This is a genomic window from Planctobacterium sp. AWH2_060 (assembly GCF_056158425.1).
Genome location: NZ_JBSWTG010000001.1, coordinates 3,343,682 through 3,401,352, shown reverse-complemented (window position 1 = coordinate 3,401,352; position 57,671 = coordinate 3,343,682). Strand labels below are relative to the sequence as shown.

Annotated in this window: 48 protein-coding genes (2 of these 48 running past the window's edge); 32 read left to right on the top strand and 16 right to left on the bottom strand. The window is 46.2% G+C overall.

Features of this window, described 5'->3' with window-relative positions:
* The 5 genes in view from ACXAD8_RS14515 to ACXAD8_RS14495 are tightly spaced (at most 34 nt apart) and all read left to right on the top strand, a layout consistent with a single transcriptional unit that may run on beyond the window.
* Nucleotides 1–1,295 carry the 3' portion of a hypothetical protein gene (locus ACXAD8_RS14515; RefSeq protein ID WP_475230017.1) on the top strand. Its footprint begins 355 nt before the window's first position, so the window shows 1,295 of its 1,650 coding nt (coding positions 356–1,650); the start codon falls outside the window, past its left edge; the stop codon is at nucleotides 1,293–1,295.
* A 34-nt stretch (nucleotides 1,296–1,329) separates the two neighbouring features.
* Nucleotides 1,330–3,003, top strand: a complete 1,674-nt coding sequence (locus tag ACXAD8_RS14510) for a hypothetical protein (RefSeq protein WP_475230014.1) — start codon at nucleotides 1,330–1,332, stop codon at nucleotides 3,001–3,003.
* 10 nt (nucleotides 3,004–3,013) lie between these two features.
* Nucleotides 3,014–5,812: a ligand-binding sensor domain-containing protein gene (locus ACXAD8_RS14505; RefSeq protein ID WP_475230011.1), complete on the top strand. Its 2,799-nt coding sequence runs from the start codon at nucleotides 3,014–3,016 to the stop codon at nucleotides 5,810–5,812.
* 16 nt (nucleotides 5,813–5,828) lie between these two features.
* Complete coding sequence (locus ACXAD8_RS14500; RefSeq protein WP_475230008.1) at nucleotides 5,829–6,647, top strand: hypothetical protein; 819 nt, start codon at nucleotides 5,829–5,831, stop codon at nucleotides 6,645–6,647.
* Nucleotides 6,623–7,561 carry a glycosyltransferase family 2 protein gene (locus tag ACXAD8_RS14495; RefSeq protein ID WP_475230006.1) on the top strand — a complete coding sequence of 313 codons (939 nt, stop codon included), beginning with the start codon at nucleotides 6,623–6,625 and terminating at the stop codon, nucleotides 7,559–7,561. The genes ACXAD8_RS14500 and ACXAD8_RS14495 overlap by 25 nt, the downstream gene beginning before the upstream one ends.
* Nucleotides 7,562–7,600: 39 nt before the next feature.
* Here the strand turns inward: ACXAD8_RS14495 and ACXAD8_RS14490 are convergent, their stop codons facing one another.
* Nucleotides 7,601–7,771: a hypothetical protein gene (locus ACXAD8_RS14490; protein ID WP_475230003.1), complete on the bottom strand. Its 171-nt coding sequence runs from the start codon at nucleotides 7,769–7,771 to the stop codon at nucleotides 7,601–7,603.
* A 146-nt stretch (nucleotides 7,772–7,917) separates the two neighbouring features.
* Here ACXAD8_RS14490 and ACXAD8_RS14485 point away from each other — a divergent pair, with 146 nt between their 5' ends.
* A complete protein-coding gene (locus tag ACXAD8_RS14485) occupies nucleotides 7,918–8,106 on the top strand; it encodes an N-acetyltransferase family protein (protein WP_475230000.1) in 189 nt (62 codons plus the stop codon).
* 317 nt (nucleotides 8,107–8,423) lie between these two features.
* Nucleotides 8,424–8,579 (top strand): hypothetical protein, encoded by a 156-nt coding sequence (locus ACXAD8_RS14480; RefSeq protein WP_475229998.1) that lies wholly within the window; start codon nucleotides 8,424–8,426, stop codon nucleotides 8,577–8,579.
* A 72-nt stretch (nucleotides 8,580–8,651) separates the two neighbouring features.
* Here the strand turns inward: ACXAD8_RS14480 and ACXAD8_RS14475 are convergent, their stop codons facing one another.
* The 3 genes from ACXAD8_RS14475 to ACXAD8_RS14465 form a co-directional block, all read right to left on the bottom strand.
* Nucleotides 8,652–10,793 carry a methyl-accepting chemotaxis protein gene (locus tag ACXAD8_RS14475; RefSeq protein ID WP_475229996.1) on the bottom strand — a complete coding sequence of 714 codons (2,142 nt, stop codon included), beginning with the start codon at nucleotides 10,791–10,793 and terminating at the stop codon, nucleotides 8,652–8,654.
* 32 nt (nucleotides 10,794–10,825) lie between these two features.
* Nucleotides 10,826–11,506, bottom strand: a complete 681-nt coding sequence (locus tag ACXAD8_RS14470; protein WP_475229994.1) for a TorF family putative porin — start codon at nucleotides 11,504–11,506, stop codon at nucleotides 10,826–10,828.
* A gap of 122 nt (nucleotides 11,507–11,628) precedes the next feature.
* On the bottom strand, nucleotides 11,629–12,744 hold the full coding sequence (locus ACXAD8_RS14465; RefSeq protein WP_475229991.1) for a response regulator transcription factor: 1,116 nt from the start codon (nucleotides 12,742–12,744) through the stop codon (nucleotides 11,629–11,631).
* 168 nt (nucleotides 12,745–12,912) lie between these two features.
* Between ACXAD8_RS14465 and ubiE the strand changes: the two genes are divergently transcribed.
* Genes ubiE through ubiB form a run of 3 tightly spaced genes read left to right on the top strand, consistent with a single transcriptional unit; the run spans nucleotide 12,913 to nucleotide 15,980 of the window.
* On the top strand, nucleotides 12,913–13,698 hold the full coding sequence (ubiE, locus tag ACXAD8_RS14460) for a bifunctional demethylmenaquinone methyltransferase/2-methoxy-6-polyprenyl-1,4-benzoquinol methylase UbiE (RefSeq protein ID WP_475229987.1): 786 nt from the start codon (nucleotides 12,913–12,915) through the stop codon (nucleotides 13,696–13,698).
* A complete protein-coding gene (locus tag ACXAD8_RS14455; protein ID WP_475229984.1) occupies nucleotides 13,698–14,345 on the top strand; it encodes a ubiquinone biosynthesis accessory factor UbiJ in 648 nt (215 codons plus the stop codon). Before ubiE ends, ACXAD8_RS14455 begins: the two co-directional genes overlap by 1 nt.
* A complete protein-coding gene (ubiB, locus tag ACXAD8_RS14450) occupies nucleotides 14,346–15,980 on the top strand; it encodes a ubiquinone biosynthesis regulatory protein kinase UbiB (protein WP_475229982.1) in 1,635 nt (544 codons plus the stop codon).
* Here the strand turns inward: ubiB and ACXAD8_RS14445 are convergent.
* The gene (locus ACXAD8_RS14445; protein WP_475229979.1) at nucleotides 15,977–17,890 is read right to left on the bottom strand and encodes a helix-turn-helix domain-containing protein; all 1,914 of its coding nucleotides are present in this window, start codon (nucleotides 17,888–17,890) and stop codon (nucleotides 15,977–15,979) included. The two genes, ubiB and ACXAD8_RS14445, sit on opposite strands and share 4 nt — an antisense overlap.
* An 892-nt stretch (nucleotides 17,891–18,782) precedes the next feature.
* Here ACXAD8_RS14445 and ACXAD8_RS14440 point away from each other — a divergent pair.
* On the top strand, nucleotides 18,783–20,426 hold the full coding sequence (locus ACXAD8_RS14440) for a S8 family serine peptidase (RefSeq protein ID WP_475229977.1): 1,644 nt from the start codon (nucleotides 18,783–18,785) through the stop codon (nucleotides 20,424–20,426).
* 82 nt (nucleotides 20,427–20,508) lie between these two features.
* On the opposite strand, the gene ACXAD8_RS14435 is transcribed toward ACXAD8_RS14440, so the two are convergent.
* A complete protein-coding gene (locus ACXAD8_RS14435) occupies nucleotides 20,509–22,056 on the bottom strand; it encodes a response regulator (protein WP_475229974.1) in 1,548 nt (515 codons plus the stop codon).
* A gap of 286 nt (nucleotides 22,057–22,342) precedes the next feature.
* On the opposite strand from ACXAD8_RS14435, the gene ACXAD8_RS14430 reads away from it, so the two are divergent.
* A complete protein-coding gene (locus tag ACXAD8_RS14430; protein ID WP_475232971.1) occupies nucleotides 22,343–27,853 on the top strand; it encodes a two-component regulator propeller domain-containing protein in 5,511 nt (1,836 codons plus the stop codon).
* 23 nt (nucleotides 27,854–27,876) lie between these two features.
* Here the strand turns inward: ACXAD8_RS14430 and ACXAD8_RS14425 are convergent, their stop codons facing one another.
* Nucleotides 27,877–28,797: a hypothetical protein gene (locus ACXAD8_RS14425; protein WP_475229971.1), complete on the bottom strand. Its 921-nt coding sequence runs from the start codon at nucleotides 28,795–28,797 to the stop codon at nucleotides 27,877–27,879.
* A gap of 202 nt (nucleotides 28,798–28,999) precedes the next feature.
* Between ACXAD8_RS14425 and tatA the strand changes: the two genes are divergently transcribed.
* The 6 genes from tatA to hemB are packed head-to-tail and all read left to right on the top strand — an operon-like array spanning nucleotide 29,000 to nucleotide 32,677.
* On the top strand, nucleotides 29,000–29,236 hold the full coding sequence (gene tatA / locus ACXAD8_RS14420) for a twin-arginine translocase TatA/TatE family subunit (protein WP_475229968.1): 237 nt from the start codon (nucleotides 29,000–29,002) through the stop codon (nucleotides 29,234–29,236).
* A gap of 14 nt (nucleotides 29,237–29,250) precedes the next feature.
* A complete protein-coding gene (tatB, locus tag ACXAD8_RS14415; RefSeq protein WP_475229965.1) occupies nucleotides 29,251–29,559 on the top strand; it encodes a Sec-independent protein translocase protein TatB in 309 nt (102 codons plus the stop codon).
* Nucleotides 29,560–30,318: a twin-arginine translocase subunit TatC gene (gene tatC, locus ACXAD8_RS14410; protein WP_475229962.1), complete on the top strand. Its 759-nt coding sequence runs from the start codon at nucleotides 29,560–29,562 to the stop codon at nucleotides 30,316–30,318.
* A 1-nt stretch (nucleotide 30,319) separates the two neighbouring features.
* On the top strand, nucleotides 30,320–30,856 hold the full coding sequence (locus tag ACXAD8_RS14405) for a hypothetical protein (RefSeq protein WP_475229959.1): 537 nt from the start codon (nucleotides 30,320–30,322) through the stop codon (nucleotides 30,854–30,856).
* 11 nt (nucleotides 30,857–30,867) lie between these two features.
* Nucleotides 30,868–31,647, top strand: coding sequence for a TatD family hydrolase (locus ACXAD8_RS14400; RefSeq protein WP_475229955.1), 780 nt, complete (start codon nucleotides 30,868–30,870; stop codon nucleotides 31,645–31,647).
* Between the two features lie 25 nt (nucleotides 31,648–31,672).
* On the top strand, nucleotides 31,673–32,677 hold the full coding sequence (gene hemB, locus ACXAD8_RS14395; RefSeq protein WP_475229953.1) for a porphobilinogen synthase: 1,005 nt from the start codon (nucleotides 31,673–31,675) through the stop codon (nucleotides 32,675–32,677).
* Here the strand turns inward: hemB and ACXAD8_RS14390 are convergent.
* Together ACXAD8_RS14390 and rhlB are read right to left on the bottom strand one after the other, a co-directional pair.
* Nucleotides 32,663–34,120, bottom strand: a complete 1,458-nt coding sequence (locus ACXAD8_RS14390; RefSeq protein WP_475229950.1) for a Ppx/GppA phosphatase family protein — start codon at nucleotides 34,118–34,120, stop codon at nucleotides 32,663–32,665. The two genes, hemB and ACXAD8_RS14390, sit on opposite strands and share 15 nt — an antisense overlap.
* 26 nt (nucleotides 34,121–34,146) lie before the next feature.
* Complete coding sequence (rhlB, locus tag ACXAD8_RS14385; RefSeq protein WP_475229948.1) at nucleotides 34,147–35,394, bottom strand: ATP-dependent RNA helicase RhlB; 1,248 nt, start codon at nucleotides 35,392–35,394, stop codon at nucleotides 34,147–34,149.
* A gap of 107 nt (nucleotides 35,395–35,501) precedes the next feature.
* Here rhlB and trxA point away from each other — a divergent pair, with 107 nt between their 5' ends.
* The gene (gene trxA / locus ACXAD8_RS14380; RefSeq protein ID WP_475229945.1) at nucleotides 35,502–35,837 is read left to right on the top strand and encodes a thioredoxin TrxA; all 336 of its coding nucleotides are present in this window, start codon (nucleotides 35,502–35,504) and stop codon (nucleotides 35,835–35,837) included.
* Between the two features lie 49 nt (nucleotides 35,838–35,886).
* Here trxA and ACXAD8_RS14375 read toward each other — a convergent pair whose 3' ends face one another.
* Nucleotides 35,887–36,921 carry a formimidoylglutamase gene (locus tag ACXAD8_RS14375; RefSeq protein WP_475229943.1) on the bottom strand — a complete coding sequence of 345 codons (1,035 nt, stop codon included), beginning with the start codon at nucleotides 36,919–36,921 and terminating at the stop codon, nucleotides 35,887–35,889.
* A 15-nt stretch (nucleotides 36,922–36,936) separates the two neighbouring features.
* A complete protein-coding gene (rraA, locus tag ACXAD8_RS14370) occupies nucleotides 36,937–37,422 on the bottom strand; it encodes a ribonuclease E activity regulator RraA (RefSeq protein ID WP_475229940.1) in 486 nt (161 codons plus the stop codon).
* 211 nt (nucleotides 37,423–37,633) lie between these two features.
* Here rraA and ACXAD8_RS14365 point away from each other — a divergent pair, with 211 nt between their 5' ends.
* The 8 genes from ACXAD8_RS14365 to ACXAD8_RS14330 all read left to right on the top strand — a co-directional run bounded on the left by ACXAD8_RS14365 (nucleotide 37,634) and on the right by ACXAD8_RS14330 (nucleotide 45,626).
* On the top strand, nucleotides 37,634–38,146 hold the full coding sequence (locus tag ACXAD8_RS14365; protein ID WP_475229938.1) for a phosphatase PAP2 family protein: 513 nt from the start codon (nucleotides 37,634–37,636) through the stop codon (nucleotides 38,144–38,146).
* A gap of 32 nt (nucleotides 38,147–38,178) precedes the next feature.
* On the top strand, nucleotides 38,179–39,252 hold the full coding sequence (locus ACXAD8_RS14360) for an MJ1255/VC2487 family glycosyltransferase (RefSeq protein ID WP_475229935.1): 1,074 nt from the start codon (nucleotides 38,179–38,181) through the stop codon (nucleotides 39,250–39,252).
* 85 nt (nucleotides 39,253–39,337) lie between these two features.
* On the top strand, nucleotides 39,338–39,970 hold the full coding sequence (locus tag ACXAD8_RS14355; RefSeq protein ID WP_475229932.1) for a Crp/Fnr family transcriptional regulator: 633 nt from the start codon (nucleotides 39,338–39,340) through the stop codon (nucleotides 39,968–39,970).
* A 38-nt stretch (nucleotides 39,971–40,008) separates the two neighbouring features.
* Entirely contained in the window at nucleotides 40,009–40,476 is a 468-nt protein-coding gene (locus tag ACXAD8_RS14350) for a GNAT family N-acetyltransferase (protein ID WP_475229929.1), read from the top strand.
* A 5-nt stretch (nucleotides 40,477–40,481) separates the two neighbouring features.
* On the top strand, nucleotides 40,482–41,420 hold the full coding sequence (locus ACXAD8_RS14345) for a DMT family transporter (RefSeq protein WP_475229927.1): 939 nt from the start codon (nucleotides 40,482–40,484) through the stop codon (nucleotides 41,418–41,420).
* Nucleotides 41,421–41,547: 127 nt separating this feature from the next.
* The gene (locus tag ACXAD8_RS14340; RefSeq protein WP_475232969.1) at nucleotides 41,548–42,030 is read left to right on the top strand and encodes a YbhB/YbcL family Raf kinase inhibitor-like protein; all 483 of its coding nucleotides are present in this window, start codon (nucleotides 41,548–41,550) and stop codon (nucleotides 42,028–42,030) included.
* A 129-nt stretch (nucleotides 42,031–42,159) separates the two neighbouring features.
* Nucleotides 42,160–44,328, top strand: coding sequence for a DNA helicase II (uvrD, locus tag ACXAD8_RS14335; protein ID WP_475229924.1), 2,169 nt, complete (start codon nucleotides 42,160–42,162; stop codon nucleotides 44,326–44,328).
* 59 nt (nucleotides 44,329–44,387) lie between these two features.
* Nucleotides 44,388–45,626, top strand: coding sequence for a diguanylate cyclase (locus ACXAD8_RS14330; RefSeq protein ID WP_475229922.1), 1,239 nt, complete (start codon nucleotides 44,388–44,390; stop codon nucleotides 45,624–45,626).
* Here the strand turns inward: ACXAD8_RS14330 and rarD are convergent.
* A complete protein-coding gene (gene rarD, locus ACXAD8_RS14325; RefSeq protein WP_475229919.1) occupies nucleotides 45,612–46,526 on the bottom strand; it encodes an EamA family transporter RarD in 915 nt (304 codons plus the stop codon). The genes ACXAD8_RS14330 and rarD overlap by 15 nt on opposite strands.
* 259 nt (nucleotides 46,527–46,785) lie before the next feature.
* Between rarD and ACXAD8_RS14320 the strand changes: the two genes are divergently transcribed.
* Nucleotides 46,786–47,043 (top strand): hypothetical protein, encoded by a 258-nt coding sequence (locus ACXAD8_RS14320; RefSeq protein WP_475229917.1) that lies wholly within the window; start codon nucleotides 46,786–46,788, stop codon nucleotides 47,041–47,043.
* A 23-nt stretch (nucleotides 47,044–47,066) separates the two neighbouring features.
* Here ACXAD8_RS14320 and ACXAD8_RS14315 read toward each other — a convergent pair whose 3' ends face one another.
* Nucleotides 47,067–47,768 carry a PepSY domain-containing protein gene (locus ACXAD8_RS14315; RefSeq protein ID WP_475229914.1) on the bottom strand — a complete coding sequence of 234 codons (702 nt, stop codon included), beginning with the start codon at nucleotides 47,766–47,768 and terminating at the stop codon, nucleotides 47,067–47,069.
* Nucleotides 47,765–48,448 carry a hypothetical protein gene (locus ACXAD8_RS14310; RefSeq protein WP_475229912.1) on the bottom strand — a complete coding sequence of 228 codons (684 nt, stop codon included), beginning with the start codon at nucleotides 48,446–48,448 and terminating at the stop codon, nucleotides 47,765–47,767. Before ACXAD8_RS14310 ends, ACXAD8_RS14315 begins: the two co-directional genes overlap by 4 nt.
* A 184-nt stretch (nucleotides 48,449–48,632) precedes the next feature.
* Between ACXAD8_RS14310 and ACXAD8_RS14305 the strand changes: the two genes are divergently transcribed.
* From ACXAD8_RS14305 to ACXAD8_RS14290, 4 genes are all read left to right on the top strand, one after another.
* Entirely contained in the window at nucleotides 48,633–50,024 is a 1,392-nt protein-coding gene (locus tag ACXAD8_RS14305) for a DUF4397 domain-containing protein (RefSeq protein WP_475229909.1), read from the top strand.
* A gap of 916 nt (nucleotides 50,025–50,940) precedes the next feature.
* The gene (locus ACXAD8_RS14300) at nucleotides 50,941–51,567 is read left to right on the top strand and encodes an outer membrane protein OmpK (protein ID WP_475229906.1); all 627 of its coding nucleotides are present in this window, start codon (nucleotides 50,941–50,943) and stop codon (nucleotides 51,565–51,567) included.
* A gap of 1 nt (nucleotide 51,568) precedes the next feature.
* A complete protein-coding gene (locus ACXAD8_RS14295) occupies nucleotides 51,569–52,801 on the top strand; it encodes an ABC transporter substrate-binding protein (RefSeq protein ID WP_475229903.1) in 1,233 nt (410 codons plus the stop codon).
* Nucleotides 52,802–52,816: 15 nt separating this feature from the next.
* Entirely contained in the window at nucleotides 52,817–56,107 is a 3,291-nt protein-coding gene (locus ACXAD8_RS14290; protein ID WP_475229901.1) for a response regulator, read from the top strand.
* Between the two features lie 2 nt (nucleotides 56,108–56,109).
* On the opposite strand, the gene ACXAD8_RS14285 is transcribed toward ACXAD8_RS14290, so the two are convergent.
* Nucleotides 56,110–57,393 carry a ribonuclease J gene (locus ACXAD8_RS14285; RefSeq protein ID WP_475232967.1) on the bottom strand — a complete coding sequence of 428 codons (1,284 nt, stop codon included), beginning with the start codon at nucleotides 57,391–57,393 and terminating at the stop codon, nucleotides 56,110–56,112.
* Between the two features lie 196 nt (nucleotides 57,394–57,589).
* A protein-coding gene (locus ACXAD8_RS14280; protein ID WP_475229899.1) for a 5-methyltetrahydrofolate--homocysteine methyltransferase crosses the window boundary here: on the bottom strand, nucleotides 57,590–57,671 show its end. The gene runs 1,319 nt beyond the window's last position; the window shows 82 of its 1,401 coding nt (coding positions 1,320–1,401); the start codon falls outside the window, past its right edge — the gene reads right to left on this strand; its stop codon occupies nucleotides 57,590–57,592.

Sequence of the window (57,671 nt, the reverse complement as noted above, 5' to 3'; positions counted from 1 at the left end):
ACAACAATTACCACGTGTTCAACACGCCACCACAGTTCTTTGATGTTTCGGTAGAAAGTGATAGCAAACGTCAGTTTATCGCATCAAATGGCACGCTGGCGATTGGTATTCGAGATGGCAAAGGCGACGAGTCAATTGAGTTGGGACAGGCGGGAGAGGACGATGTTCTGCTATCTCAAAAAGAGTCGCTGGTTTATTACAGCATCTATACCAACGATGCCTTTGCTATGTATCGCACCGCAATGGAAATCAAAAATGGCGATACCAGTTTGCTTGATGGCTTACCCAAAGCATCACAGGCTGAAATTAAACTGTTGGCAGAAACCATGCCTGACAAATTTCCCTATAAAGGTTTGCAAATGTTGGATTTGGATGTGCTTTCAGCACTATATGGCAGAAAGCTGGTGGATCCTAAAACCATGATTTTAGAGTTAAAAATATCCTGGGTGGACGCGGACACTGTTGCGGATCGTGATGATTACATTATCACTCAGGCCACTGTACCTATCTTTAACAGAACCAAAGATCCAAAAAAATGGGAGTACGCAGGTGAGACAGAGAATAAAACTCTGGCCATGGTAGGGTTCCATATCGCCGGTACGGTTGAAGGCCATCCTGAAATGATTTGGAGTACCTTTGAACACGTCAACAACCTGCCAGATAACAGCTACGATTATTACACCAATGAAAAGAAGAAAAAAACCGGTTCGAGCGACTTCGATGCTAAAGGTGACTGGGTTTTCTTCCCTAATAATGGCACTCGTCCTGCCGAAATTGCCGCTAATGCGACTGCTCAAAATGTGCAGGATAGTACTATTACAACTGCAATTGTTGCCAAAGGCACAGATCCCATTGGTCCGGTAGATGTCTACCGGGTGAATCCCTGGGGTAATGTGCAAAACGTTGCCGATTTGAAGGATGCAACACTGGACAATAACACCGACCTGATATCCATCAACAAATCTGTTTTGTCTAAATTAGCCAAGGGCGATATTCGAGGTAACTACCTACAGGTAGGGGGTATCTGGTCAGCTGAAGGGCAGATTCCAACAGGGTATCCGGACATGTTCCCACCTAGTACTGATAATGATCCGACAGATACTTACTTCCGCGGTTCACTGTTTCTGGCTAACACCACAATGGAGACTTTTTTCCAGTACCAGAAAGAAAATAAAGATTCGATATATCACGCCAATTGCTTCTCTTGCCATAGCTCAGGAAAAGACAAGGTCGCGACGAAAATAAGCCACATATTTGATGCTTTAGAGCCATTACCGTCGCCAAAAGCTAATTAATGAAACTTTTTTAATCCCATTAAAGGTGAATGAAATGAAACAGGTTACAATCAGGATACTCAGCGTATCCGTATTAAGCGCGTTGCTGTCTGCAGGCACTGCATACGCAGGTTACAATGGCAAAGGTGGTGTCGATGATGGCAGTACCATAACTGCCTCAGAACTCACGCAAAAGGGTTACCAATTCCCCAATGAATTGGTGGCTAATGCCAGTCAAACCCAACTGGCTAATCACGCCTGGCGTTTGTTTATTGCTGCAAACCAGCCGACAACTGCTACCCTGCAAAGTGGTACAGGTCGAACTAAACCCGACGCCACCCGAAGTTTTAATGATACTGATGGTTATCAACCACAAGCCAATCCTACGGTCTGGCAGAGTTTCTATCACAGAGCTGAGGCGTTCCCATACTACATGGCCGATGGTACCAAGCCGAAATCTCCGGCAAATCAGCCCCCTACCTATTATTACTATTTAGGTGAAAGCAATAACAATCGAACCGCGAAACAGAAGGTCATCACGGGGGCAAATTACGTCAACCTGGATGAGAACAATCAGGTTAGTCAAAACATGCTGTATTACAGCCATAGTAATGATCCTAATTTCCCGGTGTTATTCATGGCTAAAGTGAACGATGTGGAACTGGATTATGTCTGGGATATCGACAGCCCAAGGTTTGCACCTGATAGCCTGGAATTTCCTCACCCTGAGGTAACAGGTGATCAAGCCAGCACGGTCTCGACGATTGAAGTAAAATCCGCGTGGCGCCGGGTCAGCGACATGAAGAATGTCGACCCCACCAAGTTTCATCAGGTGGAAGCCACTTACTATGTGGGTGATGCGGAAGACTATGAGCCAGTTACCGACAAGTTTGCGCTGATTGCATTACACATCATCCAGAAAACCCATAACTATCAGACCTTCATATTTACCACCTTTGAGCATGTGGATGCGGTAGTGACTTCCGGCGATCAGATCATCGACCCTGAGATTGACTTGTCCTATAAAACTTTGGTGTACGGTGACGACTCGCCAACCCAAACCAATGCTTATGGCGCCTACTCCGTCAATGCGCCCGGGCAATCGGGTGCATCTAACGTGCGAACTGATTATACCTTGCCAGCGGCTGGAGCAGCTGACGACTCTCGGTTTCCGGTTAAGCGTTTAAAAACTATCAGTGCAGAAGTGAACGATGTGAATAATCAGGTCACTGCACTGATGCCCAGCGACTCTGTATGGCGCAATTATCGCCTGAAAGGAGTTCAGGCGAAACCAGTGAGCTATCCTGACAATAATGGACAAGTGTCTCTTGATTATTACCTGGCGAATATCGTCGTTGAAAGTAGTCAGCCCGGATTACAGTTGTTCACGGGCACAGTAGTAAATCCCAATGAAAGTAATGAGCAAACCTTCACTAATAACCGCGCTTTGCCCGGCAATGATAAAGGTGCTGCGGGTCCCAATGTAGCTCCTGCTCCGCAAGACAACAAAATCGGCGCGGCTAAGTGGACTATGGGCGGTTGTATGGGCTGTCATGGCAATGCGCAGGTGGCAGGGCAAGATATGAGCTTTTTAGGTTTTGGTATTGGTGGCAACGGATTCTTCGTAGATCCGGTGGCTTCCTCAGACTTAACTCAGAAAGAGCGTGAAGCCTATTACGATCAACTTATGGATCGCAAAGCCACTTCGTTACAGCAATCAATGAAATAGGCTAATTATCATGAATGCCACGCCCCTTGATATTCAGTTTATTGCTACTGGTATTGCCAACGCGAAAGCGACGGTTGTACTAGAAGATGACAATAACGGGTTTTACATAGCGACTTCTGGTAGTGGCGTCAGCTATTTTCAGCCTGAATTGCATCGCTGGCAAACCTTCACTGAAGTCGATGGGCTGGCAAATCCTGATATTCGTTCCATGTTAAAAACCAAAAGTAACGCCATTTGGTTTGGTACCGCAAGTGGGGCAAGTTGTTATTGCCCAAAGAGCAGGACATGGAACAGTCTGTTTATGGTGGATGGTTTACCTAATAATTCCGTTTGGTCCTTGTTAGAAGACCAACAGCAAAACATCTGGTTTGGCACCAATGGCGGTGGTATCGCTGTGCTGGCTAATAACGCGGAGTTATCGTCTCTGTCGTCGGCGAACTGGACCATTTATAACAGCCAAAATGTGTTAATTGGCGACAACATTAACGCACTGCATCAAGACCGGCTCGGCAATATCTGGGTGGGTACGACTATGGGGGTTTCCTGTTTTGAATCTACAGGCCAAAAATGGCTGCAATATCTCAAAAACACCGCTATCAACAGCATTACCAGCGACAAAGAAAACAACGTCTGGTTTGCCAGCAATCAAGGGCTGGTTTGTTATAACCAGCGTGATGAACACTGGCAGACCTACACCACGCAATCTGGCCTGGGATCAGATACCGTGCAAACGCTTTCCTATTCTGAAAGTGGTGGCCTTTGGGCAGGGACGCGAAATGGTATTAGTCAGTTCGACTACCCAAATAACCAATCCTATACCGCCAGAGTATTCAAAACCCTAACTCAAGCGGATGGTTTGAGTGACAACATGGTATGGGGACTATTTCAGGATTCGAAAAATACCCTGTGGATAGCCACATGGGGCGGCGGTGTGAGTCGCTACAATCCGGTTGAGAACACATGGCAAATCTATACCACTCCTTCTGAATTCGCTGACACCTATACTATGGCTGTGCTTAAAAGTGGCACAAAGCATGTCTGGATAGGTACCTGGGGGGCGATTAGCCGATACAATCTTGAAAACGGCGAATGGTTAACCCTCAGTAGTGCCGATAATCTGCCCAATAACAATGTGCAGTGCCTCGCTCAACTACGGGAAAATGAAGTCTGGGTTGGCGCCTATGGCGGGCTTGTACATTACAGTATCGATACTCAAGCCTGGCGCTATTACACACAAGAAAACGGATTAACGGGCAACAATGTCACGGCTTTATTAGCGAATAATAAAGACCATGAGTTATACATTGGCACTGACAACGGGCTGTGTTGTTGGACAGAAAAAGATAAAGCCATATCACCAGTTTATGAGAAACAGTTTGCTCAAAAATCAATTTCTGCAATTTACTCAGACAGCAAGCAAACACTTTGGGTAGCCACGAATAAGGGCTTGTTTCAGCAAAAATCTGCAGATATCTGGATCCAATACGGGAAAGAACAGGGATTGCCATCAACCAAAATCACCGCAATCCTTGTCGATGAGCAAGACAGGGTATGGGTGGGGACTGACAAAGGATTGTGTCGGCAACTTAAGGGGCGGCAGTTTGAAGCCGTCGATGCAATAACGACGCAGGTTAATTCACTGGCTTTGGCACATAACAGGCTGTGGATTGCGGATAATAACGGCCTCTTGTATCGCCTCGACTGTTTATCATCAGAGCTGCTTTCGATTAATGAGTTTGGCTCGGATCCGTTAACCTCATTGGCCTTTGATGAGCAAGATAATCTGTGGATTGCATCGCAAGGCGGCGGAGTATTCTGGCTTATGCTGCATGGTAAGAGTGCTGGATACCTGCAGAATTTTACAGCAGGCGCACAACAGTTTGCCACAGAGTTTGCAGTGGCTTCCCCCTGGGTTATTACTGGTCGCCCAGAAGCAATTGCAGCCACTCAAATTCACAACTCTGGAAGAACAGTAGCCATTGAGGTGGCACATCGTCCCTATCTCGCCATCGCACAGCAGGAGCAAGAACAGCTTGTATGGGCAGGCTCGGACGAAGCGGGTTTGGTTTTAGCTTCACTGGACAGTCATGTTAAAATTATTAAACCCAATCAAGATAATCGAGTTGGTGATTTGCCATCTCGGCACATTACTGCCTTATCTAACCCGGTAAGTGGCCACATTTGGGTTGGCACTAATTGCGGACTGGCGCGAGTCAATCAGCACAATAGACAGGCAGAGAAAATCTATACCTACCCGGAGCTTCCCACGGGCCCAGTCAGTACGCTGGCTACAAATTGCGCCGGAGTTACGTTGGTGGCATTTAACAAGCTAAACCAAGCCAGATTTCAGGATAGGACTGCGGCTGCCAGGCGAAACAAAACCAGCCTGAGGTTGGTAAACGAGGCTTGTGAGGTTTTGCGGCTCAATGGCGAGGGCGTTTCTGAGTTTGAAAATTCCAGCGTAATGGCGCTTTGTTATATAGGTCAGAAAAACTGTTGGCTGGGCACGGATGAAGGGCTGTTTAATCTGGCGCTGGACAATAATCTGGTAAGCCGAGTTGATGCTGTCCCGGCGAATATCAGCGTCAGCAAGATTAGTGTAAGTCAGGGCGCAAAAATAGCGATTCTGGGGTTTGATAAAGTCTCAAAGCAACCTTCATTTTTCTTTTCCTGCGACATTGAATCGTCCCCCTTAACTGCAAAAACACTACCACCTTCGCTGGCTGATATTAGCAATATTGCTTTCGACAATGAGTCAGACACGCTGTATGCCTGCGTAGGCTGCAATATTTTCAGACTGAATCCCTAATAATAATGAGAATGTTATGCAATTATTTTGTGCGCCAACTTATCCTGACAAAGAGCCTTATGGTCTCGCTGTAATACTCCATCATCTGGATTACTCAATAACCTTATCACCTGAGCGACCTTTCGATGCTGCGGTGTTGTGGGAGGATGAAACCTTTTTGCAGGTTCCTGAAATACTGGAGGAAATTGCGCAAACCAAACCTGTCATCAACATTGATTGCATTGATATCAGTAAACAACATGTGGAAAGCACCATTTCCCGGCTTTTTGGCCATACAACTTTCGTTGATCCGACGAAGTATCAGGGCAAGTGTATCTTTAAACCCGATGGCAACGCCGTCAGGCATGGTTTTGTGGTTGATTGCCCGGTAGATAAAGTGGAGGAAGACTGGGTTTATCAGCGCATTATTGAAACCAGAGAAAAAGGTTTGCAGATTGAATATCGCATTCCCGTCATTTTAGGCGAGATACCTCTGGTTTATGTTTCGCAGCGGGACTACCCCACAAGCGACATCCGGCAATGCAAACGACATAAACTGACACCCATGCTAGCTTCAGATGTGCTTAGCCCAACAGAAATTCAAAACATGTTGTTGTTTAGCAAAGAAATCGGCATGGATCTCGGTGAGTTGGACGTTATGCGCTGTAAGCAGGATGGTGAGTTGTACATTATCGATGCCAATAAAACCGCGGCGGGTTACGGTCTGGAAAACAGGGCTTGTTGGAGCCCAGGGGATCGCAAAAAAGTGATTGCAATTCTTGCACAGGTGTTTGAAAAGAATCTCTTGCAACGGATTAGGGAATACGAGCGATGCATCAGCCAAAAAGCGGGATAAAAGCAAGTTACATCAGGGGTTTGGTGTCAGTCATTATTCCTACCCATAACCGCGCAGAATTGTTAAAGGCAACATTGGATTCGCTAGCGCATCAGACCTACCGCCCCATTGAAGTGCTGGTTATGGACGATGCTTCACAGGATCATACCAAAGAGATGGTTGAGCAATTCAGAGCTGTGACTGAGTCGTCAGAATTCACTATTGATTACCAGTACCATCAACATCGAAATGCCAGCTTATGCCGAAACGAAGGACTGAGGTTGTGTCGTGGGGAGTTCATACAATTTCTGGATTCGGATGATGTGATTCATCCAGAAAAATTAAATAAACAAGTGGCAAAGTTAATTGTTGAGGATCTGGATTTTGTCTGGTCACCCACCATCCAGTTTACTGAGCAGCCTGACTGGGATGCGCCAGTTTATGTCGGGGGCAGGGGGGATTACACCGACCACGTTAACCTGGTTATTGCTTTTATCCTAAAAAGCCAATGGCGCACGGATTCCGGCTTGTTCAGGCGCTCGGCTTGTATTAAAACCGGACTCTGGTCGGCCATCAGTATGTTTCAGGATTGGGATTATCATATCCGGCTACTTGCCTGGCATCCCAAAGTGGCTCAATTGGCTGATAAGCTCTCCGCAGCGAGACAACACAACCAGGGCCGTATTGGCGACAGATGGAGCAATGGCACCGGCCTTGATGGTGCATTAAGCGCGTTAAGGAACATTGCCCAAGCCACAAAGTCTTCATTTAAAAACAATGACGACTGGCAAAATGCCATCCTGACCCGTGCAAAAGAGATCCATCAGCAATCCCAAAAAACCAATAATTGCGCCATTGCCATTGAGGCATCAGAGTTTATCGACGAATTTTCATACTCGCTTGAACTTCAATTCCCAATAGCTATGCAAACATAAGCCTGTAGGTTGAACTTCAGTTCGACAAAGCAAGCTAAATCAACCACTGTTGTCTGACTGGCCGATTTTTGCTCCTGCAAAATCGGCATTCACTACGTCCATGTAGCTCAAGTCAGACTTACAAATACATCCTTGTTGCCAATCTTCAGGTTTTATCTGCACTTTAGCCTTATCTAGCGAATGGGTCTGATTTGACCGAACTTCGAACACAACATCTGTTGGTTGTTTATTAAGTTTAGTGTGGGTGTCCTGGTAATTTTAGGCTTTTTATCAAATTTAGGGTGGGTGTCCTCGTAGTTCTCGTAGTCTCTAGCTTAGTTTCTAATATTTGGAATCTGAAATGAAGCAAAGTTATTATGGCTGTCCGGATAAGATTTGGTGGCACTATGCTCATGGCATGTGCTGAAAAATGGGCAAAAGACCGGGGTTTTAGCGAGCTGGCGAGTGATACTGAGACCAGCAATACCAAGAGCATCGCCATTCATGGCAAACTGGGCTTTGTTGAAACAGAAAGAGTGGTATGTTTTCTGAAACAACTGGATTAACCTTCCTTAATCGCTGATAACTCAGCTATAAATTTAATCATTTCATAGTAATTTCTGTGACATCAGCTTTGAACAGGTGACTTTTGACTTATCTAGTGTACTTATTCGCAATAACACTTTTATTTGTACCGACTCTGGTGTGTGCACTGTATTCCAGGTTTGAATATCACAAATCATTGAGGGACAACTTTGAAAACTGGAAAGCAGGTAAACTGGCAGGGATATCGCTATTTTTATTTCTTTCCTACCATTTGCTAAAGCCTGAGAGCTTAGCAGTCTATCTGGATAGTTTTTTGTTTTACTATTTGGAGCCTGGAATGAGCATCGCTTTAATCGTTTATTCCAAACCTGCCAGTGAACTGCTGCAGGGCATGTCTTCCCTTTTTTCTTTGGGCGAAGATCTGGCATTTATCATTGGTTGGATTGGGCTTTTATTTGTTTCGTTTCTGTTTTTTGCAAGTACCGCAATCTAGTTGCAGAGTCCTGGTGGTTTAAAAATCGCCATAACTCCCTGATTCGAAACTAAAATTCTGTCATGCCCTCAATTAATGCGTCTTAAGTTTACTCAATAACCGATAGAGTTGCTGAATAGCTTCATCTATGGCCTGTGAGCTTTGTTCCGATGCCTGGGATAATGCGGATACTTCTCGGGTGGCGTCGCCAATGATAACCATGTTGCGATTCAGTTCTTCGCTGACCACGCTTTGTTCTTCTGCTGCGGTGGCCATCTGCATCATGCGTTCGCTGATTTCTGAAATCTGTTCGGCCGTGTCTCTCATGCGGGAGAAGGCTTCCTGAGAGCGGCTCGAAGCCTGAACAGCTTGCTCGTTGCCTGTTTCTATAATATTTACGGTGGAGTTGACTTCGCCTTGTAAGGCGTCAATGACTCCCGCTATTTCACTGACAGAGTCGGCGGTTTTGGATGCCAGAGCTCGTACTTCATCAGCTACCACGCTGAAACCTCGACCGTGTTCTCCGGCACGAGCCGCCTCTATAGCGGCGTTAAGTGCCAACAAATTGGTTTGATCAGCTATGGCGCCAATTACGTCTAATATTTTCTTGATATCCAGGCTGCGGGTGGATACTGCTTTTACCGCTTCCGAAGCGCTGGCCATTTCTTTAGAAAGTTTGCTGGCACTTTGCGTGGACAGGGAAACCTGTTCTTCGGTTTGCTTGACATTGTCATTGGCTTTATCTGCGTTAGTAGCTGCATCTGCCGCGGTGCGAGCGACTTCTTTAGCTGCTTCCGACATTTCTGTGATGGCAGTAACGACACTGTCCACTTCGCTTAGCTGTACCTGAATTTGGGTATTGGTTTGCTGGGCCTGTGCACGGGTGGTTTTAATGCCTTCAAGCACTTGCTCACAGACATTTTTGGCCTGGTCCAGTAGTTCTCTAACCTTTTCTCTGAACAGATTAAAAGCCTCCGATAGCTGGGTAAGCTCGGCATGTGACTTAACCGAAATATCCTGAGTCAGGTCACCCCCCTGGCCTGCCAACTCCGTCATTTTGTCGGCAATCAACTTGACCGGGCTGACAATACTGCGGGTGAACAGGTGAACCATGGCCAGGGCGACAATGGTGAGGACTATGGCGACAGTGATCAGTGAAGCCATTAAGGCATTGATATTATTGGCGATAGTGTCGCTAACACGCCGCGCCGGGCTGAGCGCTGTTGCTACATCTACCCCTATAATCATTTTCCAGTTAGTACCAGGTGTGGTGAGTGGAATCTCCCGGACAACATACATCATGTTGTCAATAATGACGGAACCACCCTGGCTACTCAGGGCCAGTATTTTCTGACTGGTGTTTTGGTTTTTGAATAATTCATTGAATTTTCGCGCCAGTTTATCTGGTGCTTCTGTTGCCGCAGCGACTATTTCATGTTGGCTGATAACATAAACCGCGGAATTCCCCTGATAAAGAGACTGTTTAAGGGCTTCAGCTGATTGCTGCAATATGGGCAGATTTAAATCGACCCCCACTACGCCGCGAAAACGGCCATTCGCCACCACAGGGTAGGTCAAACTGGTCATCAGCTCTTCGTAGCCTGGGCGGATTTCATAGTTATAGGGGCTAATTATACAGGGCTTGCGAGTGTCTTTGGCACACAGGAACCACTCTGCGGCCCTGAACCCAAATTCATCCAGGGTGGTGTCGAATTTTTCCTGGGCATCCTCGATAACTTCCTGAGTGATGGAATTATCCCGATTGCGCACAAAGTAAACTTCGAAACTGCCATGTCCGGCAACAGAGTGCTCATACCCCGATAAATATTGTTCACTGTTGCCATCAAACTGATCTTTTTCAAACTGGGCATAAATTGACGAGGTAGGGCTGACTTTTAGTAAGGCAGCGGTCATATTTTGCAATTGCTTTCGGGTAAATTTAAGTTCGTTGTCTTCAGATTCAATACTTTGAGAAATTTGTTCTGCCAGGATGCGTGGAAAGGCATAGGCTTTCTCTATTGCCATGGCGATTTCCGCTGCTTGTTGCGAAGCCTTTGCTGCCACCGTACTTTCTATTTGCTGGGTGAGTTCATCGTTCACCTGTTCCACAATTTTGCTTTCAGTGGCGGTCAGAGAAAAATAGCTGACCACCATTAATATTGCAGACAGGGCGATCAGTAGCGCGCCAACCACGCCAACCAGTTTAACTGCGAGACTTTGACCTTTTGAAATCATAAGAACCTCATCTTTACGGGATGAACTACCCTTTAGAAACTAACGGTTTTACTGATAGTGGCCAGCAGGCGCGTATCGCCATAAGTGTCCAGATCTGTCCCTTCTAAGGTCAGGCTGACGTCAAACGCATCAAAGCTAAACTCAGAGCCAATTCGCCAGTGAATATAGTTGTCATCACCATCTTCCCAGACAAATTCATCACTATCTAAACTTTGCGAGCGATCAACCGCGGCAACGAGCGTGGTTTGCTCTGAGATGGGGTAACTGTATGAGAGAGCGGTTATCATGTGGCCGGCACCTGTACCGGCATAATCCGGGGCATACCAAAACTTCAGCTCCAGGTTGTCCTTACCAATAGCGGCGGCGATTTCTATATAGTTGGCGTCATCGCTATCATCCCCACCGTGGTAGGTGTAATACAATAGTGAAATGTCATACCAGACGCCGTTTTGCAGTTCGTTGTAATAACCGAGGTAGGCATCAACTTCCAGATTAGTATCATCGCCAAAATCGACATTTGACGCCCAGGCACCAATGTACAACCCAGAATCTAAGGCAAAGTCCAGACTGCCTTGTAGCGCTGGCTTTTCGTCTGTTTGGGTAATACCGTTGAACAAGTAGTCCGAAGCCAATGTTATGGTGGCAGAGCGCTCAGCGGCGAAACTCTGAACCGACATGAGCAGTATACAAAGTGTGAGCAAACGGCCTTTCATAGGGCACCTGATTGGTTGTTATTTGCTCTAAGTATAGCAATCTTTAATTTTTTGCCTCTTTTTCGAACAGTTTTTTATGGCTATTTTCGCACTGCTAATTTGCGCTAAAATAAAGGTGATTTTTATTGCATTTTTGTGAGCTCTGCCATGACTTCATTGAAGACCTGGCTGGTTTGTTCGGTTTTTTGCAGGGACAGATCAAATTCGTCAAAAGCGCTATCAATAATGTGATGGATGCGCTCTTCCTGATCCTCTTCTAGTCCCAAACTGGGTAATAGCATATTCAGATCACTCATCATAAGGCGGATAGTGCTGGCACTACCATCGACACTGTGTTGTAAATCGTCAGAGGCCTTATTTAGAAGCCCGGTGATTTTCTTCACGGATTGTTGCCAGTGTTCGGCAATAACCAGAGCCTGGGTTTTATCTAAGGCATCGACTTTGACTTCAAAGGTCTCCATCAAAAAACAGAGGTTATCCCGCAAGCGTCCGGTTTTCTCTTCATCCTCTGGCATATTCAGCACTAATAAAGACGTATTGCCAAAGGTAAATATACAACGAGGTCCACGTGTCCAGATGCGTTCAGATTGGCGCACAACGGCAATAATTTCCTGTTCTATAGAAGTACTGGTTCGCCCGGCAGAGGCAACAAACTCAGCATTTCCCTGCAATTCATAATAAATAGTGGACTTTAACGAAAACTCAGCCAAACAGGAGAACATCGCCTGAAGTAACTCTGTACTGTCTGATGCTTCAATGACTGCCTGAACGCCGCGCATCACCACGCCCATTTCACTTTGGGCAGACATGGCCTGAAAAGCCGTATGACTGGCGTAATCCAGTTGCTTTTGCAGGTCGAGTGCCGAGCTGAGTATATCCATTGCCGAGCGCACTTTTCGCGACACTTCTACAACATCGTAGGGTTTGTTGATGTAATCGTCTGCTCCTGCTTCCATTCCTCTGATGCGCTCTTCCACGGAGGTCTTCGCAGAAAGGAAAATAATGTAAGTGCGACAATGAGCAAAATCCGTTTTAATCGTTTGGCAAATCTGGTACCCAGTGACACCGGTTAAAAGAGTTTCTAAAATGACCAGAGTAGGTTGTTCAGGCTTCAGGGTTTGTAGCATGTCTTCGCCGCTGGTAAAGATCTCCATAGGGTAGTCATCTTCCAGCATGCCTTGCAACAGGTCCCGCTCTATTTCGTCCGGTTCGACAATACAAATTCTGGGCTCAGACATAACTGCTCCTTGTTTGGCTATTTTTAAAACCATTATTGTGGACCAAATCTGGTAATTTGCCATTAGACAATAGTCGGTAACGCGCCTTAAAGGAATAGGTTTATTTTTGCTAATCTCTGGTAAAATGGGCTTAAGCCGATAATGCAGCAAAAAATTTAAGGGAAGCAAGTGACTCAACACTCAGAACGCTCAGACGACAATCATCAAACCACTCAGGAAACCACCCACTTTGGTTATAAACAGGTAGGGAAAAACGAGAAGGTGAACCTGGTGGCTGATGTGTTTCATTCTGTTGCCGCAAAATACGACATGATGAATGATTTCATGTCCATGGGTATTCACCGTTTGTGGAAACGATTCACTATCGATTGCAGCGGTGTGCGCAGTGGGCAAAAAGTCCTGGATCTGGCGGGTGGTACCGGCGATTTAACGGCCAAATTTTCCCGTTTGGTTGGCGAATCCGGTAAGGTGGTATTGGCGGATATCAATGGTTCTATGCTCAAAGTGGGTAGAGACAAATTGCGCGATATGGGCATTGTCGGAAACGTTGAAACAGTACAGGCCAATGCTGAGTGTTTACCATTCCCGGATAATTATTTTGATATTGTGACCATTGCTTTTGGTTTGCGCAACGTCACAGATAAAGACGCCGCCCTGGCCTCCATCTTCAGAGTTCTAAAGCCCGGTGGGCGTTTGTTAGTGTTGGAGTTCTCTAAGCCGGAAAACGAGCAGTTTGGCAAGCTTTATGACTGGTACTCCTTTAATATCCTGCCCAAAATGGGACAGCTGGTGGCGAATGACGCGCAAAGTTATCAGTATCTTGCGGAATCCATCAGAATGCATCCGGATCAGGAAACCTTAAAGGGCATGATGCAAAATGTTGGCTTCGAGCAAGTGACTTATCACAATTTAACGGGGGGCATTGTCGCCTTGCATCGCGGGTTCAAATTCTGATGCCTGCTCCGCAACTTCTGTCAGCATTACTGGAAAAAGGCATTAACAAGTTATTGTCTTTGGATGAAGACAGTGTGCCGCGTATTGCCAGATTAAAAGGTAAGCGATTAACCTTGTCCCTGACCGAACTGCCGGCAGACTTTTTGTTTGTATTCTCAGAGTCGGTGGATGTACTGGTGGCGGAACGGTCGTCTAGCGATAGCTCCACTTCATCTGTTGCCGCGGACTCTGATTGTTTTATGGCCACCAGTTTATTCACACTCCCTGAGCTGCAAAACATCAGCAACATCACCCAGTTTATAAAACAAGACAAACTGGTACTGGAAGGTGATATTCAGGTGGCACAACAATTCAGCAATTTGATCAAAGCCTTGGATATCGACTGGGAAGAACAACTGGCTCGTCATACCGGTGATATTCTGGCCCATGAAGTCTTTCAATTTGCCGGACGTGTCAGCAAAGGTTTGCAGGCTGTTAAGCAACGAATTGATGCCACTATCAAAGACGCGGTGTTAGAAGAGAAGCAACTTGTTGCACCGGCCCCATTGGTGGATGAGTTTAGTAGCCAGGTGAGTGAACTACATCAGCGCGCTCAGCAGTTAGAGCGTCGACTGGAGCGGTTGCAACGAAAGGAACAGGGCAGTTAAGTGCGAATATTTCGAATATACACCATTTTAAGTGTGCTACTAAAACACGGTCTGGATAAACTGATCCCCCAGCAGTTTCGGCCCTGGTACTTTTCTATAGTAAGAATGTCTTTGTTTTGGGTGCAAAACCAATATCCTAACAAAAGCGAAGGGGAAAGAGTTCGTCTGGCCCTTGAGTCCCTGGGTCCGGTGTTTATTAAGTTTGGACAGATGTTGTCCACGCGACGGGATCTGTTAGATCAGGAGCTGGCGGATGAGCTGGCGTTGTTGCAGGATAAGGTGACGCCTTTTGATGGTGCTACGGCCCAACAAATCATCGAAAAGTCCTTAAAACTAGGCTCTATCGACGAACTTTTTGCTGATTTTGATATAACTCCGCTGGCTTCTGCCTCCATCGCTCAGGTGCATGCCGCTCGCTTAAAAACCGATGGTCAGCAGGTCATCATTAAAGTAACCCGACCTGATATTAAAAAGACCATCGAAGCTGACATAGAACTGATGCGGGTATTGGCGAAAGTGGCGCAACGAGCCTTGCCGGATGGCAGGCGTCTGCGCCCGGTTGAAGTGGTTGAAGAATATCGAAAAACCATAATTGATGAGCTGGATCTCTCCCGCGAAGCCGCCAATGGCAATCGCCTGCGCCATAACTTTGAGCAGTCCATCGAGCTTTACGTGCCAAGGATCTATCTGGACTATTGCCGCTCTAATGTATTGGTGATGGAGCGGATATCCGGCATTCCGGTGGCCAATGTACAGCAGCTAAAAGACAACAATACCGATCTCAAGTTATTGGCTGAACGGGGCGTCAATATTTTCTTTACCCAGGTGTTTCGCGATAGCTTTTTCCATGCCGATATGCACCCCGGCAATATTTTTGTTTCCCGTGAAAATCCCACCTCGCCGCAATATATAGCCATTGATTTTGGTATTGTCGGTACGTTGAATCGGGAAGACAAACGTTACCTGGCGGAAAACTTTGTAGCTTTTTTTAATTCTGATTACCGCAAAGTCGCGGAGCTGCACGTCGATTCTGGTTGGGTACCTGCCACCACGAGTATTGATGACTTTGAAATGGCCATTCGTTCTGTTTGTGAGCCTATTTTCCATAAGCCTCTGGCGGAAATTTCTTTTGGACAGGTATTGCTCCAGCTGTTCAGTACCGCCCGTCGCTTTGACATGGTGGTGCAGCCACAGCTGGTGTTATTGCAGAAAACTTTACTTTATGTGGAAGGACTAGGTCGGCAGCTATACCCACAATTAGATCTGTGGCAAACCGCTAAACCCTTTCTGGAAAACTGGATGAAGCAGCAGATGGGGTGGTCGGCCATGTTCGGGAAGGTTAAGACTAACTTGCCTTACTGGAGTGAAAAGCTGCCTGAAATGCCGGAATTAGTGTTTGACACACTGCAACAGGCAAAACGCCTGCCTCAGAAGCAGCAACTCTGGCACGAACAACAAATCTTACAACACAGAGAAAATACCAAGAGTGTGGTCTATGCCATTCTTGGTGGCACTTTTATATTGCTGGCTGCACAACTACCAAGCTACGCGCTACCGTTGTGGAGCAGTGTACTATTCGCTGTATTAGGTCTGAGCTGCTGGCTTAAAACCTTGTTTAAGCTCTATAAACTCTAAACTGGCTCCTCGCCAAAATGGGCATGGTACATTTTCAGTAGTGACTGAGAGTTTTTGAAACCGCAGCGACGTGTCACTTCCTGCAATAAACAGCCTCGTCCTAATAAGTGCCGGGCCAGTTCCAGTCGTTTTTGGATCAGGTACTGCTTCGGAGTGCAGCGCGTCAGGTTATTTACCCGTCGAAAAAACTGGCGTTTAGACAGAGCAAATTGCTCGAAATAGTCTTCAAAGCGAAATTCGGCATTGTTGATTTGGGTTTCTATCAAACGATTCAGTTGGGCCAGGAAAATAGCGTCCCGAGATTGCTGGAATGGCACGTTTTCTTTAATTTCCTGAGTTTGTTGCCGCCTGGCATAATTGCTGTGTAGTTTTCTGGCACTTTCGAATAACAGCTCTTTGTTAAAGGGCTTGCCAAAGAATAAATGGATATCGAGATCCAGCGCTTTTAACCTGTGCGCGGTTGAATCCCGTGAGCTTATGATAATCACCGGCGGTGTGGGATTATTTGGCACGCTGAAAAGTTTCTGCAACAGGTCGAAACCATTGTCCCGCCCCTGAATCGGCTCCATGATAATAATGTCGGGTTGCCACTCAGTTATTTTGCTCAAGCCAGCCTGCAAATTAAACACCCCTTTACAGTTAAAGTGCTGACTTAAAATCTGCGTTAAACACATTTGCATTTCTGGACAGGGATCCAAGACCAGGCATTTGGGGCTGTCGCTATTGGGTCCAGATTTATTCAATACAGGCTCCTGATAAGCCTCGAAAAATATCTGTGGCGGACAGGTATCTTCATGTGCCCAACTCTCACCCGATTGCGCAATAAACGAAGGAAAACAAATTTTCAGCAGTTGGCCCGGGAACCTCTTGTCGAACAGGAAAGTGGCAACATCTAATTGTTTACCCAAACTCTCTATCAAAAAATAGCCCGATTCTTTTTCTGGCTGTGGTGCGGGGCTAATATCGCCCGGCGTAGTATCACTGCAAATAAGCAGTGAAAGTTTGTTTTCCTCGATTTGTAATAACACCTGCAAGCTGAAATTGCACGGAACGTGTTTTACCAGCAGATGCAAATAGAAGGAGATGTATATCAGCAGGGCCTGCTCTTCAATAGGGATAATGTAATCTGTGTCTTCCGGGGCCTTAAAATGAATATTCAGGCCGTGTTCTGCGAGTGGAAAATTTTGCAACAAAATGGCCAGGGTCCGATTGAGGTTGCAGCATTGCTCTTCCGGTAGCTGCCCGGAATTGGCCGTTTTTTTAGCGTACTGTGTGACAACCTGGGCGTGCTGAATCAGCTGTTCTACTTTAGCGATACTGGACTCCGTCGCCAATGCTTTTTCCAGTACGTCCTGATCGAACCTGGCTTGCTGAAACCAATCAAGATAGTTGTTTTTGATTACAGCAATGGGATTGCTCAGGTCATCTGAAAGGGCAAGCAGAAATGCATTGCGGGTTTCCTGCAGCTGTTGATTACTGGCTCTTAACTTCTCCAGCAATACCTCTTGCTCGGCAATATCCTTTTGTTGTCTGTCTTGTTTGGCGTGATAACGCATTAGTCGAAATTTCTCGATACGCAATTTCAGTCTGGCTTTCACCAGAAAAAACACTAACAACAAGCAAGTGAGACTGAGAATCGCCAGCAGCGAAAAAAGCAACATTAGATGTTGTTGGCGGTCCACCTCCGCGCTTATGGGCGCAGCAGCGATTTCGTCTGTAGATTGTGGTAGCTCCGCTAAGGTCAACGTCGCAGGCAATAGCGGGTTGGGAAAGATGTTCTGGTATTCCCTGCTCGTTGCCTTTCCGAAGATGTCATTGCCGTGGTTCAAAAGCGCGTTGAACTTACCATGCTCTGATGAAAACAAGGCCAGATGTAGGTTGAAGTAGATGCTTAAAAACAGGCTAAACATTTATTGTCTGCTGCCTGATTCGAAGAGGTTATTCAATGCGTACGCATTATTTATTACTACCAGGATCATTGTGTCTGCTCTTTTTGTTATTTTTATCTGAGTGTGTCTATACCCAAATCACCTCAAGATACTGTTTCAGAGCTATCACAGCGCTTTCAGTACAAGGCGCATGTGAGAAGGAATGTCGGCTACCTTTCAAACACATGCAACACAGTAATGGAAGTGCTGTGTAGCTCCCGAAGGGCGTGGCTAAAAAACGTTTATACTGCATTAAAATGACTTGACGTGAGAGCAACCATGCCTACGTCATTTTTACTTGTCTAAACGTTTTTTTATCTCACGCTGAAAGCTAGCATCTTGAGGTGATTTGGGTATAAAGGCTCCTTCCAGTTTCTATCGGTGCTAAAACCTGCACCGTTACTAAAAGGTAAAAAATATAACCTCTGGAAGATAAGACAATAATCCGCGGCATATTTCAAGTTACAAATTCTGACGTTTTTGGAATGTTTTCTTTACAATGTTGACTCAATGCTTGCAAAGGCCGGTTTTCTGTATATTTTCTGTTCTGCCCCTTAGTGACATCCCATAAAATGTTAATAATCAAAAGGTTATATTGAGTTGTTGGTGCTATTAAATGTGGTCATACCAGATTCAAGGGGTGTTTATTGTCATTCAAATGCTGGATTTGTGAGGTAAGAAATGTACTCGCTTTTTTGTTTCTTAAAATTTAGCCTCCGGCGAATCGCTGTAAAAGTGCATAGCAATAGAGAGGTGTCCGGGAAACAGAACTGCGACGAGCTAAGTCCTGGTGTCGTTACGCAGTATCAGTAATGTCATTTGGAGTTTGCGGAAAAATAAATCCAATTATTATCAATGACAGGAACAATAAAAGATGTCTCTTAGATTAAATAAAATATTGCTAGGGTTAGGTATCTCCTCGCTCTCGCTTATCGCGAGTGCTACCCTTGCTCAGGATCTGGATTCTGCAGCAAAAGGTCCGATGAAAAGTACCGCAGCAAAAAGTGCCAAGGTGCTTCAGGGCGCACCTGATTTATCTGAAATTCAACAGCGCTACATGGTGGTTTTTAAAGATGATGCCGTCATGGGTGATGCTGAGTCTATCAAAAGCGGCCACGGTGTTTCTCTGTTTGACCGTGAAGGTAACTTAGATTCGCGTCTGGCAACCGACTTCTTACGGGGTCTGGGTGCAACGCCGATTAAAGCCATCAAAGGTCATAAAATGATGGTTGTAAATATGGACAAGGAAACCTTTAATACTGTGGCCAACCATCACAGTGTTGCTACGGCAGAAGTGGATCCTCGTCGTTATCTGATGGCCGAAACTACGCCATACGGTATTCCTATGGTGCAGGCTGATCAGCTGTTCCAGAACAACCTGAGCGCTCGCAAAGTTTGCGTAATCGACACAGGTTACAACCTGGGCCACCCGGATCTGCCAGACCAAAACAGTGGTGCTTCTGGTAATGCCAACAATGGTAGTGTGGGTAACTGGTACAATGATGGCAATGGTCACGGTACTCACGTAGCCGGTACCATCGCAGCACTGTCTAATACTCAGGGTGTGGTTGGTGTATACCCTGGTGTGGATATTCACGCTGTTAAGATCTTTAATGATTCTGGTAACTGGACCTTTGCTTCTGATCTGATCGCCGGTATTCAACAGTGCGCCGACGCTGGTGCCAACGTAGTCAACATGAGCTTGGGTGGCGGTAGCTCCTCTACTTCTGAATCCAATGCGATGCAGGGCTTCAACGATCAGGGCATCATGTTAGTTGCTGCGGCAGGTAACGATGGTAACAGCTCTTTCTCTTATCCAGCGTCTTATGATGCGGTTATTTCTGTTGCTGCTGTAACTTCCAGCGAAAGCCATGCTAGCTACTCTCAGTACAACAGTCAGGTTGAACTGGCGGGCCCAGGCTCTTCAGTATATTCAACTTACCCAACTAATTCCTATGCCACATTAAGCGGTACTTCAATGGCAACACCACATGTAGTGGGTGTCGCTGCTTTGGTATGGAGTTTCTTCCCACAGTGTAGTGACGATCAAATTCGTTCAGCACTGCAGGCCACTTCAAAAGACAAAGGTTCTTCTGGCAGAGATAACTACTACGGTTACGGTATTGTTCAATCAGAGGATGCTTATAACTATCTGAACACTTATGGCTGTGACGGTGACGGCTCTGGTGGTGGCGGTGGTGGCGGCGGTGACGTCGATCCGGTCAATGGCTCATTGTCTAACCTGAGCGGTTCTCGTCGTGCATGGGATCGTTATACCTGGGAAATTCCTGAGGGTGTAACGACTATGACAGTTAGTATCTCTGGTGGTAGCGGTGATGCCGACCTGTACATGCGTTTTGGTGCACAGCCATCGACAGGCACCTTTGATTGCCGTCCTTACACGGCCGGTAACAATGAGACTTGTACTTTCAACAACCCTGCAGCTGGTACCTGGCACATTGGTATCAGAGGTTACTCCGCCTACAGTGGCGTAACGATGAACTACAGCTACGAATAAGGCTGTTTGTGGTCTGAATGACTTCTTTTATGTGTTGGGAAGTCATCAGTTGAAGCACACCGGAGCGATTGCTCCGGTGTTTTTATCTTTGGGATTTGGGATATTCAATGAAAACGGTTGTACCATCTTCAGGCGTACTATTGAAACGAATCGTACCCCCCTGCGCCTCTGTAAGCAATTTCGACACATAAGTTCCAAGGCCAGAACCACCCGGTTTATTCCAAGTGGCATATTTGTCAAAGAAGCGTTGTTGCATTGGGGCGTCAACAACAGAAGGGTTATTAATTAAACAAACTATGCTTTTGTTACCATTTTGAAAACTGATTTTTATGATTGCTCCTTCTTCAGAGGCTTCGATGGCATTTTTCATGATATTCATCAAAGTCATTCGTACCATCGAATCTTCCGCTTGAATGATAAGCAGAGCGTTATCATCCACTTGCCATTTTTGCTTTTTAGACCTCAATAACTCACCCAAGTGGTCTGTGCAGTGTTTTATCAATTCCACTAAATTGATGTTCATGGCTCTTAGTTGATGCTCTTTCTTCTCCAATCTGGTAATGACATTGAGGTTATCCAAATAAGAATTGGCTGTCGCACATATCGCTCTCAACTGGGAAGTTGTTTCTTTAACTTTTTTGGGTTCATCATAATAGACATCTAATTTTCTGAGATTGTCAGAAATCTCCTGGAATGGCCTTTTCATGTCTTTTTGAAGTGCCCGGTCAAAATCTGCTCGTAGTTGTGTGTAATCAACCATCAGGTCCACTTGCTCTCTGAGGTTTTTGGTGGCAACAGCTATTCTGACATGGTTTTTAACTCTGGCGGCCAGAATATTAGGGTTGATGGGTTTGGTAATATAATCCACGGCCCCTAATTCCAACCCCCTGACAACATCTTCTGTTTGATCCATTGCTGAAATAAAAATGATGGTAATATGTTGTGTTGATGGATGCGACTTTAGCTTTTTGCACAAAGTGAGACCGTCCATATCAGGCATCATAATATCTAACAGAACCACATCCGGTGGATTATCAGAAAGACAGATTTTAAGTGCCTTCTCGCCACTGGTTGCGGCCTTAACCTTATAATCTTGACGAATTACTTCGGTGATCACCTTTATATTTTCTGGTACGTCATCAACCACTAATATACTGGTGGCTTCCAGGTTGACAGGTTCTGATGGAGAGGCATCATTCGTTTTAGAACCGGAATTTAGATTTTTAATGGGCAAAGCAATAGCGCGTTGTAAGCGCTCGCTAAAGGTTTTTAGAGAAAAAGGTTTAACGATAAACTCTGAAACTCCGGACTTAACTGCATTGACTACTGTTGATTGATCTAGCGAAGCAGAAATCATAACAAAAGCACAGTTTTTCATAGTGTCTGTACTGCGAACGTTTCTCAATAGATTTAGTCCATCGACATCAGGAAGTTGGTGTTCGCTAATGATGATATCTACTTTGTTTTTTTCGAGAATTTCATTCGCGTGACTTAGCCTGGCTGCTTGTTGAATATTGATGAATCCCAATTGTTTCAGCATGGAGGCTATGGTTGTACGAATATTATCAGCTGGATCCACTATCAACACAGATTTTGCAGAAAAACTACCTTGGTGTTTATTTGAGAGCATTGATGTTTCCTTTTATCCTGCTACATAAGACGTTTTTTATACTATTGGCTTATAGTCGAATTGAATCAAGGTTTTTTTGAACCTTGCATTTATTGGCATTGTTTAGCATTGTAAATCCCTCTTATTATTTATGCTTTGCCGGTAGTCAGAAAATGATAGCCAGTTATTGCTTTGATAAATTTTTGTGAGATGGATCGTGCAAACACTCAGACAAATATCATCATTTTATATTGATTTAAACCGAGCCCAATCAGTATTTTATCTGTTTGTTTTGTTTCTTTTTTTGATGACCTGTTCTGCCGTTGCACAGCAAAAAATCGAATCACTCTCGGTATTTAACGGTTTGTCTAACCCTCAAATTTACGCCATCGCAAAGGACCGACAAGGATTTGTATGGTTTGGCAGTGCTGATGGCGTTAAGCGATATAACGGTTATGAATTTCACACTTTTCGGCATGATCCTTTAAACAACGACTCACTTTCTAACAATAGTGTGGGTGTGATGCTAATTGATTCTTCTGACCAGATATGGGTTGGCACCTGGGGAGGTGGTGTTAATCGATTCAATCGCGATAGCCAATCTTTTACTCGTTACCAATATGATAGCGCTGATGCAAACTCGTTGAGTGCTGATCGCGTCCAGGCGCTCTATGAGAGCCACTCTGGGAGTGTTTGGGTTGGTACTAATGGTGGAGGGTTAAATCGCTATAATGCTGAAAATGACACTTTTACTTCATGGCAACACGATCCAGAAAATAGTCATTCAATAGCGCATGACAGGGTCTGGAGTATTGCGGGTGATTCGCAAGATTATTTATGGATTGGCACTTCAAATGGATTAAATCATTTTGATCCAGCAACACAGCGGTTTACTCATTTCGCGCCTTCAGCACAAGGGCTAGATCATCCTGAAGTTAGATCTGTTCATCTGGATAAGCAGCAACGAATATGGGTGGCTACGCGATTGAGTTTTGGTATGTTTGATCCTGTTAGTGGTTCCTATAGCACCTACAACCTTCCAGCCGGTAATCTGCCTAGTATTACCAGCGTCACTCAGGTGGATGAAACCCTGTTACTTGCGACTTTTGCAGGAATATACAGGTTTGACTTGCAGCAAATGCAGTTTGTGCCAGCAGGAGAGCAAAACCAATGGGGCTTGCTAGAGAATCGGGATGTACGTCAGGTGATGCTGGACTCAACTGGAATAATGTGGGCTGCGACACGCTATTCTGGAGTGATAAAAGTCTATCAAAATACCACCCCGTTTAAGGGCTGGCGCGATATTCTGTCTGAATTTAAGCTGTCGGGATTGTTTAATCAGGTGGTGTCATTGTACCAAGGAAAAAGTGATGAAGTTTGGCTCGGAACTGGTCGCAGCCTGGTACGATTTGATGGTATTGACAATTTCAGACCGCATATGAATGAGGAGAATTTAAATAATCTCAATCGACTAAGAGTGATGGCTATTTCGGATAATTTAGCCGAAGAGGTATTCCTTGCAACAGATAACGGCCTGTATCAATTGGCGGATGACGGGACCAGTATCAACCGCATCGACATTCCCTGGGTTAATAATGCGAGTCAGTCATTAGATTGGTTGACAATTACGCCTGACGGGGATTTCTGGTTTGTAGTGTCGGGCGAAAATCGCATTGCGCGCTGGTCCTCAAAACGCGAAAAACCTCGATATTATCTGAATAATGTCGATCCCACTTTCATATTTCAAACACAAACCAATAACGTGTGGGTAGCAACTGCCGGTGATGGGTTATTCCGGATCAATTTAGAAAGCCATGAAATAGAGCATTTTCTTCAGGGTGATGGTCGCGGCTTGTCTGACAATTCTATCAATGATGCATTACCAGATGAGCGTGGTGGATTTTGGATCGCTACTCGCAAAGGGGTTGATCACTATAATCCTTCGAAAAATCAGTTTGAACATTTTGCAATTCAAAGGGAAACCATTGATATAGCTGTACAAAGTTTGGTCATGGATAATCGCCACTATTTGTGGTTGGCCACAAACCAAGGAATTTTTCAGCTCGACCCAAATCTCGGGACGTTACACCACTTTACGGTAAACGATGGATTGCATAGTAATAATTTTCTTGCCCGGTCGGCTTTGAAAGCCAAAGATGGCAGTATTTATTTTGGCAGTATTGATGGATTAACGCATTTTCGACCAGAAGAGGTATATGTCAATCGCGTCCCGCCACCCGTTGTGATCACCGGCATCACTATAGATGGTAATGCGAAACCTCTGGTTAAGGCAGATTTGGATGTCGCACACAATTTCAAGAATATCCAAGTCAATTATGCAGCACTGGATTACCAGGCTTCGGAGGACAATCGTTATCGCACCAGATTAATGGGTTACGTTGAGGACTGGAGCGCAATTTCGCCGGCAACATCAATGAGCCTTGGACGTCTTGAGCCGGGCGAATATCAACTTCAAATTCAAGGCAGCAATAATCATGGCGTATGGAGTGATAAGCCAGCGACATTAAATATCAGGGTTAAGCCAGCCTGGTATCAAACGCTTTGGTTTAAAATCCTTTTTCCACTTGTAACAATGTTATTACTGCTGACGGGGTATTGGTACAAAATGCGACAGCATGCCAAAGTTCAGCGCTACCTTTCTGCTCAGGTAGAACAGAGAACGCAAGATATATTGGTGTTAGGTGATGTTGGTCGTGATATTGCCACTACCTTTGATGTCACTGAAATTGCCAGAGCAATTTTTAACAAACTCAAAACGGGTGTGAGTTGTAATACGTTCGCTTTGTCGGTTGTCAATCGCGATAAAGGCGAACTGGAATTTATCTATGCTGAGCACAATGGGCAAGATATATCAGGCAGCAGTCGCTCTTTACACGACGTTACTTCACCTTCTGTATGGTGCGTTAAAAACAGCAGGGCTGTGGATGTCCAAACCGATCAAGACTGGCAAGATTATGCACTGCTCAAAGCACACTGCCTCAATGGGGAAAATACTCAATCTGTTATTTGTGAGCCACTATTAAGTGGTGGTGGCGTTTTAGGCGTTATTACCTTACAAAGTGATATTAAAGGGGCTTTTGAAAAAGCCCACTTGAGTATGCTTCGCGTAGTGGCAAGTCATGCTTCTGTTGCGTTACAAAATACCATTGCTTTTCGGGAGTTGGAGGAAGCTGAGAAGAGGCTGGAATTGGCAATGGAAGGTGCCAATGCCGGAATGTGGGAATTGGATCTGATCCGCAATAAGCTCATTGTAAGTGAAATCTGGGCAAATATGCTGGGCTATAGCTCTGCTGAATTGGATAACCGTTTTGGCAATAGTCCGGAAAAGTTCGCACAGCTTATACATCCAGAAGATGAGGCCTCTGCCACCAAATTGATAAGAGAGCACCTGACAGGGAAAACAGACACTTATCGTGCCGAATTTAGATTGTTGAATAGTCGGAATCAATGGCAATGGATACTCAGTGTTGGTCAGGCAGTGAGAGATGTCAGGACAGGCAAAGCGCTCAGAATGTTTGGTATTCACCTTGATGTGTCAGATGCCCGGGAGTTACAGACCGCTTTGGAAGAGGCTAAGAACAGAGCTGAGCAGGCTACTAAGGCTAAGTCAGACTTTTTATCCAATATGTCTCACGAAATACGTACCCCGATGAATGCCATTATTGGTATGAGTCACCTCGCTTTGAACACTGAATTGAATCGCAAGCAATATAATTACATCAGTAAGGTACACAGTAGTGCGGAATCACTGTTGCGAATTATCAATGATATTCTCGATTTTTCCAAAATTGAAGCAGGGAAAATGGACATTGAAAACGTCCCCTTTGACCTGGAAGACGTGTTGCATAATCTGGCGAATGTTATGGGGTTTAAAGCGGCAGAAAAGGACATTGATTTCTATTTCTCTATTGCGCCCTCAACGCCAACAAAACTAATTGGCGATGCTTTCAGGCTTGGGCAGGTATTGCTAAATTTGGGCAATAATGCTGTTAAGTTTACAGATAAGTATGGTGAAATATTGATCCGGGTTTTGGTACAGCAGGATAAAGAAGACGCTGTGTTGCTACGCTTTGATGTTCAAGACAATGGTATTGGTATGTCCGGTGAACAAACTCAACGTCTGTTTCAATCATTTAGTCAGGCGGATAGCACTATTACCCGAAAATATGGGGGAACGGGACTGGGATTGGCGATTTGCAAGGAGCTGGTGGAGCTGATGGGGGGGGGAATCTGGGTAAACAGTGAACCAGGCATAGGGAGTACTTTTAGTTGCACCGTGAACTGTGGCAAAAATCAACAGGAAACGCCTACACAGAATCATCCCTTACATCATAGTCATGTGTTATTGGTGGACGATAGTCCGGTATCACTGGCTATTATGACTGATATGTTGACTGTTTTTGGGGCTCAAGTTTCATCCGTTAGGCGGGTTACTGAGGTGGAAGCTCAATTGCCTGCTTTTGACCCTCTACCTGAACTAGTTATTCTAAAACTGGATAACGATGGCCAGATTGCACAACAATGGCAGCGATTAATAACGGCGATTGATAACCAGACGTGGCATCCCAAAGTTGTTGCCTTGTTACCCTTTGGACAGGAGGAGCCGAAAAATACCGAGCGTTTAACTTTGTCTGGAGTGCTTAATAAACCTCTGACGCCCAGCGCCTTGTTGAATACGCTGCAAGAAGCAAAGCAGCAGGAAATCAATCAGTTTGCCTTCAATCAAAATTCGGTTGATTCAGATATTGAATTACTCAGGCTTCAGGGAGCCAGAATTTTGCTGGTAGAAGATAATACGCTTAATCAGGAGTTGGCCACCGAATTACTCACTCAAAAAGGCATAGCTGTGACTTTAGCGGAAAATGGGCAGATAGCCCTTGATAAACTTAAAATACAAGCATTTGATGCTGTCCTCATGGATTGTCAAATGCCGGTGTTAGACGGATACAGTGCGACTCAGTTGATCCGAGAAGAAATCTCAGAAAGTTTACCTGTTATCGCTATGACTGCAAACGCGATGGCAGGGGATAGAGAAAAGGCATTAGCGGCAGGTATGAATGACCACATTGCCAAACCTATTGAACCAAAACAAATGTACAATACTATTGCCAGGTGGATAACTCAGGGAGCACAGGCGGTCACAAATATAGTGTCGACAAAGCATGAAAATACTATTTCCTTGACACCAGAAATGCCAGAAAATGAATCATCAAATTTGGACATTAAACGCGGCTTGAACACCTGTGCGAATAACACTAGCTTGTATCTGAAATTACTGAGAAGCTTTGCTAAGCAACAATCGACGTTTCTGGCTGAGTGGGCTGATGCTATTTCTGGAAAGCAACAGGATCTGATAGTGCGCTTAGCTCATACATTGAAAGGTAACGCCGGTAATATTGGTGCGACAAAAGTGTATAATATTGCGGCTCAGTTGGAACAAATCGCCATTAATAGTTTAGGGAAATTACCAGATTTATTACCTGGGTTACAGAACGCATTGACGGATTTAAATCAAGAGATTGAGCAAGCCGTTATCACCTTATCTGTAGAAGCAACGAACGCAAAACAAATTGATGTCAAGGAGTCAAGCGAGGAGATAACAGCATTGCTGGACCTGGTGGAATCACAAGTTGAGGAATCCGATACGGCTGCAGAAGATACTTTGGAAAAGTTGCTGTGTGTGTTGCCTGCAGAAAATCAACGGTTGGAAAGTGCGTTAATTGCGCTGGATGAATTTGATTTTGATACAGTAGCGGGCATTATCGCGCAGTTGAAAAATAGTTTGTATAATAGCTAACCAGAGCAAAGGGGAGATTTATCCTAATAATTTCCAAAGAAGCCTTCTATCCGCAGAGCTAATCCATAGGAAGCGCTAAAGTCTTCATCTCTGCGCCATAAAATAAAGGGCTCCACTTCAAAATAAAGCCACTCTCTGATGGCATTTTTGCGCCAGCGGCTACTTATCAGATATTCTTCGATGCGATAATTGGGCTGACTTAAGCCTTCCACATAAAAGCCTGTAATCAAGGCTGAGCTATCATCCAACCTGTGCATGCTGTAAAGATTGTGTCGCCATAACCAGTCGTTGCTTTCATCGCGGAAAAAGAAGTTGTTATCCAGTCGTAATACCGAGCTGTTGAACCAATCCTGCTCCAACTGCAACCCCAGGTGGCTGCCAAAACCATCGTTACTGTAAAAATAGGCGGCAGCTTCCCAGCGATAGCGCTGTGTATCGGTAAATTCACCCCGGGATGCGTATCGGGAACGGGCATAGGGTTGGGCTTTTCGGCCAATGCCGATGCGGTGTGACCACTGGCTGTCTTCGGTTTGTTTTTGGGTCCATTTCAGGGCCAGGTTAAAGCGGTTCTGTCGTGACAGTACTTCGTTTTGTGCTGCCTTAACCGGCGCTCTTTCGAGATCTTCATCGTAATCGCTGAATACTAAATCCACCTGATTTTTTAAATTTGGCAGCTTAAACTTGAGTCTGATTTTGGTTTCAAATTCGGCGATGTCGCGACTGCGAGGCTCCCAGCCAAGACTAATTCTGGCTCCTCCTTTAGGCTGCTCGTCGATCATAAAGTTTTCATCGGCAAAAAAGTCATCCAGCCAGATGGCCGTGTCGTTCACTGAGCCGGTAACACTTTGATGTAGCGAATCCCACCATTGCTGCCCATCTTCGGCATGAGTCGATGGTATACACAACAGGGTGCTAATCAGGGCGATATTTACTTTTTGCAACAATCTGCTGAACCTTCCTCTGTCTTTTTGTACTCTAAATAGTTGATAATGGGCTGATTAACATCATCTCGTTACGCTTAGTGTGGTCTATAAGTGCCATTTCCGGCAACTATGATTTTGAGAAATAGACAACAAATATCAGCCTAAGTCTCTGCTTTTGCAGGTTGATTGGGTATAATGCTTAAAAATATTCAGGAGAGTTCTCATGGGTGGGATCAGTTTATGGCAATTGCTGATAATCTTTGCCATTGTCGTATTGTTATTCGGAACGAAAAAGTTGCGAACTCTGGGATCAGATTTAGGTTCTGCGGTAAAAGGCTTTAAGAGCGCGGTTACTGACGAAAATAAAGCAGATGCCGATTTTAAAGAGCCTGAAGGTGTTCAGGACCAATCCAACAAACAGCAAACTGCACAAACCAAAGAAAAGCAAAAAGCTGAATAATCAGGCAATAAACTATGTTTGATATCGGATTTTGGGAATTGCTGGTGATTGGCGTGATCGCGTTATTGGTGCTGGGGCCAGAGCGCTTACCTGGTGCGATTCGCTCTACCAGTCGCACTATCCGCAATATCAAAAATGTCGCCAATGGCTTTCGTCAGGAAATCGAGCAACAAGTGCGTATTCAGGAGTTGCACGAAAACCTGAAAAAGGCAGAAGAGCAGCAAATGCAAAATCTTTCGCCGGAATTACAGGAAAGTGTCGACGAGTTAAAAGCCGCTGCAGAGTCGGTTAATAAGCCTTATCAAAAAGAATCGAATTCATAGATGTCCGAAGCTGTCACATTGATTGATCACCTGGTGGAGCTGCGCAATCGCCTGCTTAGAGCGGTGTTTAGCGTATTATTGGTGTTTCTGTGCCTGGCCTATTTTGCTCAGGATCTGTATGCCCTGATGTCGGAACCATTGTTGAGCGTGATGCCCGAAGGCGCACAGATGATCGCCACAGATGTTGCCAGCCCGTTTTTTGCCCCCTTTAAACTAACCCTGGTGTTATCCTTTTTTATTGCCATTCCCTACGTGCTCTATCAGGTGTGGGCTTTCGTGGCACCGGGCTTATATCAGAATGAAAAAAAGCTGGTGGCGCCGTTGATGCTTTCCAGCACTTTGTTGTTTTACGCTGGTATCGCCTTCGCGTTTTTTGTGATTTTCCCGCTGGCGTTTCCGTTTTTTATCGGCGTTGCACCCGAAGGCGTGGTGATCAGTACCGATATCAACAGTTATCTGAACTTTATTCTGAAATTGTTTTTTGCGTTCGGGGTGTCATTTCAAATTCCGATTGCCATTGTTTTGTTGTGCTGGACAGGGTTCACCAGCGCAGAGAGTTTGCGGGAGAAACGGCCTTATGTGATTGTGGGGGTGTTCGTCGTTGGTATGTTGATGACACCACCGGATCCTATCTCTCAGACGCTGCTGGCACTGCCTATGTGGCTTTTATTTGAACTTGGTGTCATGATCGGTGGTCTATACGCAAACGCCAGAGAAAGCTCTGAACTTGACGAAGAAGAAAAAAGGATAGCGAAATAATATGAAATTAGCTCGATTAGCGTTAGTTGCTGTTGTAGTGCAACTGGTGAGTTTTAATCTGCAGGCCGAAACCTTAGCTCAGGCAGTGGAAAAATGCCGGGTGGTTAGTAACTCTTTAAAGCGACTGGTTTGTTACGATCAGTTGGCACAAAGAGCTAACAACTTAGAAGATTCCGAACTGGCGGAGTTTTATGCCAACCGTCCGGTGGTTGCGCCAGTTCAGGGCCAGGAGCAAGCGGCTCAACCAGCACCCAGGTCTTCTCTACCGGAAAATACGTTTGGTCTGGAAAATGAAGTGTTGAGAGAGAAAAAAGCCGAAGCTTCAGAACAGACAGCAGTAGTGGGTAAAGTAGAAGAAGATCCATACGGCAAGTTGATCATCACGTTATCTAATGGTCAGGTATGGAAACAAACCGATGCTGGCTCCTATAAATTGTCTTCAGGTGAAACTATCACTATTAGCCGTGGCTTCATGGGCTCGTTTTATCTGAAAAAAGACGGTCAAAATAAGCGTCTCCGCGTTAAGCGCCAAAGTTAAAGAGGGCATAAATGTCCCCTTTATTTGACATTGGCGTCAATCTGACCAACAACCGCTTTAGCGATGACCTTGATGAAGTGCTCTCAAGGTCACAAGATGCGGGGGTGCAGGGGCTTTTAATCACCGGTACTTCGGAACAGGAAAGCACCGATGCTTTGGCTATCAGTTATCGCTTCCCTGATATTTGCTGGTCCACTGCCGGGGTGCATCCCCATGACGCTGCCAATGTTTCAGAGGATTTTCTGAGTGTGTTAAGGCGCTTAGCCAGTGACGCTAAAGTCAAAGCGATAGGCGAATGCGGCCTGGATTTTAATCGCAACTTTTCTCCTCGCGATGCACAGATCCGGGTATTCCAGCAACAGCTGGAATTAGCCACTGAATTACAACTGCCTTTGTTTTTGCACGAGCGGGACGCCTTTGATGAGCAGTACAAGTTACTATCTGGCGTGGCAAATTTGCGCGGAGTAGCGCATTGCTTTACCGGCACCACAGAGCAAATGCAGGGCTATTTATCGCTGGGTCTCTATATCGGTATCACGGGATGGGTTTGTGATCCCAAGCGTGGCCAGGATTTACAACAAGCAATTGCCCATTTGCCTTTAGAGCGCTTGTTGTTGGAAACTGACGCGCCCTTTCTGACACCCAAAACCCTGCCCGGCAAAATCAGGCGCAATGAACCCTGTTACTTACCTCATATCGCTGAAACAGTGGCTAGTTTAAAGCAGGTTCCTGTTGAAGAGGTGGTACGAGCGTCTACTGAAAATGCCCAAACCCTGTTTGCAATACCTTAATTCCCGCCATTAATCAGGAGAACCTATGTCTTTTTCCCATTCTGCCTTTCCTGCAACACGTATGCGTCGTTTACGCCGACAAGGGTTTAGCCGTGATTTAGTGCGTGAACATCAATTAAGCGTTAATGATCTGATTTATCCTATGTTTGTGCTGGAAGGTGAACAGCAAAAGGAAGCTGTGCCTTCAATGCCGGGTATTGAAAGACTGTCTATTGATTTATTGTTAGAAGAATGTGCCACACTGGTGGCTTTGGGCATTCCTGCTATCGCATTATTTCCTGTTACCCCACAGTCTGCCAAAAGTGATGGCGCTGAAGCGGCCTGGGATCCGCAAGGGTTAGCACAGCGCACGGTCAGGGCAGTGAAAGCCAGATTTCCGCAATTAGGCGTCATTACTGATGTGGCACTGGATCCTTTTACCAGCCACGGTCAGGATGGCTTAATTGATGAGTCCGGCTATGTGTTGAATGACGAAACGGTAGCAGCTCTGGTAAAACAGGCTTTGTCCCACGCTGAAGCCGGTGCTGACATCGTTGCGCCTTCGGATATGATGGATGGGCGAATTGGGGCCATCAGAACGGCTCTGGAACAGGCCGGTCACAGCAACACCTGTATTATGGCCTACTCGGCCAAATATGCCTCACACTATTATGGACCGTTTCGCGATGCCGTTGGCTCTGCGGCCAACCTCAAGGGCGCAGACAAAAAGAGCTATCAGATGGATCCTGCTAATTCTGATGAAGCCATGCGCGAGATAGCACTGGATATTCAGGAAGGCGCTGACATGGTAATGGTGAAGCCTGGCATGCCCTATCTGGATATTGTGCGCCGCTGTAAATCAGAACTGGCAGTGCCCACTTTTGCTTATCAGGTCAGTGGTGAATATGCCATGCATCAGGCGGCATTTGCCAATGGCTGGTTGGCTAAAGATGCCACCATTCTGGAATCGCTGTTGGCGTTTAAACGGGCCGGAGCCGATGGCATTTTGACTTACTTTGCCAAAGACGCTGCGCAATTACTCAAAGCTTAACTGCCAGTTCACGGCCTTGATGCTGGCTTGTTCTTCTTTTAGCAAGTGTTCCAGCAGAGGATTACTGGACAGGTAGTCTTTGTTGAATTTGAGTAGCCAGTGAGCTTCATTGATCTGAATATCCGGCACCATAAAGCGGTTATCGATACGCTGGCTACACAAAATAATGGCTAAACGCAGGGTTCTGATCAGCAGGTTGATCTGTTGCTCATTGCTTTGAATACTCAACCCGTCGGAGTGAATGGCATCTGGGTTAGAGCTTACTACCCGGCCAATTAATTGCTTTTCTTCAAAATTTAACCAGGCCATATTGGTGTGCTGGATCAGATATCGGCTGTGCTGATGATGATTCTTGAAACTCACCATTTGTCCGGCCTCATGCAATAAACAGGCGTTTTGCAGTACCTTTTGTTGCATCTTACTCAGGTTTGGCTCGGGATGGCAATTGGCCAATATTTGCTGACAACAGCGATAGACTCTGTGGGCCTGACTTTCATCAATGCGAAACAGGGCCAGCACTTTTTCCTGAGTGCGATTAAAGGGGGTTGGCAGAATGGTGGCCAGCACACCTTCTCGCAAAGCGCCCTGAGCCAGGTGCATTTCTTTAATATTTAACGATTCAAACAGGGCTATCAGGATGGCAAGTCCGGCCGGGAAAATGGCCCGTCGGTTTTCCTGTAATCCGGTGATCTTTAGGTTATCGAGATGCCAGGCAGAACAACAAGCCTCGGCCAGTTGCCGCAAAAAGGGCAAGGTGATGGTAGCAGGCAATTTCTGGGCAGTGAGGATTTCTACGATAGCTTGCGGTGTGCCTGACGCGCCGAGACAGTCATCTACTTTTAGATCGCGAAATTCACCCAGTACCGGTGCGATAACTTGTTTTGCCGAATCAACAGCCTGTTTAAAACTTTCTGCATTGAGTTGATTGTTGGCAAACCATTTATTAGTCCAGGTTACACAGCCCATGTTCAGGCTCTGTAGCGCATTGGCTTGATTGCCTTTGCCCCAACCTAACTCGGTACTGGCACCGCCGATATCGATTACCAGGGAGGTTTGATTGGGCTTCTGGTCGCTGGTGACGCCATTAAAAATGAGGCGGGCTTCTTCTTCACCGCTGATAACCCGGATGTTATGACCCAGGATTTGCTCACCACGATTCAGGAATTCCTGGCGGTTTTGTGCCAGCCTAAGGGTCGCAGTAGCCACTACTACAATATTGCTTTTGGGGATATGTTGCAGTTGTTGCGCAAAGATGGCCAGACAATTCCAGCCTCTTTGCATACTTTCCAGATCCAGTTGTTGTTGCTCGTTCAGACCTGATGCCAGACGTACTTTCTGTTTAACCCGATTGCGTATGCGTATGCCGTTTTTGGTATTTTCCACCACCAACAAGTGGAAACTGTTGGAGCCAAGGTCGACGGCGGCATAGGTATTTTCGAGCATGTCGTTAGGCATCTGTCTAAGGCAATTTACCTGTTGTTATGGCGTTTTTGATTATGACGCTTATCGCGATGGACCCGCTTGCGATGATGTCGCTTAGGTGCATTCACATCTTCCAGCAAGGCATCGTGGAAATAGTCCGTTACCGGAATAGTGTGCCCGATGTATGTTTCAATTGCTGGTAAATTTAATGCGTATTTTTCGCAGGCAAAGCTGATGGCATGGCCACTTTTTCCGGCTCGACCGGTTCTGCCTATACGGTGCACGTAATCTTCGGCATCGTCAGGTAAATCGTAGTTGTATACGTGGGAAACCTTGTCAATGTGCAATCCACGCGCTGCTACGTCTGTGGCCACCAGAATATCCAGGTGTCCTTTGTCGAAGTCTTGCAGTATGTTCAGACGCTTTTTCTGCGGTACATCGCCACTTAACAAGCCCACCCGATGGTTGTCAGCATTGAGCCAGTCAGTTACCAGTTCGCAGGTGTGTTTGGTGTTGGCAAACACAATCGCTTTTTCTGGCCAGTCTTCTTCTAATAAGGTCAATAGCAACAACATCTTGTCGTTGTCGGAAGGGTAAAATAGCTCTTCCACGATACGACTGGCCGTTTTTTGTTCCGGCTCAACCTGGACGTGTACCGGGTTGTCCATGTGCTCGTAGGCCAGTTCCTGTACTCTGAATGACAAGGTGGCAGAAAACAGCATACTTAAGCGGTTGACCGCTGGCGGCATACGACGGAACAGAAAACGAATATCTTTGATGAAGCCAAGGTCAAACATGCGGTCAGCTTCGTCCAAAACGGCAACCTGAATATGTTGCAGGCTGAATACCTGTTGTTTGTAATAATCGATGATTCGACCTGTGGTCCCTATGACTATATCGACGCCTTTTTGTAAGCTTTCCAGTTGACTTTGATAACCTTCACCACCATATATCAAGCTAAGTGATAAATCTGTGTGTTTGGCCAGAATTTCAGCGTCTTTGTGGATTTGTACCGCCAGCTCTCGGGTTGGTGCCATGATGATGGCTCGGGGCTGACCGGTTTTATCTTTTTCATGGGTGAGCAGATGATTAAAAGTGGCGACTAAAAAAGCAATGGTTTTGCCGGTACCGGTTTGTGCCTGTCCAGCAACGTCCTGACCATTCAGGGATTGTGGCAACGCCAGTGCCTGAATAGGGGTACAATGTTCAAAACTGGCCGCCTGAAGTGCCTTTAAAATTTTCGGATGAATGTTCAGATCCGAAAAGTGGGTCTCTGTTAAATGTGTTGTTTGCATAGCTTATTGCTTATCAACCCTTGCATATTAATCCAGTTGCTATAAAAATAGCGCAATATTGGTTTCGTCTCACCTGATGAAACCACAAGCCTAACGTGGAGAGTTTAATGAGTGATAAAATAGTCACCTTGTCGGATAGTAGTTTTGAAAGCGATGTCATCAAATCAGAAAAACCTGTTTTGGTAGATTTCTGGGCTCCATGGTGTGGCCCATGTAAGATGATCGCGCCAATTCTGGATGCTATCGTAGAAGACGACAATTTCGCCAGCAAGATAACAGTTGGCAAGCTGAATGTCGATGATAATGTTGAAACTGCCGGTAAATACGGTGTTCGCGGCATTCCTACCCTGTTGATTTTCAAAAATGGCGAAGTAGCTGGTACCAAAGTTGGTGCATTGTCTCGCGCCCAGTTGGAACAATTCATCAGCGAATCGATTGCATAATTGCATCTTTGTCAGTGGGTGTTAGAAATAACACTCACTGACCCTTATTTTACCCCTCACTGACCTTTTTCTGGTGATCAGTCTTGATAAAGGCACACACCAATTCAGATAAAATCTGCCCCGCTGCACGCATTTCCTGTGGAGATTCACAATCTGGTGCCGCTTCTGCCAGGTGCAGATACTTTACCCTGGGTAGCATGGCCATTTCAGTCACATAGTACAGAGCATCTTCATAGGGCATTCCCGCCGTAGTTATGGCGCTGGCTGGCATATTGGCGATGCAGTCGACATCCAGTTCTACGCCAATTGGCAAGCCGGAGTGCATCAGATAACGGGCACAGTCTTCAAGACATTGGTCGAAATTCAGTTTTTTGCTCCAGTGGCTATCCTGGATACTGATCCACCTAAAATCATGCTGTTGCATAGCATTTAAGGCGTCTTCGTTATTCTTTTGCTCGTGTAGTCCCAGCACCATATAACGGGACATTAGTTGTTCTGCAGCGGCATAGCGGAATGGATTGCCACTGTGGCGTCCTTCCTGAGCCCTGAAATCGCTATGCGGATCCAGGTTAGCTACGGCGAGCGGCAGTTGCTCAGAGGTGCTACAGGCTTTGATTATAGGGTAAGCATTGTTGTGGCCACCGCCAATAATAATGGGGATCAATTGGGCATCAAAAATGCCTTCCAATAATTCGCTCACCCGTTGATCGATATCGCAACACAAATTGCGTAGGGTTTCGAGCGTCGTATCTGATTGGTCGGCAACTTTATGTAAATCGGAAAAGTCCAGTTCCCCCAAAAGCGCGATTTTTTCAGTGGGAATAAAGCTATTGTGTTGCAGATTGATAAAGCTTTTCAGGAAAGCCCGCCAACCATGTCGCGCCCCGCCGTTACCTAAATTAGCGCGTGGACCTATATCTTCCGGCAGGCCCAACAAAACGTATTCGATACCGGCTCTTTTCAGGGCACTAAAGTCGGTGTGTTGAGCAAAACACAGGACCTCGCCAATTTTGGTTTCACCGGCTCGTTGATTTAACAGGGAAGCGATATCGTCCAGGCAATAAAAGTTGAGTTCTGTGCTCATCTGAGAACCCGCCTGTTAGTCGATGTCCAATGGTTCTGGTGATAATACAATGCCAGTGCTGTCGGCATAGATATGATCTTCTGGTAAAAAGGTGACACCGGCAAAGTTAACGGCGATATTAATATCACCAATGTCGTCAGAATCGGCCCCCACGGGAATTGAAGCAACCGCATGTATGCCGATGTCTGAATCTTCTAACACATCTACGTCGCGGACACTGCCGTAACAGATGATGCCTTCCCATTGGTTTTCCACTGCCGTCTGAACATTCATGGCATCCAGCAGTGCTCTGCGAGTAGAACCACCACCGTCGATCAGTAAGACTTTTCCGGCACCGTTTTCATTAACCACTTTATCGATCAGACCTTTGTCCTCAAAGCATTTTACCGTGGTGACTTCACCACCAAACGAAGTACGTCCACCAAAACTGATAAAAATCGGATCCAGTACATCGATACTATCAGCAAATAAGTCACAAAGTTCAGAAGTGTTGTATTCCATGTCAGACCTCAAAAGGGCAATTTTTTCTTAGTCTACGCCAAGTTAAGCGCTTTGTCAGGCTCATTAAATCAATGTTTTAGGCTTTCTTATTGCTTCCTGAAAAGTTTGTCATATTAGTGTCTTTTTAATGTCACCACAGGTTAATAAATAGTCGCTAATCTGCAACTAATGTGAAGTGCCACGAATTGAAACTGACTGGTAAAACATAGAGATGAATCTGATTACACGTGTCGATTTACAGTTATTTCGATGGCTGTTTAGTAAAAGCACCGGACGAGACTGTTCGCTCTTTCGCTATATTTCAAAAACTGGCGATGGCCACGTCTACCTGTTGTTGGCGTTGGTGTTGTGGATGTTTGAACCCCGGCAAGGCGCCTTGTTCTTGTACACAGGGCTGCTAGCTTACGCGATGGAGTTGCCCCTGTATGTCATGCTGAAAAAGCTGTTTAAGCGGGCAAGACCTTGTGATTTTCGCCGCGACATTACTGCCCATGTACAACCTTCAGATAAATTTAGTCTGCCATCTGGCCATACCGCAGCAGGCTTTTTGATGGCAACATTGCTGGCCAACTTTTATCCTTCATTTGCTGTGTTGGCCTACAGCTGGGCCAGTCTTATTGCACTATCGCGCATTATGTTAGGTGTTCATTATCCAGGTGACATTCTGGCCGGGGCAACACTTGGTGTCGCGATATCCACCATCAGCATCAATATTTTAGCTTGATTCAGTTCGGTTCCTATAACAAGTAAAACAACATGACATTAAATATTTTGTACGGTGTTCAGGGCACCGGAAACGGTCACACCACTCGTGCCAGAGTAATGGCAAAAGCCTTTCAAGCGCGCTCTGATGTAAAGGTGGATTTTCTGTTTAGCGGTCGACCCAAAGACAAGTACTTTGATATGGAAGTCTTTGGTGACTTCCAGACCCGAAAAGGCCTGACGTTTATTCATTCCGATGGGGCAATTGATCAGCTAAAGACAGTTTTGCAGGCCAAACCCATTCAGTTGCTAAAGGATATCAGAGGCCTGGATCTGTCCGGATACGATCTGGTGCTTAACGATTTTGAACCTGTAACTGCATGGGCGTCCAGGTTGCAAAAAGTACCTTCCATTTCCATCAGTCATCAGGCGGCGTTTGCCCATGATGTGCCTAAGGCGGGGCAAAGTCTCACCGACCGAATTATCATGAACTGTTTTGCTCCAACACAGATGAGTTTAGGTGTGCATTGGTACCACTTTGGTCACAGCATCCTGCCGCCCTTTATCGAAGATCAGATTTCTGATGTCACCTCCGGTAGTCATTATCTGGTTTATTTGCCTTTTGAAAGCCTGTCGGAAATTAGGACATTGTTGGAAAGTCTGAGCGAATATAACTTTTTGTGTTTTCACCCAGATGTTACCCAGGAACAGGATGAAGGCCATATTTCCTGGCGTAAAACCAGCAAAGCAGGGTTTCACAAAGCTCTGCACAGTTGTGCTGGCGTGATAGCCAATGGAGGATTTGAGTTATCCAGCGAATGTTTGCAACTGGGTAAAAAGCTATTGATTAAACCGTTACATGGTCAATTCGAACAGCTTTCTAACGCCAAAACCCTGGATAGACTTGGGTTATGTCAGATCATGATGAGCCTGGATCAGGAAAAGCTGGAGCAATGGCTGGATTCGCCGCCGGGCGAGGCCATTGAATTCCCCAGTGATCCGAGCGCATTGGTTGATTGGCTGGTGAAACGCAACTGGCATGATACTGAAACTGTTGTAAAGGAATTATGGCAGCAAGTCCGGTTTCCGGAGCGTGTGCAGCAGCAGCTCAATGCTATGGCAAAGTAGGAGATTTCTCGCGGTAGTTGGTAAAACCTCGCGGGCGTGGTAAAACAGGGGGCTGTGCTAATGAACTCTCTCGCCGCTGAATTAAATGACCAAAACTTCGCCCATATCAGATATCAGTAACTTTAGCGGCTGCCTGAAAACTCACTATGGGGGCGAGCTGTCCACTCATGATATAGAGCCGCATGTACGGAAACTGTCACTGCCGGCAAATCACACCTTGTGGCGTGCTCATGAGCAACAAGAATACCTGTATGTTCTGCGAACCGGGTTATTGTACGCCTTTTTTGAAACCGCTCAGGGGAAATCCTTTTGCAAGGAAGTATATTGGGAGCAGGACTTGCTTTTTGGGTTTCGCAGTTTGCTGTCAGATGTGCCTTATCCATACAGTGTAAAGACCCTGGAGCCTTCGGTTTTATACCAATTTCCTCGCAAAGTGTACCTGCAACTGGTGCAGCGTTTTTCCCAGTGGCGGGATTTTCATCTCAGTGCAGTTAGCGAGTATTACATGCACAAAGAGGGTAAAGAGGAATTCTTGTTATTGCACTCGCACGAGCAAAGAGTGGCATTGTTTTTCCAGACTTACCCAGACCTGGTAAAGCGGGTGCCGCAGCATATCATTGCTTCTTACCTCGGGATCACACCGATTAGTTTTAGCCGCATTAAAAAAAGATTGAGCGAGTTAACAAATGTTAATGCGCGTGGGGCTACAACGCTCTAGGCTAAGCGCCATCCGTTATCTTTATCTTATTTTTCGTAATGCAAATTTCCGTTAAGACCTTTGAACAACTTTCCGTCAACGAGCTTCATGATATCTACCAGCTAAGGGCTGCCGTTTTTGTGGTGGAACAAACCTGCTATTACCAGGATATTGATGGTCTGGATAAACACCCAATGACTCAGCATCTGATGTTTCGGCAAGAGCAGAGTCTGGCCGCTTATGCGCGGGTGTTGGCACCGGATACCTCTTATCCCGAATATGCCAGCATTGGCCGAATCGCTAATGCAATGAGCCATCGCGGTCAAGGCTTGGGTCATAAACTGGTGGCCAGGGCGATTGAAGTTTGTCAGCAATACTGGCCTGAAAACGCGATAAAAATCAGTGCTCAAGCCCATTTACAGAAGTTTTATGGCGCGCATCAGTTCAGCACTGTGTCAGAAGAGTATTTGGAAGACGGTATTCCCCATGTGGCTATGGTGAGAAAGCCCACAGTTAATAATCAGTAGCCATCGTGGATAAACGTCTTTTTTACATCTGGCGTCGGCCAGTGGTCTCAGGTTTGCTGTTGGCCATCAGCTTTTTATTGATAGGCAATTTATTCGCCACCGGCGCTGATGTCTTTGTGAAAGCCTTTGCCACTTCCAGTGGTATTTACCAGTATCTGTTTTTACGTCAGTGTCTGTTGGCTGTCTGCTTGTTGCCGTTCTTTTTACAACTGCCAAAAGAGGCCAGAGTGTTGCGGCGTGGGCGGGTTCAGGTGGTCAGAGCCAATTTAACTGCCATCGGTGGGGCCTGCGTGTTTTTGGCTTTAACCGAACTGTCGCTGGCCACCGCCAATGTCTTGTTCTATGCCAGTCCGGTGTTAACCCTGTTGCTGGCGGCCTGGTGGTTTAAAGAACCTTTGCACAAATACCGCCTGTTCAACATAATTTTTTGTTTTGCCGGTGTGGTGATTGCACTGCAACCGGACAGCGGCGGCATTGGTATTATCGCTGGACTTGCCGCAGCCCTATGTATCGCCTGCCACAATTTATTGGTGCGATTTATCCCTGCCAATACGCCTACTTTGGCAATTATGTTTTGGGGCACGGTCTTATCCATTCCACTAATGGGCTTATTGGCCCTGTTTGACTGGCAACCCTTTAATCAATCCATGTTGTATTTGGTGTTGGGCTCGGCGGTGTGCGTGTGCAGTTATCAGCTGTGCTGTATTGTGGCTTATCGACGCGCCGAGGCAGGGGCTATTGCGCTAGCGGAATATTCCGGTCTTATCTTCGCCGCCCTGTTAGGCTGGTGGATATTCAGTGAAGAGATAGATATCTGGATTTCCCTTGGCATGTTGATGATCATTGCGCCTATTTTGTGGCAGACATTGCACGAGCATAAAAAGCAACTGAAACTGACCGCAGCGGAGACTATAAATGCAATCAATAAAAATCCTTCCGGTTAAGTTTATTTCCTGACAGACTAAGGCAGATCTTAACGTTCCGAAAAAGGAGTCTGCCTTGAAATCATTACTCAAAAAAACGCTCACCTTCTCTGCTTTGCTGGCTTTGTCGGTTCCCGCTGTGGCGAAAATGACCTTGTTCAGTGAGGACATGTCCCACGGTAGTTTTCTGAAAACAGATCAGGTTTTTAATGGTTTTGGCTGTACCGGTGACAATAAGTCCCCACAACTTACCTGGTCAGGTGCTCCTGAGGGTACCAAGTCTTTTGCTGTATTTGCTTATGATCCCGATGCCCCCACTGGCAGTGGCTGGTGGCATTGGCAGCTTATTAATCTTCCTGCTGATGTGACCTCTTTAGCCGCAGGAGCCGGTGCCATTGGAGGGGAGAAGCTCCCGGAAGGGGCAATGCAATTGCGCAATGATTATGGCAGCGCCAGTTTTGGCGGAGCCTGTCCGCCGGTCAATGATGGCGCTCATCGCTATTTGTTCACTGTTTACGCTTTGCCCGGCAAACTGGATATACCGGCAGATGCATCAGCCGCGCTGGCTGGCTATATGGTAAAAGCCAACGCGCTGGATTCGGCCACGTTGCAGGCTTTGTATAAGCGCTAAGTCACCCTCCAAATCATCCTGGTTACGCAATTGTCTTGTCCGCCCAGGCAAGACAATTGTACAAATATCCAGTGCTTTTGATTATAATACTGCCACAAACTTCTCTCAGGCAACAAAAACAGGGGTGCCATGGACGTCTCGCGACTACTGGATAACTTAAACGACAAACAGCGCAGTGCGGTAGCTGCACTGGCTCAGGATATGTTAGTTTTGGCTGGCGCAGGCAGTGGAAAAACCCGCGTTTTGGTGCACCGGATTGCTTGGTTGATGGAGGTTGAAGGACTGGCCCCCCATAATATCTTGGCGGTAACCTTCACCAATAAAGCCGCTCGGGAAATGCGTGGTCGGGTGGAAGAATTAATGGGGCGTTCGCTGCATACCATGTGGATGGGGACCTTTCATGGTCTGGCTCACCGCCTGCTGAGGGCCCATTACGCTGATGTCAATTTACCTGATAGCTTTCAGATTCTGGATTCCGATGACCAATATCGATTAATTCGTCGGGTGTTAAAGTCCATGAACCTGGATGAGAAGCACTGGGCACCTAAGCAGGTACAATGGTATATCAATGGCAACAAAGATGAAGGCTTAAGGCCTCACCAAATTGATACCCGCGACGACTATACGCAAAAGAAAATGGCGGAAATCTATAAGGTTTATCAGGATACCTGTGACCGTTCCGGGCTGGTGGATTTTGCCGAATTACTGTTAAGAGCCCATGAACTTTGGGTAAACAACCCTGACATCCTGGCCCATTATCAACGCCGTTTTCGCGCTATCCTGGTGGACGAATTTCAGGATACCAACAATATCCAATACGCCTGGCTGAGGTTACTCAGTGCCGAGGGCAATAACACCATGATTGTCGGCGATGACGACCAATCCATTTATGGCTGGCGTGGCGCTAATATCGAAAATATTCATCATTTTTTGCGGGATTATCCAGGCGCTGAAACCATCAGATTGGAACAAAACTACCGTTCCACCGGAGTGATTTTGAAAGCGGCAAATGCCGTCATTGACAATAATCAGGGACGGCTCGGCAAGGAACTCTGGACTGAACAGGGTGAAGGTGAACCAATTAAGGTTTACGCCGGTTTCAATGAAGTAGACGAAGCCCGCTTTATTATTTCCAAAATCAAAAGTTGGCTGGAGCAGGGCAATGCCTTGCAGGATTGCGCCATTTTATACCGCAACAACGCCCAGTCTCGTATCTTAGAAGAAGCCCTGTTACACGAATCCATCGCTTATCGTATATATGGTGGTATGCGCTTCTTCGAACGTCAGGAAATCAAAGACGCACTGGCTTATATGCGCATGATCAATCATCCGCTGGATGATGCTGCGTTTGAAAGGGTGGTTAATGTGCCTGCTCGAGGAGTTGGTGAAAAGACCTTGGCACAGATTCGGGAATTGGCGCGGGAAAACCAGCAGTCTCTGTGGCAAACGGCGATGCTGATGATAGCGGAAAAGCGTTTGGCATCGCGGGCCAGCAATGCCATTAAGAGCTTCATCGACATGGTACTCACCATGCAAGAGAATTTCGCGGAAATGGATCTGGAGCAACAGTGTGACGCAGTGATACGTCAGTCCGGGTTGTATGCCATGTATCAGGCGGAAAAAGGGGAAAAAGCCCGGGCAAGAATCGAAAACCTGGAAGAGTTGGTTACTGCCTGTAAGCAATTCGTGGTGCCCGAGGAAGCCGATGAAATGACGCCGATGGCGGCATTTTTGGCTCATGCCTCTCTGGAAGCGGGGGAAACTCAGGCTGATAAACACCAGGATGCGGTACAGATGATGACCATCCACAGTGCCAAAGGTCTGGAATTTCCATTGGTGTTTTTAGCCGGTGTCGAAGAGGGTATGTTCCCCAGTCAGATGAGTCATGAGGAGCCGGGCCGATTAGAGGAAGAGAGACGCTTGTGTTATGTGGGTATGACCCGGGCGATGGAGCAGCTTTACCTAACCTGGGCGGAAAGTCGTCGTCTCTACGGTCAGGACAAATTCCACACTATGTCGCGCTTTATCAAAGAAATGCCTTCCGAGTGCCTGGAAGAAGTGCGCTTGCGCACCACCGTATCCCGTCCGGTTTATAATCGATACGAACATGCGGCCTCCCATCAGGCCTTTGAAGATTCTGGCATGCAGTTGGGGCAAAGAGTACAGCACCCGAAATTTCAGGAAGGCACAGTGATCAATATGGAAGGTCAGGGGGAACATGCAAGAATCCAGGTCAATTTTGACGAGTTTGGCAGCAAATGGCTGGTAATGAGCTACGCGCGTTTGACTAAAGTCTAATTACATTGTATTGATATTCGATTGCATAATGCATAGATAAAAAAGAGAAGAAAAACCTGATGCAACAGAAAGTGCTCGTCATCGAAGACAGTCCCACCAGTATGCGAGTTCTGAGTCATCTGGTTACCAAAGCCGGTCTTGAACCGGTAACTGCTAGTAGCCTTGCCCAGGCAAAGAATATATTTGCTTCCAGTTATCCTGAAGAGTATCTCTGTGCTCTGGTGGATTACAACCTGCCGGATGCCGAAGATGGTGAAGCAATTGATTATGCTATTCAGGCGTTTATCCCCACCGTAGTGATTACCGGTAGACTGGACGAACGCACCCGAGACCGAGTGCTTTCCAAAGATGTGGTGGACTACATTCCCAAAGAAAACGCCCAAGTTTATGATTATTTAAGTCGATTGTTACAGCGACTGGAAAAGAACAAGCAAATTGGCGTTTTGGTAGTGGATGATTCCCGTCTGAGTCGTTCCATGGTGACCTCATTGTTACGCCGCCATAACTTTGTGACCTACGAGGCAGAAGATGGCCAGGAAGGACTCACAGTGTTGCGTCAACACAGCAATATCAAACTGGTTATCACTGATGAGAATATGCCCAACAAAACCGGTGTTGAGATGGTGGCAGAGCTGCGCAATACCTTCAGTAAAGAGGACGTAGCGGTTATCGGTGTTTCCGGGAAAGGCAGTTCAGCTTTATCGGCGCGCTTTATAAAAAGCGGTGCCAACGACTACATCAGCAAGCCCTATTGTCACGAAGAGTTCTTTTGTCGGGTGATCCAGAATATTGAACACATAGAAAATGTTGCCGCCATCAGACACGCCGCCAACACTGATTATTTAACGGATTTGCCCAACCGGCGGCACTTTTTTGCTCGAATTAAAGCCAACATGAGAATGACCCCAGGGTTTGTGTGTTTTGCCATCTTTGACATCGACCACTTTAAGTCAGTAAACGATAATTATGGTCATGACGCCGGTGATCACGTACTTAAAGTGGTGGCACAAATTCTCAATAAACACCTCGAATATCACTATGTCTCGCGCTTTGGTGGCGAAGAATTTTGTGTTTACCTGTCAAATATGGATACAGACTCAGCAACACAACTGCTGGAAGCGGCGCGCGAAGAAGTCGCGGCAACGCCTATTCGCTATAAAACCCACAAAATTAATGTATCAGTTAGTGTTGGTGCTTCTGCCAGATTTAAAGGTAACACCGATGAAACCCTGAAACTGGCAGATGAGAATCTCTGTAAGGCGAAGGACGGCGGCCGCAATCGATTAGTCTTCGACTAGTTCACTGGAAATTACCTTGCTCTTTTTCTGGTAAGCACGCCAGGAGTCAAAGCTAAACAGAGTAAGCGCAGACCAGACAAAGCCAAAGGTAATCAGCCGGTCTTCGTCCAGAGGTTCACCATACAAAAACACCGCTAATATAAACATGATGCTGGGCCCGATGTACTGGAAAAAGCCCAGCGTAGAATACTGAATGCGTCGCGCGGCAGCGGTAAAACACAATAAGGGTGCCGTGGTGACGATACCGGCGGCAATCAGGATAAGATTAAGATCAAGGTCATTGTTCAGCATGTTACTGGCTGGTGACGCCATCGCCCCCCAAAACCAAATGGCGAAAGGTAACATCATCAGGCTCTCAACATACAAGCCCGGAATAGATTCCACCGCTACTTTTTTGCGCAACAGTCCATAAACGCCAAAGCTTCCGGCCAGTACTAGTGCAATCCAGGGCAGTTTACCCACGGATATCACTAAATAGGCGACGCCAATAAAAGCCAGTACCACGGCCACTTGCTGTCTTTTGCGGAGTCGCTCTCCCAGGAAGAGATAACCTAACAGTACGTTGAGTAGTGGATTAATGTAATAGCCTAAACTGGCGTCTAACAGGTGGTCATTATTGACGGCCCAGATAAACAACAACCAGTTTCCAGCCAATAACAGGCCTGATAACAACAAGGTGCTTAACACTTTTTTGCTTTTCAGAGCGTTGACCACCTTTTGGTGCTGACGCAGTACCATGATCAGCGCAAACAATATCACCACCGACCAGACAATCCGGTGCAGCAGTATTTCCAGAGCAGGCATGGTTTGCAGGAGTTTGAAGTACATGGGGGCAAATCCCCACATGCTGTAGGCGCTAATAGCGAGCAGTACGCCAGCCTTAGTTTGATCGCGTTGCATGGGTATTTTCTGAAACGTTTACGAGACAGACAATATATAGAGTATTCAGCGTTTTGGAAGCGTTGAATGGATCTTTGTGATAGCGAAAAAAACTATGAATGTGTGTCAGCTTTAATTCACAACAGGGCACTTTTCTGCACCAGAGATTGAAATGTGTAGGGCTTTCATCACATTCATTTTTCGTCATTTTAGTTAACGGCAGCTTCACTGCAACCTGGCTAATCTCTGAACATCGAAACAAATGGTGTGGTTGACGGATATGACGACGGATTTGACAAAACTAACGCAAGGCAAGGATATAAAAATCTCGCTTAGCACTATGGATGTATTGTTCTGGATGCTGGACGAGTCTAAGTTGATGAACCTGAGGGAAAAAAGCGAAAAAGTGCTGCTGACGGCATTTGGCTCTATCGAAGCCGCTCGTGAGTATCGCTCAGTGATGGAAGCCCAACAGTTTACCCTTTGCCATATTTGCGCCAATCGAGCGACGGTCAGAAGCATTCCCCAAACAGCTTAAGGCTTGTATCCGACTTCTTCGGGTTAGCGAGCCAGTTTACCCGAGCGTATTTTGCGCACCAGCCAAATTATGCCGCTGATAAAGCTTAACAACGTCATCAGCGCGAAACTGATAATCAATGGATGGCTGAAATCGCCGCTATTAAAATAATCCATAAAATGCAGACGAAACATCCATTGGTGAAACCTGGCGTTTTGCGTTTCGTGTCGTATCACCTCGCGTGTCACTGAATGCAGGTATACCCGGGTTTGTTGCTCATCGTTAAAGTCGGCTCGCCATACCGGATTCTGCTGTTTGCCATTGGAAGATGTTCCGGGAGGAAGCAAATTGATCGCTATCATGCTACCGGGGCCGGTGTAACTGTCATTTGCCATCACTACTGCAGCATCCTTTGTCAGTGCCGGTAAGGCCTGCCCGGTATGGGCATCAAAAATTTGCACCTGCATGGCCTGGTAGTGGTGAAAAACGCGGTTGTAATGCACCAGGTAGTGGCACCCCTGATTTGAGTCCCGCAATTCTATTTTTGTGGCAGCAGCGGATAAGCTTAATTCTGATACGGGAATTATGTTGCTGTCACATTGCGATTTTGTAACGGTTTGCTTTTGATAGCTGGTGGTATTGTACCAGGCGCTGTCCACCAGGTTGAAGTAAAGCCCGGTAGCCACCCAAATCAGCACCTGCAGTACAATGATTACCGACAACCAGCGGTGTAAAAACTGACTCATCGCTTGCTCCGTTTGCTTTTTTTCCGGCGCAGCCAAAAAACACTCAGAATTAATCCGCTAACGGTGGTTAACAGCGCGATACTCGCGGCAGTGGTCAGTAGCGGATTGGCTACATCTTCACCTTCGTAGTCCAGGATGTGAAACCGCCAAAATACGTCAAAAGTGCGCCACCAAAGGTGACGCTTGGTGACCACTTCTCCGGTAATTTGTTGCACGTACAGGGTTGAGCCTTGCACATCATCGAAGGTAATTTGCCAGACCGGTAAATGCCGTGGCGATAACTCGAAAGGGGCCTGTTGGGTAAACAGTTGCACTGATTTTACCTGGGCAGAACCATTGAATTGTGCTTGGGCAATTCGGCTAGCGGCTTCTTCGTCTAGTGGCGGCGCTAACTCTCCAGTTTGGGTATTGAGTCGTTGCCAGGAGGCCAATTCTGTGTTCCAAAATCGCAGATATGTTTGCGCATCAATTTTTAGCATCGCCAGCTTTGTGGCTTGCGGGTAATGCTCTAATACATAACCAAAGCCGAAGTTGTTTTGTTCATGGGGAGTAAATGTGGCTGTGGGGTTGAGTAAGTTTTCACCGTGAATGTAATGAATATCAAACAGGGTAAAGTACAGTCCGCTGATGCTCCAAGTGAGCAATGGCAAACCAATGAGTAGTGTCAGCCATTTGTGCAACCTTCGTACTGTCCGTAGTTTTAAGCCGAGCACTGTTTTCCCGTATTCCGTGATTATTTGTTTCGGGTCAGTGTCCTTGATTTTATTTTGCTCGTCAAATTGGGTGATCTTGTTAATAAATCGATGCGTAAGCAGCTTTGTTGTTTGCCCAAATTTTTAATCGAAAATTAATGAGGAGGCTGCCATGAGGAGCATTACCAAACTTTTGCTGACTGCTGTATTTGCATCAGTGCTGTTCGCCTGTTCAGACAGTGATCTGAAACTACCTGAAATAACCCCAACCCCTGCGCCAACTCCGGACCCTGAGCCCGAAGTTAGCGATCCTTTTATTCGTGTGACACATGCTTCTCCCGATGCGCCAATGGTAGATGTTATGGCCAACGGGGAAATACTGGCTAATCTGGAATCGGTAGACTACCAGGTTTCATCCGGTTGGATCTCTGTTCCTGCAGATACCTACAGTGTGCAGGTAGATGCGTTGCTGCCAGCCGATAGCAGCGCAACGGTTATTGATGCATCGCTTACCCTGGACAATGACAAAACCTACGATGTCGTGGCTATAGGCACAACTGCCAACATCGCACCATTGGTTATCGAAAATGACCTGTCAGAAGTAAGTAATGGCAATGTGCGTTTGCAGGTGGTCCATGCCGCACCAACTGCGCCCATGGTGGATGTCTATGTCACTGCACCAGGAGATGACCTGATGGCGGCTCAGCCTGTCGCTACTGCATCTTTTATGGACTATACCGGACAAGTGGAGGTGCCTGCTGGGGATTACCAAATCCGTATCGCTGCCGCGGGTACCGATACGGTGGTTTACGATTCAGGTAGTCTGACTCTGGCCGCTGGCGCTGACCTCATGGTATTTGCCACCCAAAATGTCGGTGCCGGTGAGTCTCCGGTGACACTGTTAGTGGCTGATGGTACTGGATCGTTTTTGTTGTGGGATGATAATGCTGGGGCAAGTTTGCGAGTGGTTCATGGTGTTGCCAATGGACCTTCAGTAGATGTTATCGCCAATAATGAAACGGTTCTGGTGGAAGCTCTGTCCTTTACCGATGAAACTAACTATCTTGCCGTTGCAGATGGCGACTATCTAATCGACGTGGCAGCCAACAACAATGGTGTTGTGGTGGTGGATGATGCTGCTGTCACCCTGGAAGTGGGGCAAAGCTATACTGCAATCGCCAACAACGAGCTGTATGATGTGGGACTGGATTTAGTGATGGATAATCCACGCCGCATTGCGACTGCGGCGCAGGTGCGGATTTTTCATGCTTCGCCGGGTGCGGGTGACGTAGACATTTATGTGACGCCTGACGGTGACATAGAAAATGCCCAACCAGCATTTAGTGCGGTTCCTTTTACCACGCCAATGTTAGCTGAAACCGGTTACGTGCAACTCGCCGCAGGCGACTACTTTGTCACTGTAACGGCTGCCGGAACTAAAAACGCCGCCATCGAAACCGGGATGCTGACGCTGCAAGCCGGCAACATCTATACTGCCGTGGCTGTGGATGCTGAACGTGGGGGATTGCCGCCACAGTTGATTTTGATGGACGATTTCAATTAAGTTGTAAGGTGTTCATCTACTCATGTGAAGCCCGGTTTACTGGGCTTTTTACTATGTAAAATAGAACACACCGAGTTTTTGACCCAGGACTAGAGCGCAAACGATTTTGAGCAACTCTCGGACCAGGGCAAGACTGCGAACGATTTCTGAGCGACATCCGACACAGCCTAACCGAAGCTAAAACCTAATTATTTTGGCTGCATCTTAAATTATCGATATTGCAGTACTCAACCTACCTACAGGCTCTGGTTTTGAGTGTGCTGTTCGGTAAGCCTTTTTGGCACCGCGGTCTAATTCAACCATTATCATTTGATTGAAATCATTGTCGGGGCGCCGACTGCGCCTTAAGGTGACCGGGCTGCGCCCCCCTTAAGAATCCGCCGCAGCCCCTGACGCGCAAAAGCATAAACTTCGCCATCAGCACAACGACGACCATCAATGACAGCACATCCCTGTGCTGGGCATTGATTGAGATATCATCCCTGATATCTCTCATCGTTGTTTAAACTGATGTCGTAGTTTATTGCGCGTAAAGGGAGATTAGGTTCAGCACTCCGAAAAAATATTGGCGGAACCGAACCCGCAAACGAATCAGTTTTGGATTATCTCCAAATGAGCATTATTAGTTTCTGGACATTATAGTCATTAGTTGAGCATTCATTCACTCGTCCAGCCTGTTAACGCCTCATTATTACAAAATTCATCTCCCTACCTCTCCTGAAATTGTTTATACCAAAGGCTAATTAAAAAATTTAAATCTTTCGCATAGACTCAAGTGGTGATTAATTCGACAGTGATACAATCATCATGAAATTGCATTTCGCTCTAATTATATTTGTTGCTCTGGTATTGTTGATACCGGATGCACGCGCATCGGCATTCATCCAGTGGCAGTCAACTAATGTGCAATTGCTTCGTGGAGAACACTACAAAGTGGGCGATAGCCAGAGAACCATTGTTACTCTGGAGCACGCCAACGCGTTGGCGTTTTGGTGATTTTTACAGTTTTGTTGATTTCAGTCAGTTTGATGATGGTGCTGAATATATCTATGCCGAGTTTACCCCCAGACTGAGTCTCTCAGAACTCACTGGTAAGGCATTAAATTTCGGGATCGTATCCGATGTTTTTTTATCTTCACAATTAGAAAAAGGCGAAAATGGCCTTGCCCGATATATGTTCGGAGTGGGTGCCAATGTGTCACTGCCGGGGTTTTCCTTTTTCAAAGTTAACCTGTTTAACCGCAATAACCCGGACAGGGAAGATACTACCTGGCAACTGTATTTAGCGTGGAAGTATCCTTTAACTATCGCCGAGACAGACACGGTAATTGAGGGATTTGCTGATTTTTTTGGTGAAGAGGGTGGTGAAACTGTGCCTCATCAACTCTTTGTTCCTCGCTTTCTGGTGGATATTGGACCATTATTTTCTATGCCTAAAAATCAACTTCACTTGGGGTTCGAGTGGCAATACTGGCATAACAAGTTTGGTATTGAAGGTATTTCAGAATCAGTACCGCAAATACAAATTAAGTGGACTTTTTGATATGGGGTTGGTGACAGTTTCTCGCTTTGTAAGCTGGTGTCTGCTGAGTTTATTCAGCGTATCGGCAATGTGTCAGCAGAAAGTGATAAAGATTTATCACGATGCTGACTACGCCAGTCACAGTGCTTCTGCAAATGCCATGTATATGGGGTTGAGTACGGCGTTAAGTGAAGTCGATTTTCAGGTACAGGGATATCGCATTGAGCTGTTTAAAAAAGACCACCGAGGCAACAGCAACCGCAGTAAGTTGCACATGCAGCAATTTCTCAAAGACGAGCAAGCTCTGTTTATGTTGGGTGGGCTGCATTCTCCGCCTTATATCAAATTTCGCGAGTTTATAAACGAAAATGGCGTGTTACTGCTAGTGCCATGGGCGGCTGGTGGACCTATTACAAGGTATGAGGGGGAGCATAATTGGGCATTCAGGTTATCCATTGATGATACCAAAGCCGGTTATCGCATCGCAGAGTTTGCCGCTAAAAACCTTCAGTGTCAGCGCCCTCATTTATTGCTGGAAGACACACCCTGGGGCCATTCTAACGATCGTACAATAACCACTGCTCTGACGGCTGAAGTGAACATGCAGCCCGATAAAACCTGGTTTAATTGGAGTACCAAAGATACCCGAGCCCGGATTTTGTTGCGAGATATTCTGGCCCGTAATACTGACTGCATTTTATTTGTGGGCAATGCCATCGAAGGTGCCGTATTCAGTAACGCGTTGGCGGACATAGCGACACCGCAACAGGTTTCCTTTATCAGTCACTGGGGCATCACAGGTGGTGACTTTGCACAGCGAGTCAGCCATAAAGTCAGAAGTAAGATAAATCTGCATTTTATCCAAAGTTGTTTTTCTTTTATCTCTTCACCTGCAACAGAATTCTCCAATGGGGTTTTGCAGCAAGCAATGGCGCTGTTCCCTGATATTCGTTCAGCAAAAGACATTAAGGCTCCCCCTGGCTTTATTCACTCTTATGACCTTGGCCGCCTGGTGATTGCCGCATTGAACCAGGTACAACTACAGGATGACATGGGGGCAAACAGAGGCGCATTGCGCGCGGCACTGGAAAATATCGAGGGACCAGTGCAAGGATTATTGAAAGACTATCAGTTCCCTTTTCAGGAGTGGTCTAAAGCACAGGATAGTGCGCATGAAGCGCTGGGACTGGAAGATTTTTGTATGGGCAACTATCTTCAAGATGACAGTATCGCGTTGTTCAACCCGGTCAATTAATAAGGATGTTTGATAATGCTTTCATGGCGCTCAAATAAAGTTTTTGCCTTTTTTGTTTTTGCCAGCTTGCTGGTTTCGGTCAGTATCAGTGTGGTTTTGGTGGGGCATCGGGCCGACAGCATATTATTTAAAACTCAGCAAAATGCTTCCAATTATGAAGCCTCCTATGCCATCACTAATCTGAGCCAGTATATTGATAACCGCTATAAGGTACTCAAGGACATTGCACGCTCTCCTCTTGTCGCCAATAGTGTGATGGGCTCAGAAATGCAACAGGCCAATATGGCGGATTATCTCAGTGATATCACAATCCTGGGCAGTCGCGAGCCGTTACGAGTGCTCAATATTCTGGGGGACGTAATATATCCTGTGCCAGAAGTGGGGGCTCAAGTTAATCAGGATAACTATGCCAGCTTCACCTGGTTTGAACAGATGTTAGCAGGGGAGTTGCCTGTTTATATTATTATTTCTCGCAAAGCAGACCGCCATCACTTTGTGCTTGCCACTCCCATTGTCTACAACGGTTATGTTGAAGGTGTCTTGATGGCGGAGTTTTCCGATTCTCTGGAATCACAATTTGCCAGTAAATTAAAAGAGGGTCACGCCTTCAGAGTGGCCACCGACGAAACGGTTTATCAGAATTTTGACAGTGAAAGCAATTATCAGCTCATTAATGCCATTAATTTAGACAATACCAATTTAAGGGCTGAATACTTTATTCGAAGTGACTATCTCGATGCCGAAAAGCACGGATTTATGCGCGATATTGCCATCGCCATTATTACCAGTCTGGTTATCAGTTTTACTATTTTGGCGGCACTGGGTAAAAAGTTAATTGTTAATCCGTACAAGCAATTATTCTTGCAGGAGAAGCGAGTCAGAGCCAGCGAAGAAAGGTTCCAGTTGGCCGTACAGGGTAGCAAGGATGGCATTTGGGACTGGGATATAGGGCGGGATAGGGTTTATTTTTCTCCTAGGGCTTGCGAGATGTTAGACCTTAATTACAGTGCTACTAATACGCCTTCAATCTTCATGGAGCAGTGGTTGTCTTTAATGCCATCTGAAGATGCCGACAAGGTGCGCCTGGTATTGCAGGAACATTTGCAGCAGGACAGTGTTTTTGATGTGGAGTGCCGTCTTAATAATCAAGAAGCTGAGCTGGGCTATTTTCGCATAAAAGGCTGCGCTTTACGGGATGAATCGGGAAAGCCTATCCGTATGGCTGGCTCCTTGACTGACATCACAGAAGACAAGCAAGCTGAACAAAATCTGATGGAAGCCCTGCGCCAAAACGATCTCTTAGTGCATGCTATTGAAGCCTCGCCATTGGGGATCACCATTGCCGATGCCAGTCTGCCGGATTTACCTCTGACTTATGTGAATAAAGGCTTTTTGACTTTAACCGGATATGAGCGAGAAGAGGTGATCGGCAGGAATTGTCGATTTTTACAAGGTATTGAAACCGACCCGGTGGTGCTGGCTCGAATACACCAGTCGATACAAAACAAAACACAGCATATTGACGAATTGCTGAATTATCGCAAAGACGGTTCAACCTTTTGGAATAATCTGCATCTGTCGCCTATTTACGATGAGCAGGACTCCCTAATTGCTTATGCCGGAGTGCAGCAGGATATTACTGAGCGCAAGGAATTTGAAAATCGCCTGGAGCTGTCCAGAATAGAGGCTGAGACGGCCAATCGTACTAAAAGTAACTTTCTGGCCAGTATGAGCCATGAAATTCGTACCCCAATGAATGGCGTGCTTGGTATGTTGAACTTGTTAAAAGACGAGCAATTATCATCAAACCAATTGCAAAAAGTACGCATAGCCATCAACAGCGCTCGCTCGTTACTGTCGTTGATCAACGATATTCTGGACTTCTCCAAAATTGAAGCCGGAAAAATGGATTTGGAGAAGATTGAGTTTGATGTGCGTGAACTATTCGAAGACTGTGTCGAAGGTGCGGCAATTCTGGTGCAGGATAAAGACCTCGAATTAGTCCTGGACACCTCTGGCCTTAAAGTGGAAAAGGCGGTGGGCGACCCTAACCGGATCCGGCAGGTGATCACCAATATCCTGGGCAATGCTATTAAGTTTACGCATCAAGGTCAGGTGATTGTATCGGCAGAGATGATGGTTACCGAACAAAAGCAATTGTGCCTGATGTGCCGCATAAAGGATTCAGGTGTTGGCATTGCTGCAGACAAAATCGATTCATTGTTTGACTCTTTCATTCAGGTTGACGCCTCCACTACCCGAAAGTTTGGCGGCACTGGCCTCGGATTAGCCATAGTGAAAAAGCTGTGCAACATGATGTGCGGTGATGTTCTGGCTACGTCGAAGTTGGGAATGGGAAGTACCTTTGAATTCTGGTTCACTTTGCAGGCGCCAGAAGGCTCGCAGGAAGCACCATCACTGTTGCAGGCGCATTCAGGAAAACATGTACTGGTATTGGATGACTGTGCCGCAGCGAGGACTGTAGTGTGTAAACTGCTGGCCTATCAAGGCATTAAAGTAGTACAGAGTAAGTCTGAAACGCATTTACAAGCCTTGTTGCCCGATTATCAAAAAAAGGTCTCTGCCCATTTTGATTTGATGCTTTTGGCAGACAATATTGAAAACATTGATGGTGCCTCCTTTTACAAAAAGCTGGGGCAATTTGCCTGTTTGCAGAACACCCCTGTTATCTTAATGAGTAAGTTGGTGGATCAAAACCAACTCAATCATTTTGTTCGATTTGGCATTTCCGGGTATATCTCAAAACCCGTTACTAGCAAGGATTTGTTGGGCGCTTTGTTGCTGTCGGAACAAGAGCGCGGCAACAGTGACGGGGATCTGATTAACGCCCGAAGTCTGGTGACATCAGAGAAATCTGAAGTGATCGCGATCCCGACGGATCTCGCCAGCGACATATTGTCCCGCCGTTTGTTATTAGTGGAAGACAATGAAATCAATCAGGTGGTTGCTTTGTCCTTGCTCAACAAAATTGGTTTTAAAGAGGTGGTGGTAGCTGATAACGGAGTAAAGGCTCTGGAAGTGCTGAACAAGCATGGTGAAGAACAGCCGATTGAGCTTATTCTGATGGACTGCCAGATGCCGGAAATGGATGGTTATGAGACCTCTCAGAAAATCAGGCTGGCTGAAGCCGGTGAAGAGTATAAAGACATTGCGATTGTGGCAATGACCGCTAATGCTATGCGGGGAGATAAGCAAAAATGCCTCGAGGCTGGCATGAGTGATTATATCTCTAAGCCGGTGGATGAAGCACAATTGCAGAACGCACTCATAAAATGGCTGAATTAGTGTCACTCATTGAGAGCAATTCGCCCGGCTTTAACAAACTCTTTTACCACGCCGGGCTCAGGAGCCAATACAAATAAATCACCATTTAACCCGGTAAGTTGTCGGGGGACGTGACAGTCTCTGGCAATTTCAGCGTGTCTGGCCAGGTGTTCTGCGTCTCCGTGAGTGGGAATGGCGATTTCTGGTCTTAACCATTCGTAAAATAACCTCAGCTCTTCTTCATTGGGATGGCCAGAAGCATGCACTGGCACTGCGCTGGATTCTGACTGGATGACATTGACTTTTTTGGCTTTTAATTTGTTCACCAGGCGAGTTATTTTGGCTTCGTTGTCCGGGATGATGACTGAGCTGAATATCACACTATCGTCTGCTTCTAATTCAAGTCCTGCAAAGCTGTCTTGAGCTAATTTGCCCAGCGTGGCGCGCTCCTCTCCCTGGCTGCCGGTGACTGCCACTAATATTTCTTCAGGCGGCAGGTAGCCGATGATGTTGGCATCCTGAATGGTTAACTCCTCTGGCCAATGCCCCGTGAGTTTGGCTACTGAAACCGTATTTTCCAGGGCGCGCCCAAGCAGCGTAAAATAGCGTCCGGTTTCCTTAGCGATACGGGCCAGCGAAATTAGCCTTGCGATATTGGTACTGAAACAGGCTACCGCTACTCTCCCTTTAGCCTCTGATATGACGGATTTAAGACCCTGATAGCAATCGAACTCTGATAGTGAAAAGCCTGCTTTTAAGGCATTGGTAGAATCGCAAACTGTTGCTAACAGTTGTTTCTTGCCAAAGGCTTGTAATTGCTTGCCGTCGGTGGGTTTACCAGTCACAGGCCTTTTATCCACTTTCCAGTCAGCACTGTGAAATAGTTTGCCTGCGGAGGTATTGATTAACAATCCGAAAGGTTCTGGCAGTGAGTGAGTCATCGCCACCCATTCCACCTCAAAAGGACCAATATTAACCCGTTCTCCAGCGGTGATTTCGTGGATCACCGGAAGTTCATTTTCTCCTTCACGATGGAATTTACGACGCAAGATTTCAGCGGTAAAAGGTGAGGTATAGATATCAGTTTTAAAGCGACGCCAAAGACGGGGTAAAGCACCAATGTGATCTTCATGAGCGTGAGTAATAATGATGCCGCAAAGCTGTTGTTTGCGTTTGCTGATAAAAGCCGGGTCGGCGGCTACTACATCAAAGCGATGTTCCTGCTCTTGAGTTAATTTAGCGTTGAAAGTTATACCGCAATCTACCATCAGCCAGTTGTGATCGTGGCCGTAGAGGTTAAGGTTCATGCCGATTTCGCCGGTACCACCTAAAGGTAAGTACCAAAGAGCATTGGTTGGGGGACTCTGTCCCAAATCATCCGTTAAAATAAATCTTCCTTTATGGACAAAAAACAATGCTACTTAAAATAGCATTTTTTCGGGGGCGGTAAAAATAAAAAGACCGCCTCGATGGGCGGTCTTCTGAAGGATTTAAGAGCAGCGATTAGTCGTGACTGTGCTCTTCTTCTTCAGCGATACCTAACCAGGTAATGTTCGCCGGAGCGAAATCCAGTTCCATATCACCT

Bases quoted from the DNA above. Each gene is read 5' to 3' on its own strand.
- ACXAD8_RS14510 (WP_475230014.1), top strand. From the start codon at position 1,330: ATGAAACAGGTTACAATCAGGATACTCAGCGTATCCGTATTAAGCGCG.
- ACXAD8_RS14505 (WP_475230011.1), top strand. From the start codon at position 3,014: ATGAATGCCACGCCCCTTGATATTCAGTTTATTGCTACTGGTATTGCC.
- ACXAD8_RS14500 (WP_475230008.1), top strand. From the start codon at position 5,829: ATGCAATTATTTTGTGCGCCAACTTATCCTGACAAAGAGCCTTATGGT.
- ACXAD8_RS14495 (WP_475230006.1), top strand. From the start codon at position 6,623: ATGCATCAGCCAAAAAGCGGGATAAAAGCAAGTTACATCAGGGGTTTG.
- ACXAD8_RS14485 (WP_475230000.1), top strand. From the start codon at position 7,918: ATGGCTGTCCGGATAAGATTTGGTGGCACTATGCTCATGGCATGTGCT.
- ACXAD8_RS14480 (WP_475229998.1), top strand. From the start codon at position 8,424: ATGAGCATCGCTTTAATCGTTTATTCCAAACCTGCCAGTGAACTGCTG.
- ACXAD8_RS14475 (WP_475229996.1), bottom strand. From the start codon at position 10,793: ATGATTTCAAAAGGTCAAAGTCTCGCAGTTAAACTGGTTGGCGTGGTT.
- ACXAD8_RS14470 (WP_475229994.1), bottom strand. From the start codon at position 11,506: ATGAAAGGCCGTTTGCTCACACTTTGTATACTGCTCATGTCGGTTCAG.
- ACXAD8_RS14465 (WP_475229991.1), bottom strand. From the start codon at position 12,744: ATGTCTGAGCCCAGAATTTGTATTGTCGAACCGGACGAAATAGAGCGG.
- ACXAD8_RS14455 (WP_475229984.1), top strand. From the start codon at position 13,698: ATGCCTGCTCCGCAACTTCTGTCAGCATTACTGGAAAAAGGCATTAAC.
- ACXAD8_RS14445 (WP_475229979.1), bottom strand. From the start codon at position 17,890: ATGTTTAGCCTGTTTTTAAGCATCTACTTCAACCTACATCTGGCCTTG.
- ACXAD8_RS14440 (WP_475229977.1), top strand. From the start codon at position 18,783: ATGTCTCTTAGATTAAATAAAATATTGCTAGGGTTAGGTATCTCCTCG.
- ACXAD8_RS14435 (WP_475229974.1), bottom strand. From the start codon at position 22,056: ATGCTCTCAAATAAACACCAAGGTAGTTTTTCTGCAAAATCTGTGTTG.
- ACXAD8_RS14430 (WP_475232971.1), top strand. From the start codon at position 22,343: ATGACCTGTTCTGCCGTTGCACAGCAAAAAATCGAATCACTCTCGGTA.
- tatA (WP_475229968.1), top strand. From the start codon at position 29,000: ATGGGTGGGATCAGTTTATGGCAATTGCTGATAATCTTTGCCATTGTC.
- tatB (WP_475229965.1), top strand. From the start codon at position 29,251: ATGTTTGATATCGGATTTTGGGAATTGCTGGTGATTGGCGTGATCGCG.
- tatC (WP_475229962.1), top strand. From the start codon at position 29,560: ATGTCCGAAGCTGTCACATTGATTGATCACCTGGTGGAGCTGCGCAAT.
- ACXAD8_RS14405 (WP_475229959.1), top strand. From the start codon at position 30,320: ATGAAATTAGCTCGATTAGCGTTAGTTGCTGTTGTAGTGCAACTGGTG.
- ACXAD8_RS14400 (WP_475229955.1), top strand. From the start codon at position 30,868: ATGTCCCCTTTATTTGACATTGGCGTCAATCTGACCAACAACCGCTTT.
- hemB (WP_475229953.1), top strand. From the start codon at position 31,673: ATGTCTTTTTCCCATTCTGCCTTTCCTGCAACACGTATGCGTCGTTTA.
- ACXAD8_RS14390 (WP_475229950.1), bottom strand. From the start codon at position 34,120: ATGCTCGAAAATACCTATGCCGCCGTCGACCTTGGCTCCAACAGTTTC.
- rhlB (WP_475229948.1), bottom strand. From the start codon at position 35,394: ATGCAAACAACACATTTAACAGAGACCCACTTTTCGGATCTGAACATT.
- trxA (WP_475229945.1), top strand. From the start codon at position 35,502: ATGAGTGATAAAATAGTCACCTTGTCGGATAGTAGTTTTGAAAGCGAT.
- ACXAD8_RS14375 (WP_475229943.1), bottom strand. From the start codon at position 36,921: ATGAGCACAGAACTCAACTTTTATTGCCTGGACGATATCGCTTCCCTG.
- rraA (WP_475229940.1), bottom strand. From the start codon at position 37,422: ATGGAATACAACACTTCTGAACTTTGTGACTTATTTGCTGATAGTATC.
- ACXAD8_RS14365 (WP_475229938.1), top strand. From the start codon at position 37,634: ATGAATCTGATTACACGTGTCGATTTACAGTTATTTCGATGGCTGTTT.
- ACXAD8_RS14360 (WP_475229935.1), top strand. From the start codon at position 38,179: ATGACATTAAATATTTTGTACGGTGTTCAGGGCACCGGAAACGGTCAC.
- ACXAD8_RS14355 (WP_475229932.1), top strand. From the start codon at position 39,338: ATGACCAAAACTTCGCCCATATCAGATATCAGTAACTTTAGCGGCTGC.
- ACXAD8_RS14350 (WP_475229929.1), top strand. From the start codon at position 40,009: ATGCAAATTTCCGTTAAGACCTTTGAACAACTTTCCGTCAACGAGCTT.
- ACXAD8_RS14340 (WP_475232969.1), top strand. From the start codon at position 41,548: ATGACCTTGTTCAGTGAGGACATGTCCCACGGTAGTTTTCTGAAAACA.
- uvrD (WP_475229924.1), top strand. From the start codon at position 42,160: ATGGACGTCTCGCGACTACTGGATAACTTAAACGACAAACAGCGCAGT.
- ACXAD8_RS14330 (WP_475229922.1), top strand. From the start codon at position 44,388: ATGCAACAGAAAGTGCTCGTCATCGAAGACAGTCCCACCAGTATGCGA.
- rarD (WP_475229919.1), bottom strand. From the start codon at position 46,526: ATGCAACGCGATCAAACTAAGGCTGGCGTACTGCTCGCTATTAGCGCC.
- ACXAD8_RS14320 (WP_475229917.1), top strand. From the start codon at position 46,786: ATGACGACGGATTTGACAAAACTAACGCAAGGCAAGGATATAAAAATC.
- ACXAD8_RS14315 (WP_475229914.1), bottom strand. From the start codon at position 47,768: ATGAGTCAGTTTTTACACCGCTGGTTGTCGGTAATCATTGTACTGCAG.
- ACXAD8_RS14305 (WP_475229909.1), top strand. From the start codon at position 48,633: ATGAGGAGCATTACCAAACTTTTGCTGACTGCTGTATTTGCATCAGTG.
- ACXAD8_RS14295 (WP_475229903.1), top strand. From the start codon at position 51,569: ATGGGGTTGGTGACAGTTTCTCGCTTTGTAAGCTGGTGTCTGCTGAGT.
- ACXAD8_RS14290 (WP_475229901.1), top strand. From the start codon at position 52,817: ATGCTTTCATGGCGCTCAAATAAAGTTTTTGCCTTTTTTGTTTTTGCC.
- ACXAD8_RS14285 (WP_475232967.1), bottom strand. From the start codon at position 57,393: ATGAACCTTAACCTCTACGGCCACGATCACAACTGGCTGATGGTAGAT.